The 57671-nt window shown below is 53.1% G+C and carries 46 protein-coding genes (1 of these 46 running past the window's edge); 32 read left to right on the top strand and 14 right to left on the bottom strand.

Annotated features, from left to right (window positions below):
* Positions 1-431: 431 nt before the first annotated feature.
* Complete coding sequence (locus OGV71_RS14705; RefSeq protein WP_003841782.1) at positions 432-2015, top strand: TerC family protein; 1584 nt, start codon at positions 432-434, stop codon at positions 2013-2015.
* Between the two features lie 44 nt (positions 2016-2059).
* Here the strand turns inward: OGV71_RS14705 and asmA are convergent, their stop codons facing one another.
* The 3 genes from asmA to udk all read right to left on the bottom strand — a co-directional run bounded on the left by asmA (position 2060) and on the right by udk (position 5254).
* Positions 2060-3913: an outer membrane assembly protein AsmA gene (gene asmA, locus OGV71_RS14700; RefSeq protein ID WP_204583453.1), complete on the bottom strand. Its 1854-nt coding sequence runs from the start codon at positions 3911-3913 to the stop codon at positions 2060-2062.
* 26 nt (positions 3914-3939) lie between these two features.
* The gene (gene dcd, locus OGV71_RS14695; protein WP_003036774.1) at positions 3940-4521 is read right to left on the bottom strand and encodes a dCTP deaminase; all 582 of its coding nucleotides are present in this window, start codon (positions 4519-4521) and stop codon (positions 3940-3942) included.
* 91 nt (positions 4522-4612) lie between these two features.
* Entirely contained in the window at positions 4613-5254 is a 642-nt protein-coding gene (udk, locus tag OGV71_RS14690) for a uridine kinase (protein WP_003036776.1), read from the bottom strand.
* 315 nt (positions 5255-5569) lie between these two features.
* Here udk and OGV71_RS14685 point away from each other — a divergent pair, with 315 nt between their 5' ends.
* Positions 5570-8899: a diguanylate cyclase gene (locus tag OGV71_RS14685; protein WP_204583452.1), complete on the top strand. Its 3330-nt coding sequence runs from the start codon at positions 5570-5572 to the stop codon at positions 8897-8899.
* On the opposite strand, the gene alkA is transcribed toward OGV71_RS14685, so the two are convergent.
* Positions 8867-9736 (bottom strand): DNA-3-methyladenine glycosylase 2, encoded by an 870-nt coding sequence (gene alkA, locus OGV71_RS14680; RefSeq protein WP_003844335.1) that lies wholly within the window; start codon positions 9734-9736, stop codon positions 8867-8869. The two genes, OGV71_RS14685 and alkA, sit on opposite strands and share 33 nt — an antisense overlap.
* 136 nt (positions 9737-9872) lie before the next feature.
* On the opposite strand from alkA, the gene yegD reads away from it, so the two are divergent.
* Positions 9873-11225, top strand: coding sequence for a molecular chaperone (gene yegD / locus OGV71_RS14675; protein ID WP_204583451.1), 1353 nt, complete (start codon positions 9873-9875; stop codon positions 11223-11225).
* A gap of 99 nt (positions 11226-11324) precedes the next feature.
* Here the strand turns inward: yegD and OGV71_RS14670 are convergent, their stop codons facing one another.
* The gene (locus tag OGV71_RS14670) at positions 11325-11384 is read right to left on the bottom strand and encodes a type I toxin-antitoxin system Ibs family toxin (RefSeq protein ID WP_106672390.1); all 60 of its coding nucleotides are present in this window, start codon (positions 11382-11384) and stop codon (positions 11325-11327) included.
* Positions 11385-11662: 278 nt separating this feature from the next.
* On the opposite strand from OGV71_RS14670, the gene OGV71_RS14665 reads away from it, so the two are divergent.
* The 8 genes from OGV71_RS14665 (at position 11663) to trhP (ending at position 24633) form a co-directional block, all read left to right on the top strand.
* Positions 11663-12910: an MdtA/MuxA family multidrug efflux RND transporter periplasmic adaptor subunit gene (locus tag OGV71_RS14665; protein WP_204583450.1), complete on the top strand. Its 1248-nt coding sequence runs from the start codon at positions 11663-11665 to the stop codon at positions 12908-12910.
* A complete protein-coding gene (locus tag OGV71_RS14660; RefSeq protein WP_204583449.1) occupies positions 12910-16032 on the top strand; it encodes an MdtB/MuxB family multidrug efflux RND transporter permease subunit in 3123 nt (1040 codons plus the stop codon). Before OGV71_RS14665 ends, OGV71_RS14660 begins: the two co-directional genes overlap by 1 nt.
* On the top strand, positions 16033-19113 hold the full coding sequence (mdtC, locus tag OGV71_RS14655; RefSeq protein WP_204583448.1) for a multidrug efflux RND transporter permease subunit MdtC: 3081 nt from the start codon (positions 16033-16035) through the stop codon (positions 19111-19113).
* Positions 19110-20522: an MFS transporter gene (locus tag OGV71_RS14650; protein WP_044711356.1), complete on the top strand. Its 1413-nt coding sequence runs from the start codon at positions 19110-19112 to the stop codon at positions 20520-20522. The genes mdtC and OGV71_RS14650 overlap by 4 nt, the downstream gene beginning before the upstream one ends.
* Positions 20522-21925 carry an envelope stress sensor histidine kinase BaeS gene (gene baeS, locus OGV71_RS14645; RefSeq protein WP_003844344.1) on the top strand — a complete coding sequence of 468 codons (1404 nt, stop codon included), beginning with the start codon at positions 20522-20524 and terminating at the stop codon, positions 21923-21925. Before OGV71_RS14650 ends, baeS begins: the two co-directional genes overlap by 1 nt.
* Complete coding sequence (gene baeR / locus OGV71_RS14640) at positions 21922-22644, top strand: envelope stress response regulator BaeR (RefSeq protein WP_003036797.1); 723 nt, start codon at positions 21922-21924, stop codon at positions 22642-22644. Before baeS ends, baeR begins: the two co-directional genes overlap by 4 nt.
* A gap of 135 nt (positions 22645-22779) precedes the next feature.
* Complete coding sequence (locus OGV71_RS14635) at positions 22780-23112, top strand: YegP family protein (RefSeq protein ID WP_204583447.1); 333 nt, start codon at positions 22780-22782, stop codon at positions 23110-23112.
* Between the two features lie 159 nt (positions 23113-23271).
* A complete protein-coding gene (gene trhP, locus OGV71_RS14630) occupies positions 23272-24633 on the top strand; it encodes a prephenate-dependent tRNA uridine(34) hydroxylase TrhP (protein ID WP_204583446.1) in 1362 nt (453 codons plus the stop codon).
* A gap of 268 nt (positions 24634-24901) precedes the next feature.
* Here trhP and clpA read toward each other — a convergent pair whose 3' ends face one another.
* A complete protein-coding gene (gene clpA / locus OGV71_RS14625; RefSeq protein ID WP_003036804.1) occupies positions 24902-27178 on the bottom strand; it encodes an ATP-dependent Clp protease ATP-binding subunit ClpA in 2277 nt (758 codons plus the stop codon).
* 30 nt (positions 27179-27208) lie between these two features.
* Positions 27209-27529 (bottom strand): ATP-dependent Clp protease adapter ClpS, encoded by a 321-nt coding sequence (gene clpS / locus OGV71_RS14620; protein WP_003036810.1) that lies wholly within the window; start codon positions 27527-27529, stop codon positions 27209-27211.
* A 323-nt stretch (positions 27530-27852) separates the two neighbouring features.
* Here clpS and cspD point away from each other — a divergent pair, with 323 nt between their 5' ends.
* Positions 27853-28077, top strand: coding sequence for a cold shock-like protein CspD (gene cspD, locus OGV71_RS14615; RefSeq protein WP_003036813.1), 225 nt, complete (start codon positions 27853-27855; stop codon positions 28075-28077).
* Between the two features lie 74 nt (positions 28078-28151).
* Here cspD and macB read toward each other — a convergent pair whose 3' ends face one another.
* Positions 28152-30098, bottom strand: a complete 1947-nt coding sequence (macB, locus tag OGV71_RS14610; protein WP_204583445.1) for a macrolide ABC transporter ATP-binding protein/permease MacB — start codon at positions 30096-30098, stop codon at positions 28152-28154.
* Positions 30095-31210: a macrolide transporter subunit MacA gene (macA, locus tag OGV71_RS14605; protein ID WP_003036818.1), complete on the bottom strand. Its 1116-nt coding sequence runs from the start codon at positions 31208-31210 to the stop codon at positions 30095-30097. The genes macB and macA overlap by 4 nt, the downstream gene beginning before the upstream one ends.
* 159 nt (positions 31211-31369) lie before the next feature.
* Between macA and OGV71_RS14600 the strand changes: the two genes are divergently transcribed.
* On the top strand, positions 31370-32317 hold the full coding sequence (locus OGV71_RS14600; RefSeq protein WP_016150622.1) for a VirK/YbjX family protein: 948 nt from the start codon (positions 31370-31372) through the stop codon (positions 32315-32317).
* Here OGV71_RS14600 and OGV71_RS14595 read toward each other — a convergent pair.
* Positions 32314-33972, bottom strand: coding sequence for an ATP-dependent endonuclease (locus tag OGV71_RS14595; RefSeq protein ID WP_003036822.1), 1659 nt, complete (start codon positions 33970-33972; stop codon positions 32314-32316). The genes OGV71_RS14600 and OGV71_RS14595 overlap by 4 nt on opposite strands.
* A 371-nt stretch (positions 33973-34343) precedes the next feature.
* Between OGV71_RS14595 and aqpZ the strand changes: the two genes are divergently transcribed.
* From aqpZ to OGV71_RS14570, 5 genes are all read left to right on the top strand, one after another.
* Positions 34344-35039, top strand: a complete 696-nt coding sequence (aqpZ, locus tag OGV71_RS14590) for an aquaporin Z (RefSeq protein ID WP_003840208.1) — start codon at positions 34344-34346, stop codon at positions 35037-35039.
* Positions 35040-35183: 144 nt separating this feature from the next.
* Entirely contained in the window at positions 35184-36083 is a 900-nt protein-coding gene (locus OGV71_RS14585; protein ID WP_003027250.1) for a LysO family transporter, read from the top strand.
* Positions 36084-36238: 155 nt separating this feature from the next.
* Positions 36239-37891 carry a hydroxylamine reductase gene (gene hcp, locus OGV71_RS14580; RefSeq protein ID WP_003840204.1) on the top strand — a complete coding sequence of 551 codons (1653 nt, stop codon included), beginning with the start codon at positions 36239-36241 and terminating at the stop codon, positions 37889-37891.
* A 10-nt stretch (positions 37892-37901) separates the two neighbouring features.
* Positions 37902-38870 (top strand): NADH oxidoreductase, encoded by a 969-nt coding sequence (hcr, locus tag OGV71_RS14575; protein ID WP_071697511.1) that lies wholly within the window; start codon positions 37902-37904, stop codon positions 38868-38870.
* Positions 38871-39071: 201 nt separating this feature from the next.
* The gene (locus OGV71_RS14570; protein ID WP_204583444.1) at positions 39072-40685 is read left to right on the top strand and encodes an FAD-NAD(P)-binding protein; all 1614 of its coding nucleotides are present in this window, start codon (positions 39072-39074) and stop codon (positions 40683-40685) included.
* A 75-nt stretch (positions 40686-40760) separates the two neighbouring features.
* Here OGV71_RS14570 and OGV71_RS14565 read toward each other — a convergent pair whose 3' ends face one another.
* Entirely contained in the window at positions 40761-41195 is a 435-nt protein-coding gene (locus OGV71_RS14565; RefSeq protein WP_032949620.1) for a DoxX family protein, read from the bottom strand.
* Positions 41196-41347: 152 nt separating this feature from the next.
* Here OGV71_RS14565 and poxB point away from each other — a divergent pair, with 152 nt between their 5' ends.
* The 4 genes from poxB to OGV71_RS14545 all read left to right on the top strand — a co-directional run bounded on the left by poxB (position 41348) and on the right by OGV71_RS14545 (position 46656).
* A complete protein-coding gene (gene poxB, locus OGV71_RS14560; protein ID WP_003027264.1) occupies positions 41348-43066 on the top strand; it encodes a ubiquinone-dependent pyruvate dehydrogenase in 1719 nt (572 codons plus the stop codon).
* Positions 43067-43102: 36 nt separating this feature from the next.
* Complete coding sequence (ltaE, locus tag OGV71_RS14555) at positions 43103-44104, top strand: low-specificity L-threonine aldolase (protein WP_016150626.1); 1002 nt, start codon at positions 43103-43105, stop codon at positions 44102-44104.
* 10 nt (positions 44105-44114) lie between these two features.
* Entirely contained in the window at positions 44115-45545 is a 1431-nt protein-coding gene (locus tag OGV71_RS14550; protein ID WP_115455215.1) for an SDR family oxidoreductase, read from the top strand.
* A 97-nt stretch (positions 45546-45642) separates the two neighbouring features.
* The gene (locus OGV71_RS14545) at positions 45643-46656 is read left to right on the top strand and encodes a 3-beta-hydroxysteroid dehydrogenase (protein ID WP_003840192.1); all 1014 of its coding nucleotides are present in this window, start codon (positions 45643-45645) and stop codon (positions 46654-46656) included.
* Between the two features lie 48 nt (positions 46657-46704).
* On the opposite strand, the gene OGV71_RS14540 is transcribed toward OGV71_RS14545, so the two are convergent.
* Both OGV71_RS14540 and OGV71_RS14535 read right to left on the bottom strand, forming a co-directional pair.
* Positions 46705-47535 (bottom strand): N-acetylmuramoyl-L-alanine amidase, encoded by an 831-nt coding sequence (locus tag OGV71_RS14540; RefSeq protein WP_204583443.1) that lies wholly within the window; start codon positions 47533-47535, stop codon positions 46705-46707.
* Positions 47532-47855: a heavy metal-binding domain-containing protein gene (locus tag OGV71_RS14535; RefSeq protein ID WP_001160725.1), complete on the bottom strand. Its 324-nt coding sequence runs from the start codon at positions 47853-47855 to the stop codon at positions 47532-47534. Before OGV71_RS14535 ends, OGV71_RS14540 begins: the two co-directional genes overlap by 4 nt.
* Before the next feature lie 126 nt (positions 47856-47981).
* On the opposite strand from OGV71_RS14535, the gene OGV71_RS14530 reads away from it, so the two are divergent.
* The 7 genes from OGV71_RS14530 (at position 47982) to yegS (ending at position 53580) form a co-directional block, all read left to right on the top strand.
* On the top strand, positions 47982-48497 hold the full coding sequence (locus OGV71_RS14530) for a lipoprotein (protein WP_003027292.1): 516 nt from the start codon (positions 47982-47984) through the stop codon (positions 48495-48497).
* 225 nt (positions 48498-48722) lie between these two features.
* A complete protein-coding gene (gene artP, locus OGV71_RS14525) occupies positions 48723-49451 on the top strand; it encodes an arginine ABC transporter ATP-binding protein ArtP (RefSeq protein ID WP_003027295.1) in 729 nt (242 codons plus the stop codon).
* Positions 49452-49467: 16 nt separating this feature from the next.
* The gene (artI, locus tag OGV71_RS14520) at positions 49468-50199 is read left to right on the top strand and encodes an arginine ABC transporter substrate-binding protein ArtI (protein WP_003027298.1); all 732 of its coding nucleotides are present in this window, start codon (positions 49468-49470) and stop codon (positions 50197-50199) included.
* A gap of 6 nt (positions 50200-50205) precedes the next feature.
* On the top strand, positions 50206-50922 hold the full coding sequence (artQ, locus tag OGV71_RS14515) for an arginine ABC transporter permease ArtQ (protein WP_003027301.1): 717 nt from the start codon (positions 50206-50208) through the stop codon (positions 50920-50922).
* Positions 50922-51590: an arginine ABC transporter permease ArtM gene (gene artM / locus OGV71_RS14510; RefSeq protein ID WP_003840185.1), complete on the top strand. Its 669-nt coding sequence runs from the start codon at positions 50922-50924 to the stop codon at positions 51588-51590. Before artQ ends, artM begins: the two co-directional genes overlap by 1 nt.
* Before the next feature lie 227 nt (positions 51591-51817).
* The gene (artJ, locus tag OGV71_RS14505) at positions 51818-52549 is read left to right on the top strand and encodes an arginine ABC transporter substrate-binding protein ArtJ (protein WP_071697509.1); all 732 of its coding nucleotides are present in this window, start codon (positions 51818-51820) and stop codon (positions 52547-52549) included.
* A 131-nt stretch (positions 52550-52680) separates the two neighbouring features.
* Positions 52681-53580, top strand: a complete 900-nt coding sequence (yegS, locus tag OGV71_RS14500) for a lipid kinase YegS (RefSeq protein ID WP_003027310.1) — start codon at positions 52681-52683, stop codon at positions 53578-53580.
* Positions 53581-53602: 22 nt separating this feature from the next.
* Here yegS and fbaB read toward each other — a convergent pair whose 3' ends face one another.
* Entirely contained in the window at positions 53603-54655 is a 1053-nt protein-coding gene (fbaB, locus tag OGV71_RS14495; RefSeq protein ID WP_003027312.1) for a class I fructose-bisphosphate aldolase, read from the bottom strand.
* A gap of 252 nt (positions 54656-54907) precedes the next feature.
* Between fbaB and OGV71_RS14490 the strand changes: the two genes are divergently transcribed.
* The 3 genes in view from OGV71_RS14490 to OGV71_RS14480 are tightly spaced (each overlapping or abutting the next) and all read left to right on the top strand, a layout consistent with a single transcriptional unit that may run on beyond the window.
* Complete coding sequence (locus OGV71_RS14490; RefSeq protein ID WP_003027315.1) at positions 54908-56185, top strand: nucleoside permease; 1278 nt, start codon at positions 54908-54910, stop codon at positions 56183-56185.
* Positions 56182-57186, top strand: a complete 1005-nt coding sequence (locus OGV71_RS14485; RefSeq protein WP_071697508.1) for an ADP-ribosylglycohydrolase family protein — start codon at positions 56182-56184, stop codon at positions 57184-57186. The genes OGV71_RS14490 and OGV71_RS14485 overlap by 4 nt, the downstream gene beginning before the upstream one ends.
* On the top strand, positions 57183-57671 hold the 5' portion of the coding sequence (locus OGV71_RS14480) for a PfkB family carbohydrate kinase (protein ID WP_071697507.1). 477 nt of this gene lie beyond the right edge of the window; 489 of the gene's 966 nt are visible here — the first part of the coding sequence; it begins with the start codon at positions 57183-57185; its stop codon lies beyond the right edge, outside the window. Before OGV71_RS14485 ends, OGV71_RS14480 begins: the two co-directional genes overlap by 4 nt.

Here is a 57671-nt window from a genome sequence, read left to right as displayed (position 1 = left end):
TGAATTTTTATCTTCTCCTTTATTTTCATCACATTTACAGCAGCAACGCATCGGGAATGACGTCACTGGTTAATGAGGAAATATTCATCTTTTGATTATTACCGCAAGAATTGTTGCAGCTAAGCGAATATCAGGCAAGATAACAAGCCACCGATACCAAGCTTTTAAGATTAATATTAAGCGTTGGATTTGTATATTTTTAGGATTTTATTGATGTTGACAATATTGATATAGAAACATCCCACCTGCGATATTTCTTAAATATATTAAGATTAATAAAATCATTTCCTGTAGTTACATTAAGGCTATTATCCTGCATCTGTTCTGATATAACCGACAGAGAAATCCCCTCTCGCCATTGCATTTTTCGCCAGTTTTACCCATGATCGAATTGTGACAATTGTCATACAACTATGGGTATAGCATTTACTATGGAATGGATTGCCGATCCGTCAATCTGGGCCGGACTGGTCACGTTAATCGTGATCGAACTTGTTCTTGGCATTGATAATCTTGTTTTTATTGCCATCCTCGCGGAGAAACTACCTCCTGCCCAGCGGGATAAGGCGCGTATTACCGGGCTACTGCTGGCGATGGTTATGCGCCTGCTGCTGCTGGCATCAATATCCTGGCTGGTAACGCTGACCACACCGCTGTTCAGCATTCGCGATCTCAGCTTCAGCGCCCGCGACCTGATCATGCTGTTCGGTGGTTTCTTCCTGCTGTTTAAAGCCACTATGGAGCTCAACGAACGGCTGGAAGGAAAAGACAGCGACAATCCCACCCAGCGTAAAGGCGCTAAGTTCTGGGGTGTGGTCGCGCAGATCGTGGTGCTGGACGCCATATTCTCTCTCGATTCCGTCATTACCGCTGTTGGGATGGTCGATCACCTGGCCGTGATGATGGCTGCGGTGATTATTGCCATCAGCCTGATGGTGCTGGCGAGCAAGTCGCTGACACGCTTTGTCAACAGTCATCCAACTATCGTTATTCTGTGCTTGAGCTTCTTGCTGATGATTGGTTTTAGCCTGGTCGCCGAAGGATTTGGTTTCCATATCCCGAAAGGTTACCTGTACGCGGCCATCGGCTTCTCGGTGATGATCGAAGCATTAAACCAGTTGGCTATCTTTAACCGTCGTCGCTTCCTCTCAGCCAACCATACTCTGCGCCAGCGCACCGCCGAGGCGGTAATGCGGCTGCTGAGCGGGCAAAAAGAAGATGCCGAACTGGATGCCGAAACCGCGGCAATGCTGGCGGACCATCATGAAGGTCAGATTTTCGCGCCTCAGGAGCGGAGGATGATTGAACGTGTGCTGAACCTTAATCAGCGTACCGTCAGCAGTATCATGACCTCGCGTCACGATATTGAACACATCGACCTCAATGCTCCCGAAGCAGAAATCCGCGCCTTACTGGAAAAAAACCAGCATACGCGTCTGGTGGTCACTGGCGAAGACGGGCAGGAAGAACTGCTTGGCGTGGTGCATGTCATCGATTTGCTGCAACAGTCTCTGCGCGGCGAGCCGCTCGACCTGCGCGTCTTGATTCGCCAGCCGCTGGTGTTCCCGGAAACTCTGCCGCTACTTCCGGCGCTTGAGCAGTTCCGAAACGCCCGGACGCACTTCGCGTTTGTAGCCGATGAATTTGGTTCCGTCGAAGGGATTGTGACGCTGAGTGATGTGATGGAAACCATCGCCGGCAATCTGCCAAACGAGGTAGAGGAAATCGACGCCCGCCATGATATTCAGAAAAACGCCGATGGTTCATGGACCGCTAACGGGCATATGCCGCTGGAAGACCTGGTGCAGTACGTCCCTATCCCATTAGATGAAAAACGTGAGTATCACACCATTGCCGGGCTTTTAATGGAATATTTGCAGCGCATCCCAAAAACCGGGGAGGAAGTCCAGGTTGGCGACTATCGGCTAAAAACACTGCAGGTGGAAAACCATCGCGTGCAAAAAGTCCAGCTGATACCGCTACACAGTGAAGAAGAGATGGATTACGAGGTGTAAGTCACGAGCCGGATGGGGCATTAGCCACCATCCGGCAATATGAATCAGAGCTTATCCAGCAACTTTTTAACATCTTTGCCGTTGCGGGAATCTTTATTGCGATCGGCCCAGTCATTCAGGCGACGTTTTGCTTCATCCTGCAGATGTTTACGCAAAAGCTGATCAACTTGCAGACTGTAGTTCAGTGATTGCCATTGACCATAGACTCGGAGAGGAACCGGGGTGGCCTTCAGGAAATTAATCAACTTACTTTCGCCATCCCAACCGCCCAGCACGCGAATGTTAAACAGCGTGTCGCAATTTTGCTTCACCAGATCTAACGTTCCTTTGCCGGTCAGTGCCAACATAGCGGACTCCCCTACCATGTTATCCAGCGTCACCTCACCGTTATCCAGCGTCATATCGGTTACAAAATGATCCAGACGGGTCACGTTCTCCATATTTTGCTGGGCTTTAGCATCTCCACCGCTACGCTCGACGGCCTGCTGTATCATCTGCTGGAAGTTCATCCCTTCCATTCGCGTATCGTTCATTTCGACATGGGCCTGCCCTTGCCAGCTGTGACGAAACGCCTGGGCGTCAATATCCGAGCCGGAAAAATCTCCTGCCAACGACAGCTTGCCGGTGAGTGCGATGGGGTAATCAAAGGCCTTCAGAATAGTGCCAATTTCCACACCTTCCAGGCGCGGATGAAAGACCGCTCGCGGTTCTCCCTTTCTGGCATCCAGCGTGCCGGGCAATGAGATCAGCCCGCCATCACTTTTTCCTTGCAACTGTGCAATGTTCAGTAAGCCGAACCGGTTGTCTATTTTTGCCGAGACATTCTCAAACGCCATTTTCCGCCACAGCACTTTGTCAGCCTGCAAAGCGATGTCTGCCGAAAAACCCTTGAGTCCCTGATACGAAACGGCATCAACCTGGGAAGCAATGACGGGGCGCGCCAGCGTTGACTGACTCTGACCTTGCTGAACTTCACCTTTTGCTGTCACCGCTGCGTCATGTTGTACGAGCAGGTTATCCAGATTGAGCTGACCAAATTTTAGGTCAACGGCCCATTCCGGTTTTTCCAACAAGGCCACATGCGCTTGCCCGGAGAAAGAAGAGTCATTAGCGGTCAAATTTATCTGGCTAAATGAAAGCTGTTTTTTCTCTTCCAGCCATTGCGCCTGAAGATGTCCCTGACCGTTGATCCCCTGCGGCGGCAGATCGGCCCCCTGCAGTTGCCAGCTTAACTGTTCAATATTCGCAGATAAGTTGTGCGGATAATCGAAGGCATCGACCGTACCGTTAAAGGATAACGCGAGATCGCGCTGATCGCGGTTCACACGCCCGGAGAAATCAAACGTACCGCGGTGCTGGCTATCTTGTTCCATCTCCAGACGAATATCGCGAACGGTAACCTGTTCATCATCTTCATGTTGGAACACCAGAACACTGTCGGCAACGCGCAGACGGGCGATATCAAACGACCATCCTTTGTCTTCCGCCAGATCGGGCAACATATTGTCTTTTGGGGCAACGGGTGCATCTTTGCCGCGTACCGCCTCAGTTTGCGGAGTCAATTGAATCACTGCGCCTTTGAGCATCACCTGCTTCACGCTGAGCTGGTGGCTCAACAGCGGCCACAATGCAACGTCGAGACGCATATTATCAGCACGAACCAGGGGTTCGCTGGCGCCTTCAGCCGTTAACATCACTCGCCCTGAGAGGATACTCAGTTGCGGCCATACGTGCCAACGCAGGGGGCCATCCAACTGCAGCTGATACCCGCTACGTACGGCAACCTGCTTGACCATATACGCGCGGAAATCATTCGGATTCACCAACAGTACTAACGCAGAAAAGCCGGCCACCAGCACGACCAGAAGAATCATCAGCGTCGTCAGAAATCGTCTCATGCTATCCCCAATGGACTGATAAACACTCAGTCTTTATCGATCCGGCTGGCAACAGCGCCCTGCTGGTCGCGATACTTCGCATCCTGACGACGGTTGTAAGGTCGCGCTGCCGGACCGGAAAGCGGTTCGAAACTTAACGCGCCAATCGGCATCCCCGGACGCAGAGCCAGCGGTAATTTTCCGGAGTTGTAAAACTCCAGTACGATACAGCCAGACCAGCCCGGATCGATACGGTGTGCGGTGACGTGTACCATCAGTCCCAGACGAGCCAGCGAAGAACGGCCATCTAACCAACCGACGAGATCGGAAGGCAGCGTCACGGATTCGAATGTTACCGCCAGTGCAAGTTCCCCCGGATGCAGGAAAAAGGCTTCGCCGTCCTTAAGGACGATTTCATCACTCATCACGCGATCCAGCGCGGCGCTGACTTCATCTTTCGGTCCGCTTAAATCGATATACGCCGCCGTATGACCACGGAACGTACGGAATTTGTTGCCAAGGCGCACATCTACCGTGGCGCCATTGATTCGCTCGACAGGAGGGCGGGGATTGATCGACAGGCGACCTTCATCCAACCAGGCTTCAATATCTCGGTCACATAAACGCATGGCACTTTCTCCTTTCGTGCTTCAAACCCTTAATGCCAGGTGCGTTAAGGGTGAACCAGGTTATCACTGAACGGTACACAATTCGCTGAACTTATTCAAAGAACTGACTGATTTTAGCCTTCAGAATATCGATGGCGATGCGGTTTTTACCCCCGCGCGGCACAATGATGTCGGCGTATTGTTTTGAAGGCTCAATAAATTGCAGGAACATTGGGCGGACGGTTTTCTGGTATTGCGCCATCACCGAATCCATTGAACGACCACGTTCGTTCACATCCCGCTTGATACGGCGCATCAGGCAAATATCCAACGGCGTATCAACAAAAATAGAGAAGTTCATCTCGTCACGCAAACGCGCATCCGTCAGCAGCAAAATGCCTTCCAGGATGATGACTTTCTTGGGTTCGATATGAATAGTGTCTTGCGTACGCGTGTGCTCAACATAGCTATATACCGGCAGCTCAATGGCAGAGCCGCGTTTCAGCGTTTGCAGATGTTGAAACAGCAGGCTGTGGTCCATCGCGTTCGGATGGTCGTAGTTGGTTTTTACACGTTCTTCCATCGACAGATGGCTTTGATCTTTGTAATAGCTGTCTTCGGGAATAACGCCAATATGTTCGTCACCGACTTGTTCACGCAATTCGCGATAAAGAGTACTGGCAATAAGGCTCTTGCCGGAAGCCGATGCGCCGGCAATGCCGATAATGACGCACTGATGGGACTGATCAGTCATAAATTTAGCGACCTGATTAACCTGGATGTAAGGAAGGGCGGCGCCGAAACGCCAAACGCGGCAATTATAGGGATTTCAGCGGCGCGACGCCACCCCAGGCTGCACCAATGCTGTCCCTGTCGCAAATTAAAATGGTCAGATTTAGAACAGCCGCTATATTTATTCACCTGCCTTAGGAATTAATAGCTTGGGAGTGTTAATTTATGAGCAGCTGGCGTATAAATTGTAAATTGTTTGTACTAGCATAATCCCAGATTAAATGTGATGCGTCCGGCATCTCTGCTGGGCAACAACGGCTATTTGGGTAGAGTGGTAATGAGTAAACAATCCCAACATGTTTTAGTTACCTTACCCCATCCTCTACTGCGCCTGGCCAGTTTAGGTCTGGTGGCTTTCATCTTTACGTTGTTTTCGCTGGAACTGTCACGTTACGGCGCACAGCTTGCGCCGCTGTGGTTTCCAACCTCTATCATGATGGTGGCTTTTTACCGTCACGCTGGAAAGATGTGGCCTGGGATCGCGCTGGCTTGCTCATTCGGTAGCATCGGCGCCTCTTTACTCTTCTTCCCCGTACAGTCGCTTAATTTCTCCTATACGGTCATTAACATTATTGAGGCTGTTGTTGGCGCAATGTTATTGCGTAAACTGCTGCCCTGGTACAATCCCTTACAAAATCTTAACGACTGGGCGCGTCTGGCATTTGGCAGCGCGGTTGTTCCGCCACTGCTGGGCGGCGTATTGATGTGGATGTTGCTGCCGAAGGAAACTACGTTAAATACCTTTCTCATTTGGGTACTGTCAGAATCCATTGGCGCACTGGCGTTGGTGCCGTTAGGTTTGCTGTTTAAACCACATTACCTGCTGCGTCATCGCGACCCGCGATTATTGCTTGAGACCCTGATTACGCTTCTGGTGACCTTAACGTTCAGTTGGCTATCCATGATGTACATTCCGTGGCCATTTACCTGCGTTATTGTCCTGCTGATGTGGAGCGCTGTCCGCCTGCCGCGTATGGAGGCGTTTTTAATATTCCTCAGCACCGTGATGATGGTTTCGCTGATGCTGGCCGCCGACCCTTCACTGCTTTACACCCCGAAACAGAACATGATGACGGACATCCCCTGGTTGCCGTTTTTAATGATCCTGTTGCCAGCCAACATGATGACCATGGTGATGTACGCGTTTCGAGCCGAACGCAAGCACATTTCAGAAAGCGAATCGCGCTTTCGCAACGCCATGGAATATTCCGCGATTGGCATGGCACTGGTTGGCACCGAGGGGCAATGGCTACAGGCCAATAAAGCCTTGTGCCAGTTTCTGGGCTATAGCCAGGAGGAGCTACGTTCGCTGACCTTCCAGCAATTAACCTGGCCGGAAGATCTGAACAACGACCTTGAACAACTCAATATGCTGGCACGCGGAGAGATTAATAGCTATTCCATGGAAAAACGCTATTACACCCGCGCGGGCGACGTCGTCTGGGCGTTGCTGGCCGTTTCGCTGGTGCGCCATAGCGACAACACTCCACTCTACTTTATCGCGCAGGTTGAAGACATTAACGACCTGAAGCATACCGAGTGGATTAATAAACGGCTGATGGAGCGCATTACTCTCGCCAATGAAGCCGGGGGGATTGGGATTTGGGAATGGGAACTGCAGCCTGACGTGATCAGTTGGGATAAACGGATGTTCGATCTGTATGAAGTTCCCGCACATATCAAACCCAGTTGGCAAGTCTGGTATCAATGCCTCGTACCTGAAGATCGCGAGTACGCCGAAAATGTGATTCGTGATTCGCTGGCCGCACGGGCTCCGTTTAAGCTTGAGTTTCGTATCGCAGTAAAAGATGGCATACGCCATATCCGCTCGTTGGCCAACCGGGTGCTGAATAAAGACGGTGAAGTTGAACGCTTACTTGGTATCAATATGGATATGACCGAAGTGAAGCAGCTTAACGAAGCGCTGTATCAGGAAAAAGAGCGCCTGCACATTACGCTGGACTCAATAGGCGAAGCGGTAATTTGTATTGATGTCGATATGAACGTGACCTTTATGAATCCGGTCGCTGAGAAAATGAGCGGCTGGCAACAGGACAGTGCCATCGGCATTCCGCTATTGACGGTACTACATATTACTTTTGGCGAGAACGGTCCGCTGATGGAAAATATCTACAGTGCTGACATGTCGCGTACGGCAATCGAGCAGGAAGTGGTCCTGCATTGTCGTAACGGCAACAGTTATGACATTCAGTACAGCATCACGCCCCTCAGCACCCTTGACGGCGGCAGCATTGGTTCGGTGTTAGTCATTCAGGACGTCACAGAGTCACGGAAGATGCTCCGCCAGCTTAGCTACAGTGCCTCACATGATGACCTGACGCAGTTGGCAAACCGGGTCAGCTTCGAAAACCATCTAAAACAATTGCTGCATTCAGTACACGACACGCGCCAGTGCCATGTACTGGTTTTTATCGATTTGGATCGTTTTAAAGCGGTGAACGACAGCGCGGGTCATGCCGCCGGCGATGCCCTGCTGCGTGAACTCTCTGCGCTTATGCTCAGCATGTTGCGATCCAGCGATATGCTGGCGCGCCTTGGCGGCGACGAGTTTGGTCTGTTGCTGCCGGATTGTAATATCGAAAGCGCCCGCTTTATCTCAGGACGCATCATCAGTGCTATTAACAATTACCAATTTATGTGGGAAGGCCGTTTGCACCGTATTGGCGCCAGTGCGGGAATTACGCTGATTGATGAGAAAAACCATGTCGCGACTGACGTTATGTCTCAGGCCGATATCGCCTGCTACGCGGCGAAAAACAGCGGCCGTGGGCGAGTCTGTGTCTATGAACCTCAGCAAAGCCAGGCCCATGCCGCGCGTAGCCAACTGTCATTGGATGAACAAAGACACACTATTACACACAACCCTATGCTGATGATCGCCAGAGGTGTTGCTTCTCCGCGTATACCGGAGACTTTTAGCTTCTGGATTATCTCGCTTCGCTTAGGCACCGCTGAGGGTGAAGTCATTGAAGATCAAGCCTTCCATGCCGGGTTGGTCGATCCCACGTTGAGTCAGGCGCTCGATCGTCGGGTATTCGGCGAGTTCTTCCAGAGTGCTGCCCCGGCTGTCGCCAACAAGGGCCTCAGTATTGCCCTGCCCCTTTCCGCCGCCGGCCTGCTCAACACAGAGCTGGTAGATGAGCTGCTGGAGCACTTGCAACGCAGCCCGCTACCGCCACGATTGCTGCATCTGACCGTTCCATCAAGCGTCATCAAAACAAGCCCAACGCAGGCGGTATCCGCCCTGCATCGACTGCGGCAGTACGGTTGTCGAATTGTGTTAAGTCAGGTTGGTCGCGACTTAGAGCTTTTTGACAACCTGAAATATCACATTGTCGATTACCTGTTGCTCGACAGCGAGCTAAGTGCCAGCGCTCCCGGCAACCTGATCGACGAAATGTGGGTGTCCATTATCCAGGGTCATGCTCAGCGCCTGGACATAAAAACCATCGCCGGTCCGGTGCAACTGCCGCTCATCATGGATACGCTTTCTGGCATCGGTATTGATATGATTTATGGCGATATTATTGCCGACGCCCAACCGCTGGATCTGCTACTGAATACCAGCAATTTCGCCATCAACTGACGGTTGCCAACCATCCGTATACCAGATATGCAACAGCGCATAGGAGCGCCAGGGTTTCCAGCGCTCTGCATACCGCCGGATCTGGGCTGGTGTCATGCCGGGAAAACGCTGCTTAATCAGATAATCATCCGGCAGAAAAACGTCCTTCGCCTGCCAGCCGCGCAGCGCAAAGTAGTTGGCGGTCCAGCGCCCTATCCCGGGAAATGTTTGTAGCTGCTTAACGCCTTGTTCGATATCGGCAGGGGCTGTTGTCGCGAGCGTTCCTTCAAGGGTTGCATGAGCAAGGTGAATCAACGCTTCAGCGCGTTTGAGCGGCATTCCTAACGTTTTCAGGTGCAGCGGATCGGCGTTGGCAAGCTCTTCTGGAGAGGGAAAACACACATACTCGGGCGCATCCTCCAGTGTATTGCCATAAGCGTGCGCTACTTTCGCTGTCAGTTTCGCGGCCATCGCCACGCTGACTAACTGTCCTAAAATCGCCCGTACCCCTTGCTCAAAAGCATCGACACATCCCGGCAGGCGCAATCCCGGACGCGCCGCGCCGAGGTTACCCAGCGCGCAGACAATTTGCTGCGGGCAACATGAAAGATCGAACAAGCGCGTTATTTTTGCCAGGCACTCGGAGGCTACAGGCTGTAACCCTGAGCTCAACGTCACGTGTAACACATTGGCGTGCAGATCCGGGACAACGCTCACCAGACCACGATGCTCCCCTACGGAAAGACTTCGGACATAACTCAGTTCTTCTACGGTTTCGACACCTTCAACCGCACGGGCGGCAAGAAATCCCAGCATCCAGGGCCAGTCATAAGGCGGTTGCCAGCTCAGCGTGAACATTCGGTTTTCCTTTTAAAGCAAACTTACAGCATAAACGGTATTCAATCAGTACGCCTTGCTTTCATATTCCAGTTGTCGGGCCGTCAACTATTCGTTAAAGTCACGCCCCTTCTTCACTGGCATGGGGATTTTTACGGTGTTTATTGGTTTTGACTACGGTACGGCAAACTGTTCAGTGGCCGTTATGCGTGATGGGCAGCCCCACCTGCTCAAAATGGAAAATAACAGCACGCTGCTACCCTCAATGCTGTGCGCACCAACGCGCGAAGCGGTTAGCGAGTGGTTGTATCGCCATCACGACGTTCCAACCACGGACGATGAAACACAGGCGCTGCTTCGCCGTGCGATGCGCTACAATCGCGATGAGGACATCGACGTTAACGCCAACAGCGTGCAGTTCGGTCTGACATCGCTGGGTCAGTATATTGAAGACCCGGAAGAGGTGTACTTCGTTAAATCGCCAAAATCATTTTTGGGTGCCAGCGGTCTGAAGCCGCAGCAAGTTGCGCTTTTTGAAGATCTGGTCTGTGCAATGATGCTGCACATTCGCAACCAGGCGCAAAGCCAACTGCCGGAAGCTATCACTCAGGCCGTAATTGGTCGCCCCATCAACTTCCAGGGATTAGGCGGCGATGACGCCAACACCCAGGCGCAGGGGATTCTTGAACGTGCGGCCAAACGTGCCGGTTTTCAGGATGTCGTCTTCCAGTACGAGCCGGTAGCGGCGGGGCTGGATTACGAAGCCACACTGCAGGATGAGAAACGCGTGCTGGTGGTAGATATTGGCGGGGGTACGACCGACTGTTCACTACTGCTGATGGGGCCGCAATGGCATCAGCGCGCCGATCGCGAAAACAGCCTGCTGGGACACAGTGGCTGCCGTGTAGGCGGGAACGATCTGGATATCGCGCTGGCGTTTAAACACCTGATGCCGCTGCTAGGTATGGGCGGTGAGACTGAAAAAGGGATCGCCTTACCGATTCTCCCCTGGTGGAACGCGGTTGCGATCAACGATGTTCCCGCGCAAAGTGATTTCTACAGCAGCGCCAACGGTCGTTTACTGAACGATCTTGTCCGCGACGCGAAAGAAGCCGATAAAGTAGCCTTGCTGCTTAAAGTGTGGCGCGAGCGTCTGAGCTATCACCTGGTGCGCAGCGCAGAAGAGAGCAAGATCGCGCTTTCCGACCAGACCATTGTAACGGCGGCGATACCGTTTATCAGCGACACGCTGGCAACCGATATTAGTCAACATGGATTGGAGGCCGCGCTCAATCAGCCCCTGGCGCGCATTCTGGAGCAGGTCAAACTGGCGCTGGACAACGCGCAGGAAAAACCGGACGTGATTTATCTGACCGGCGGCAGCGCGCGTTCACCGCTGATTAAAAAAGCCCTCGCCCAGCAGCTTCCAGGGATCCCTATCGCGGGTGGCGATGACTTCGGTTCTGTCACCGCCGGTCTGGCCCGCTGGGCTGACGTTGTTTTCCGCTAAGCCGCTCGCAAGCTGAAAGGTGTGCGTATTGACATCACCGTTGCTGTGGCTTATTTTCAGGAGTGAGGGTTAGGGAAGGTTTCCCCTCCCCCTGGTGTCTTAGTAAGCCGGTAAGCTAATGACTAAGAGTATCACCAGTATGATGACGTACTTCATCATAACCCTTTCCTTATTTTGGCCCCTTCCTCGGGAGGGGCTTTCCCGTTCCAGCGTCCCGCTGAAATCTCTGGCTAACCTCCTTTTGCCTTGACCGCACTCTAACGCACAATGACGCATTCGCTATTTTCGCCGCAAATTGTTGCGTAACGCCTCGCAAAGCCGCGTCAGCATTCAGACGAATCCCGACAGTGTTTCATAATTCCTCCATTTTTCTCCCTTGTTCACTGGCTAAACTAGTATCATTCCGCGAATCGTTTCAGGATGAGAAACTCATAACAATGAAAGGCAGTAATAAATCCCGCTGGGTGATAGCAATCGTGATCGTCGTGGCCACCGTCGCCGCCATCTGGTTCTGGCAAAGCCGCAGCGCTTCCCAGGAAACCGCACCGGGCGCTACCAAACCAGCGCAGCACACGCCTGGGTCGGCACGCCGTGGAATGCGCTCCGGACCGTTGGCTCCCGTGCAGGCTGCCACTGCCACCGAGGAAGCCGTTCCACGTTACCTGACAGGGCTGGGTACCATTACTGCCGCCAATACCGCCACGGTACGTAGCCGGGTGGACGGTCAGCTCATTGCCTTACACTTTGAGGAAGGACAACAGGTAAAAGCCGGCGACCTGCTGGCAGAGATAGATCCCAGCCAGTTCAAAGTCACTCTGGCTCAGGCGCAGGGACAACTGGCAAAAGATAAAGCCACGCTGGCGAATGCCCGTCGCGATCTTGCCCGCTATCAACAGTTGGTTAAAACCAATCTGGTCTCCCGCCAGGAGCTGGATGCCCAGCAGGCGCTGGTCAATGAGACGTTAGGCACAATCAAAGCGGATGAAGCCAGTGTCGCCAGCGCTCAGTTGCAGCTCGACTGGAGTCGGATAACCGCACCTGTCGATGGTCGTGTCGGCCTGAAGCAGGTCGATGTCGGTAACCAAATTTCCAGCGGCGATACCACCGGGATCGTCGTCATTACGCAAACTCATCCCATCGACCTGATATTTACTTTGCCTGAAAACGACATTGCTACCGTGTTGCAGGCACAAAAATCGGGGAACCAGCTGAAGGTCGAAGCCTGGGACCGAACCAATTCACAAAAACTGAGTGAAGGCGTCCTGCTCAGTCTCGACAATCAGATTGATGCCACTACAGGAACCATCAAAGTTAAAGCCCGTTTTAACAATCAGGATGATGCGTTATTCCCTAACCAGTTCGTCAACGCCCGCATGCTGGTCGACACGCAGCAAAATGCCGTTGTGATCCCAACAGCAGCCCTGCAGATGGGCAACGAAGGGCACTTTGTCTGGGTACTGAACAGCGACAACAAAGTGAGCAAGCATCTGGTTAAACCGGGTATTCAGGACAGCCAAAAAGTGGTGATCGCCGCTGGGTTGTCCGCAGGCGATCGGGTCGTGACTGACGGTATTGACCGTCTGACGGAAGGCGCAAAAGTCGAAGTCGTCGAGGCGCACGACGCCTCTGTTTCCGATGAGAAAACAGCGCCACGCGGATACGGCAAAAAAGGAGCCAACTCCTGATGCAGGTGTTACCTCCGGACAACACAGGCGGACCATCGCGCCTGTTCATTCTGCGCCCCGTCGCCACTACGCTGCTGATGGTCGCGATTTTGCTTGCCGGTATTATCGGTTATCGCTTTCTGCCAATCGCCGCCTTACCTGAAGTGGATTACCCCACGATTCAGGTCGTGACGCTCTACCCTGGCGCCAGCCCAGACGTTATGACCTCGGCGGTAACCGCGCCGCTTGAACGTCAGTTTGGCCAGATGTCTGGCTTAAAACAGATGTCATCACAAAGCTCCGGTGGCGCATCGGTCGTTACGTTACAGTTTCAACTGACGCTCCCGCTGGATGTTGCCGAGCAAGAAGTTCAGGCCGCGATTAACGCCGCCACCAATTTATTACCCAGCGATCTACCTAACCCTCCGGTCTACAGCAAGGTAAACCCGGCAGATCCGCCGATCATGACGCTGGCGGTCACTTCCAGCGCCATGCCGATGACGCAGGTGGAAGATATGGTCGAAACCCGCGTCGCGCAGAAAATCTCTCAGGTATCCGGCGTGGGTCTGGTAACACTTTCCGGTGGGCAACGTCCGGCGGTCCGCGTGAAACTTAACGCTCAGGCCATTGCCGCACTCGGTCTGACCAGCGAAACCATCCGTACGGCCATTACCGGTGCCAACGTCAATTCAGCAAAAGGGAGTCTTGATGGCCCAACGCGCGCCGTTACCCTTTCAGCTAACGACCAGATGCAGTCCGCAGATGAATATCGTCAGCTCATTATTGCCTATAAAAACGGTGCGCCGGTTCGTCTGGGCGATGTTGCTACCGTCGAACAAGGAGCAGAAAACAGCTGGCTGGGTGCATGGGCAAATAAGCAACAAGCTATAGTGATGAATGTGCAGCGCCAGCCTGGGGCGAACATTATCTCCACGGCAGACAGTATCCGCCAGATGCTGCCACAGCTCACCGAAAGCCTGCCCAAATCGGTTAAGGTCAGCGTACTTTCCGATCGCACCACCAATATTCGTGCCTCTGTTGCAGACACCCAGTTCGAGTTGATGCTGGCGATAGCGCTGGTGGTGATGATTATCTACCTGTTTCTGCGCAATGTTCCGGCGACGATTATTCCTGCAGTCGCCGTACCGTTGTCGTTAATCGGCACCTTCGCGGTGATGGTATTTCTTGATTTCTCCATCAACAACCTGACCTTAATGGCGCTAACCATCGCGACAGGCTTTGTTGTGGATGACGCTATCGTGATTATCGAGAATATTTCACGCTATATCGAAAAAGGCGAAAAACCGCTGACTGCTGCCCTGAAGGGCGCGGGCGAGATTGGTTTTACCATCATCTCCCTGACGTTTTCATTGATTGCGGTATTGATCCCACTGCTATTCATGGGCGATATTGTCGGGCGTTTGTTCCGTGAATTCGCCGTTACGCTGGCGGTGGCGATTCTGATTTCCGCCGTTGTCTCGCTCACTCTTACGCCGATGATGTGCGCGCGCATGCTGAATCAGGCCTCATTGCGTAAGCAAAATCGCTTCTCCCGCGCCTCAGAGCGAATGTTTGATCGCGTCATAGCCGGGTACGGTCATTGGCTGGCAAAAGTACTTAACCATCCGTGGCTCACACTTAGCATAGCGCTCGGCACGCTGGCATTGAGCGTCATGCTTTGGGTTTTTATCCCCAAAGGTTTCTTCCCAATCCAGGACAACGGCATTATCCAGGGTACGCTACAGGCACCGCAGTCCAGCTCATTCGCCAGCATGGCCGAGCGCCAGCGCCAGGTTTCAGATGTCATCCTTAAAGATCCGGCGGTAGAGAGCCTGACCGCTTTTGTCGGTGTGGATGGTACTAATCCGGCATTGAACAGCGCGCGTTTGCAAATCAACCTTAAACCGCTGGATGAACGTGACGATCGGGTGCAGAAAGTGATTGCGCGCTTACAGGACACGGTTGACAGGGTTCCCGGAGTTGACCTTTATCTTCAACCCACTCAGGATCTGACGATTGATACTCAGGTGAGCCGGACGCAATATCAGTTCACGCTGCAAGCGACATCCCTTGATGCCCTCAGCACCTGGGTTCCACAGCTGATAGCAAAACTACAGCAGCTACCGCAACTGTCCGACGTCAGCAGCGACTGGCAGGACAAAGGGCTGGTAGCGTATGTGAACGTCAATCGCGACAGCGCCAGCCGTTTGGGCATCAGCATGTCAGATGTCGACAACGCCCTGTACAACGCCTTCGGCCAGCGTTTGATTTCGACTATTTACACCCAGGCAAATCAATATCGCGTGGTGTTAGAACATAACACCAACAATACGCCGGGGCTTGCGGCACTGGATACAATACGTCTGACCAGTAGCGACGGTGGCATAGTACCGCTCAGCGCAATCGCCAGTATTGAACAGCGTTTTGCCCCGCTGTCGATTAACCACCTCGATCAGTTCCCGGTCACTACCATCTCGTTCAACGTGCCAGACGAACATTCGCTGGGTGATGCGGTACAGGCGATTCTGGACGCCGAAAAAACGCTTAACCTGCCCGCAAATATTACGACCCAGTTCCAGGGCAGCACGCTCGCCTTCCAGGCCGCGCTGGGAAATACGATCTGGTTGATTGTGGCTGCGGTTGTGGCGATGTATATCGTGCTCGGCGTGCTGTATGAGAGCTTTATTCACCCAATTACTATTCTCTCCACGCTGCCGACGGCGGGCGTCGGGGCACTGCTGGCGTTAATGATTGCCGGCAGCGAACTGGACGTCATCGCGATTATTGGCATTATTTTGCTCATCGGTATCGTCAAGAAAAACGCCATCATGATGATCGACTTTGCCCTTGCCGCGGAGCGCGAACAAGGCATGGCACCGCGCGATGCTATTTTCCAGGCCTGTCTGCTGCGTTTCCGCCCAATTCTGATGACTACGCTGGCGGCACTGCTCGGCGCGTTGCCGCTGATGTTGAGTACCGGCGTGGGCGCAGAGTTACGCCGTCCGTTAGGCATTGGCATGGTCGGTGGACTGCTTGTGAGTCAGGTATTAACCCTGTTTACCACCCCGGTAATTTATCTGCTGTTTGACCGTCTGTCGCTGTATGTGAAAAGCCGCTTCCCGCGTCAGGAAGAGGAAGCGTAAATGAAATTTTTCGCGCTTTTCATTCATCGGCCGGTGGCGACCATTCTCATTTCGGTGGCTATCACCCTATGCGGTATTCTGGGCTTTCGTCTGCTGCCGGTCGCTCCGCTGCCGCAGGTGGATTTTCCGGTGATAATGGTCAGCGCATCATTACCCGGTGCCTCCCCTGAAACGATGGCGTCTTCGGTCGCAACTCCGCTGGAGCGCTCGCTGGGCCGCATCGCGGGCGTAAACGAAATGACTTCGAGTAGTTCGCTTGGCAGTACGCGTATTATTCTCGAATTCAAATTCGACCGTGACATCAATGGCGCGGCGCGGGACGTTCAGGCCGCGATTAACGCCGCGCAAAGCCTGCTGCCCAGCGGGATGCCGAGCCGACCAACGTATCGCAAAGCTAACCCTTCCGATGCGCCAATCATGATCCTGACGCTGACGTCGGACACTTACTCGCAGGGTGAACTGTACGATTTCGCATCAACACAACTGGCGCAGACCATCGCGCAAATCGACGGTGTGGGCGACGTGGACGTTGGAGGCAGTTCTCTGCCTGCCGTGCGGGTAGGACTCAACCCGCAGGCGCTGTTTAACCAGGGCGTGTCACTGGACGACGTGCGTAGCGCGATCGACAATGCCAACGTGCGTAAGCCGCAGGGCGCTATCGAGAATGATACCCATCGCTGGCAGGTACAAACTAACGATGAGCTGAAAACCGCCGCCGAATATCAACCGATTATCATCCACTATAACAACGGCGCAGCGGTGCGACTGGGTGATGTTGCGTCTATAACCGACTCTGTACAGGACGTTCGTAACGCGGGGATGACCAACGCCAAACCGGCCATTCTGCTGATGATCCGCAAGCTGCCGGAAGCCAATATTATTCAGACGGTAGATAGCATTCGCGCCAAATTACCGGAGTTACAAACGCTGGTCCCGGCCGCCATCGATCTGCAAATCGCCCAGGACCGTTCACCGACCATTCGCGCTTCATTAGAGGAAGTTGAACAGACGCTGATTATCTCCGTGGCGCTGGTTATCCTGGTGGTCTTTGTTTTCCTGCGATCCGGGCGTGCGACTCTGATCCCCGCGGTAGCGGTTCCGGTCTCGCTGATCGGTACCTTTGCCGCCATGTATCTGTGCGGATTCAGCCTGAACAACCTGTCGTTAATGGCGTTAACCATTGCCACGGGATTTGTCGTAGATGACGCCATCGTGGTGCTGGAAAATATTGCCCGCCACCTGGAAGCGGGAATGAAGCCACTCCAGGCGGCGTTACAGGGTACGCGCGAAGTGGGATTCACCGTGCTTTCCATGAGCCTGTCGCTGGTGGCGGTATTCCTGCCGCTGCTGTTAATGGGCGGATTGCCTGGACGCCTGCTGCGCGAATTTGCCGTCACGCTGTCGGTTGCCATCGGTATCTCGCTGCTGGTGTCGCTGACATTAACGCCAATGATGTGCGGCTGGATGCTTAAATCCAGCGCCCCGCGTGAACAGTCGCGTAAACGGGGATTTGGTCGCGTGCTGGTAGCGCTGCAGCAAAGCTACGGCACTTCACTTAAATGGGTACTGCGCCACACGCGACTGGTAGGCGTGGTATTACTCGGCACCATTGCGCTGAATATCTGGCTTTATATTTCCATCCCAAAAACCTTCTTCCCGGAGCAGGATACGGGCGTATTGATGGGAGGGATCCAGGCTGACCAGAGCATCTCTTTCCAGGCGATGCGCGGTAAACTGCAGGATTTTATGAAGATCATCCGCGACGATCCGGCGGTGAACAATGTCACCGGCTTTACCGGTGGGTCACGGGTTAACAGCGGGATGATGTTTATTACCCTCAAGCCCCGCGATGAGCGCCGTGAAACCGCTCAGCAGGTGATCGACCGCCTGCGCGTTGCGCTTTCAAAAGAACCAGGTGCGAATCTGTTTCTGATGGCGGTGCAGGACATCCGCGTTGGCGGACGCCAGGCCAACGCCAGCTATCAATACACATTGCTGTCCGACGATCTGGCGGCGCTGCGTGAGTGGGAACCGAAGATCCGTAAGGCGCTTGCCGCCCTGCCCCAACTGGCGGACGTCAACTCCGATCAGCAGGACAATGGCGCGGAGATGAATCTGATTTACGATCGCGACACCATGTCTCGTCTTGGGATCGACGTGGCGGCCGCCAACAGCCTGCTGAATAACGCCTTTGGTCAGCGACAAATTTCAACCATCTATCAGCCGATGAACCAGTACAAAGTGGTGATGGAGGTCGATCGACGTTACACCCAGGACATCAGCGCGCTGGACAAAATGTTCGTCATCAACAATGAAGGTAAGGCGATCCCGTTATCGTACTTTGCCAAATGGCAGCCAGCGAATGCGCCACTGTCGGTAAACCATCAGGGATTATCTGCCGCCTCAACCGTGTCGTTTAACCTGCCGACAGGTTCTTCACTGTCAGAAGCGACAGAGGCCATCAACAGAACCATGACCCAGCTCGGCGTCCCCTCCACGGTTCGTGGCAGCTTTGCCGGTACCGCCCAGGTATTTCAGGATACTATGAACTCGCAGGTGATCCTGATTATCGCCGCCATCGCCACCGTCTATATCGTGCTGGGTATGCTGTATGAAAGCTATGTACATCCGCTGACCATTCTCTCCACGCTACCTTCGGCAGGGGTCGGGGCTTTGCTGGCGCTGGAGCTGTTCAATGCCCCGTTCAGCCTAATCGCCCTGATAGGGATCATGCTATTAATTGGAATTGTGAAGAAAAACGCCATCATGATGGTCGATTTTGCGCTGGAAGCGCAGAGAAACGGTCAGCTGCAGCCGGAAGAAGCTATTTTCCAGGCCTGCCTGTTGCGCTTTCGCCCAATCATGATGACCACGCTGGCGGCGTTATTTGGCGCACTGCCGTTAGTGTTATCCGCAGGGGATGGCTCTGAGCTGCGCCAGCCGTTGGGGATAACCATTGTCGGTGGGCTGGTCGTGAGCCAGCTCCTGACGCTGTACACCACGCCTGTGGTCTATCTCTTTTTCGACCGTCTGCGTCTGCGTTTTTCGCGTAAAAACAGCAAACCGGTAGCAGAGTTATGACAGAACTTCCCGACAGCACCCGCTGGCAACTTTGGATTGTGGCATTTGGTTTTTTTATGCAGTCGCTGGATACCACCATCGTTAATACCGCGCTTCCCTCGATGGCGGCAAGCCTCGGGGAAAGCCCGTTACACATGCATATGGTCATAGTGTCATATGTTTTAACCGTTGCCGTGATGCTGCCCGCCAGCGGATGGCTGGCGGACAAAGTTGGCGTGCGTAATATCTTCTTCACCGCCATTATCCTGTTTACGCTTGGTTCGCTGTTTTGCGCCTGGTCCAGCACGCTCAACGAGCTGGTGATGGCGCGCGTCTTACAAGGCGTTGGCGGTGCGATGATGGTGCCAGTTGGCAGGCTGACGGTGATGAAAATCGTCCCGCGTGAGCAATATATGGCGGCGATGACGTTTGTCACTTTACCCGGTCAAATCGGCCCGCTGCTGGGCCCAGCGTTAGGCGGAATTCTGGTTGAATACGCCTCCTGGCACTGGATCTTTTTGATTAACATTCCGGTAGGCATTGTCGGCGCGATAGCGACGTTAATGTTGATGCCCAACTACACCATGCAAACCCGACGCTTCGACCTCTCCGGATTCGCGATGCTGGCGGTCGGTATGGCGGTTCTGACGCTGGCGCTCGATGGCAGCAAAGGAACAGGCCTCTCCAGTATCACGCTGGCGGCGTTGGTTATCTGCGGGGTGCTGGCTATTGCGCTGTATCTGAAACACGCCCATCGAAATCCCCGCGCGCTGTTTAGCCTGAATCTGTTTCGCACATCGACCTTCTCGCTAGGTCTGTTCGGCAGTTTTGCCGGACGCATCGGCAGCGGTATGCTGCCGTTTATGACGCCGGTGTTTTTACAGATTGGCCTCGGTTTTTCACCGTTTCATGCCGGACTGATGATGATCCCGATGGTGCTGGGCAGTATGGGCATGAAGCGCATTGTGGTGCAGGTCGTTAACCGCTTTGGTTATCGTCGCGTACTGATTACCACCACGCTTGGCCTGTCGCTGGTCAGTCTGTTGCTAATGACCACGGCACTGCTGGGCTGGTATTACGCCCTGCCCTTCGTGCTGTTTTTACAGGGAATGGTCAACTCAACGCGCTTTTCATCCATGAATACCCTGACGTTAAAAGATCTGCCTGACGATCTCGCCAGCAGCGGCAACAGCTTGCTGTCGATGATCATGCAGCTGTCGATGAGTATCGGGGTGACCATCGCGGGTCTGCTGTTAGGCATGTTTGGCCAGCAACATATCGCCATCGACAGCGGTAGTACGCATAGCGTCTTTATGTATACCTGGCTGTGCATTGCATTCATTATTGCGCTGCCCGCCATTATTTTTGCCCGCGTGCCGAACGACACGCAAACCAATGCGGTGATTTCACGACGCAAAAGGAGCACCTGATGAAGTTCTGGCGGCCCGGTATCACCGGCAAACTGTTTCTGGCGATTTTCGCCACCTGCATTGTGTTGCTGATCAGCATGCACTGGGCCGTACGCATAAGCTTCGAACGCGGTTTTATCGACTATATTAAGCACGGTAACGAACAGCGGCTGCAAATGCTCAGCGACGCGTTAAGCGAGCAGTACGCGCAGCACGGCAACTGGCGATTCTTACGCAATAACGATCGTTTTGTTTTCCAGATCCTGCGCTCTTTTGAACACGACAACGACGATGATAAACCGGGTCCAGGCATGCCGCCACACGGCTGGCGTACACAGTTTTGGGTTGTCGATCAAAATGCCCACGTACTGGTCGGCCCGCGGGCTCCTGTCCCCCGCGACGGTATGCGCCATCCCATCCGCGTCAACGGTAGCGAAGTGGGTGCTGTGATTGCCTCTCCGGTGGAGCGTTTAACGCGTAATACCGATATCAATTTCGACATGCAGCAAAGACGTTCCAGCTGGCTTATCGTCGCGCTCTCCACGATTCTGGCTGCGCTGGCAACGTTTACGCTGGCGCGCAGCCTGCTGGCCCCGGTTAAACGGTTGGTGGAAGGCACGCACAAACTGGCGGCGGGCGATTTCACCACTCGCGTTACGCCAACCAGTACGGATGAGCTAGGCAAGCTGGCGCAGGACTTCAACCAGCTCGCCAGTACGTTGGAAAAAAACCAGCAGATGCGTCGTGACTTTATGGCCGACATTTCTCACGAACTGCGCACGCCGTTGGCGGTGTTGCGCGGTGAACTGGAGGCCATTCAGGATGGCGTCCGCCAGTTCACGCCCGACTCCGTTGCTTCTTTGCAGGCTGAAGTGGGTACGCTCACCAAACTGGTTGACGACCTTCATCAGCTCTCCATGTCAGATGAAGGCGCGCTGGCCTATCAGAAATCATCGCTGGATCTTATCCCGCTGCTTGAGGTGGCAAGCGGCGCATTTCGTGAACGCTTTGCCAGCCGTGGACTGACGATTCAACTCTCGCTCCCGGACAGCATGACGGTATTTGGCGACAGGGATCGTCTGATGCAGTTGTTCAACAATCTGCTGGAAAACAGCCTGCGCTACACCGACAGCGGCGGCGGGCTGCACATCAGCGCCGAACAACGCGAACGCATGGTGTTATTAACCTTCGCGGATTCCGCTCCCGGCGTAAGTGACGAGCAGTTACAGAAGCTGTTTGAACGATTTTATCGCACCGAAGGCTCGCGTAACCGCGCCAGCGGAGGTTCCGGACTGGGGCTGGCGATTTGCGTCAATATCGTACAAGCGCATAATGGTCTGATCCGCGCCGCCCATTCGCCTTTTGGTGGGGTTAGCATTACAGTAGAGTTACCGCTGGAACGCGATTTACAGAGAGATGTATGACTGAGTTACCCATTGATGAAAACACACCGCGTATTCTGATCGTGGAAGACGAACCCAAGCTGGGGCAACTGCTCATCGACTACCTGCGGGCAGCGAGCTACGCTCCTACGCTCATCAGCCACGGCGACCTGGTTCTGCCTTACGTGCGCCAAACACCGCCCGATCTGATCTTGTTGGATCTGATGCTGCCCGGTACCGATGGTCTGACCCTGTGTCGGGAAATCCGCCGCTTCTCAGAAGTCCCCATCATGATGGTAACCGCTAAAATCGAAGAGATTGATCGCCTGCTGGGGCTGGAGATCGGTGCAGATGATTATATTTGTAAACCGTACAGCCCGCGCGAAGTCGTCGCGCGTGTTAAAACGATCCTGCGCCGATGCAAACCGCAGCGCGAACTACAACAAATGGATGCAGAAAGCCCGCTTATCGTCGATGAAGGCCGTTTTCAGGCCTCCTGGCGTGGGAAGATGCTCGATTTAACACCCGCTGAATTCCGCTTACTTAAAACGTTGTCACATGAGCCGGGAAAAGTATTCTCCCGAGAACAATTGCTTAACCATCTCTATGACGATTATCGCGTCGTTACCGACCGCACCATCGACAGCCATATTAAGAACCTGCGACGCAAGCTGGAGTCGCTGGATGCTGAGCAGTCGTTTATCCGCGCGGTCTATGGCGTGGGGTATCGCTGGGAAGCCGACGCCTGCCGAATTGCTTAAACACTCCTGCCCTTCAGGGCCCGCTGCTTCATGCGGCCCTGGTGACTAGCAACTCTCCAAATATCGCTCATACTCTTTCTGACAACACTGTCGTCAATAACTGTTTGATCTAAAACTTTTAATCAAGGAGTTCATATGGCTGGTTGGTTTGAATTAAGTAAGAGTAGCGATGATCAGTACCGCTTTGTTCTTAAAGCTGGGAACGGGGAAATAATCCTTACCAGCGAGCTTTACACTACCAAAAGCGCTGCGGAAAAAGGGATCGCATCTGTCCAGGCTAACAGCCCTATGGATGAGCGTTATGAGAAAAAAACAGCGGCTAATGGAAAATTACATTTCAACCTGAAAGCTGCAAACCACCAGATTATTGGTAGCAGTCAACTGTATGCGAATGAACAGTCACGCGAGACCGGTATTACTTCGGTTAAGACCAATGGTGTCAGTCAGACGATAAAAGATAAGACCTGATAATTACTCGCTCAGCCGGGTAACGCAACGCTGTCGCCCGGCGTTTTTCTTTACCTGCCTTCCCTGCAGCGCTACAATGCCCGCCCTTAATATGGGGGCACTCCCCTAACCGCCTCATTGAGTGGGGCGAGTCTGACCTGTCATCAGAACGAGAAAATTATGTTTAAACCGGAACTCCTTTCCCCGGCGGGAACGCTGAAAAACATGCGTTACGCTTTCGCCTATGGCGCAGACGCTGTGTATGCGGGCCAACCGCGTTACTCACTGCGCGTACGCAACAACGAATTCAACCACGAAAACCTGCAGCTCGGTATTAATGAAGCCCATGAACTGGGTAAAAAATTCTATGTGGTGGTTAACATTGCCCCACATAATGCCAAGCTGAAGACCTTCATTCGTGATCTGAAACCGGTGGTGGAAATGGGGCCGGATGCACTGATCATGTCAGACCCTGGTCTGATTATGCTGGTGCGCGAAAACTTCCCTGACATGGACATTCACCTTTCGGTACAGGCTAACGCCGTAAACTGGGCGACGGTGAAATTCTGGAAGCAGATGGGGCTGACCCGCGTGATCCTCTCCCGTGAGCTGTCGCTGGAAGAAATTGAAGAGATCCGCGCCCAGGTGCCGGATATGGAGCTTGAGATCTTCGTTCATGGCGCGCTGTGCATGGCCTACTCCGGCCGTTGCCTGCTCTCTGGCTACATCAACAAGCGTGACCCAAACCAGGGTACCTGTACCAATGCCTGCCGCTGGGAATACAACGTGCAGGAAGGGAAAGAAGATGTAGTGGGCAATATCGTGCATAAGTACGAGCCTATCCCGGTACAAAACGTCGAACCCACGCTGGGTATTGGCGCACCAACAGACAAAGTCTTTATGATTGAGGAAGCCCAGCGCCCGGGTGAGTACATGACCGCATTCGAAGACGAACACGGCACTTACATCATGAACTCGAAGGATTTGCGTGCCATTGCCCACGTTGAGCGCCTGACGCAGATGGGCGTGCATTCCCTGAAGATCGAAGGCCGCACCAAGTCGTACTATTACTGTGCACGTACCGCGCAAGTCTATCGTAAAGCCATTGATGATGCCGCAGCCGGTAAACCGTTCGACCCGCAACTGCTGGAAACGCTGGAAGGCCTGGCGCATCGTGGTTACACCGAAGGGTTCCTGCGCCGCCATACACATGACGACTATCAGAACTACGAATACGGCTTCTCTGTTTCCGAGCGTCAGCAGTTTGTCGGTGAATTCACCGGCGAACGTAAAGGTGAACTGGCGGCCGTGCTAGTAAAAAACAAATTCACCGTCGGCGACAGCCTGGAGCTGATGACCCCACAAGGCAATATCAACTTTACTCTCGAGCAGATGGAAAACGCGAAAGGCGAAGCCATGCCAGTTGCGCCGGGCGATGGTTACACCGTGTGGATGCCTGTACCAGAGGATATCGATCTGAATTATGCATTATTGATGCGTAATTTTGCCAGCGAGTCCACACGAAACCCGCATGCTAAGTAGTTAATTACGGTTATTTTTCAGCGTTCGGAAGATTCTTAGAAATCGATCACATACCGTTTCGTTCATTAAGGGTATTATCCACTCCGCTGAAAAACATAACCCATAAATGCTAGCTGTACCAGGAACCACCTCCTTAGCCTGCGTAATCTCCCTTACGCAGGCTTATTTTTTGCCTGTCGTTTAAACTCTCCGAATCTCCCCAATTCAAATCTTTACTTTCAGGCGAAAAAAACCGGGCATTACGCCCGGCTCATTAGGTGATTAAAGATTAATGTGCCGCTTCTGGCTTGTGCTTTTGCGCACTCTGGAAGCCATAGGTCAGCTCATTTTTCTCTTTATCCAGCGCAACTGTCACCTGACCGCCATCCACCAGCGAACCGAACAGCAGTTCGTTAGCCAATGGTTTTTTCAGGTTATCCTGGACAACACGCGTCATTGGACGTGCGCCCATTGCGCGGTCATAGCCTTTCTCTGCCAGCCAGTCACGTGCTTCCTGACTCACTTCAAGAGAGACACCTTTCTGATCCAGCTGAACCTGAAGCTCGACGATAAACTTATCAACAACCTGATGAATCACCTCGGTAGAGAGATGATCGAACCAGATAATGTTGTCGAGACGGTTACGGAATTCCGGCGTAAACACTTTTTTGATTTCGCCCATCGCATCAGTACTGTTGTCTTGATGAATCAACCCAATCGATTTACGCTCAGTTTCACGTACACCAGCGTTGGTGGTCATGACCAGCACCACGTTGCGGAAATCCGCTTTACGCCCGTTATTGTCGGTCAGCGTGCCGTTATCCATCACCTGCAGCAACAGGTTAAAGACATCCGGGTGCGCTTTTTCGATTTCATCCAGCAGCAGTACCGCATGCGGATGCTTAATAACAGCATCCGTCAGCAAACCGCCCTGGTCAAAACCGACATATCCTGGAGGCGCACCAATCAGACGGCTGACTGTGTGGCGTTCCATGTACTCGGACATATCAAAACGCAGCAGTTCAATGCCGAGGGCTTTAGAGAGTTGCACCGTGACTTCGGTCTTACCGACACCAGTTGGTCCGGCAAACAGGAACGAACCGACCGGCTTATGCTCATGTCCCAGACCGGCACGGCTCATTTTGATCGCTTCAGTCAGCGCCTCAATGGCTTTATCCTGTCCGAATACCAGCATTTTCAGACGGTTGCCCAAGTTTTTCAGCGTGTCGCGATCGCTCTGCGATACGCTCTTCTCCGGGATCCGCGCAATGCGGGCCACTACGGACTCAATATCCGCCACGTTGACGGTTTTCTTGCGCTTGCTGACCGGCATCAGACGCGCACGTGCGCCCGCCTCATCAATCACGTCAATCGCTTTATCCGGCAGATGACGATCGTTAATGTATTTCACCGCCAGTTCGACCGCTGCACGCACCGCTTTGGCGGTATAGCGGACGTCATGGTGCGCTTCGTATTTCGGCTTCAGACCATTGATTATCTGCACGGTCTCTTCTACCGATGGCTCAGTGACATCGATTTTCTGGAAACGGCGCGCTAACGCACGGTCCTTTTCAAAGATATTGCTGAATTCCTGATAGGTTGTGGAGCCTATAACACGGATCTTACCGCTGGAGAGCAACGGCTTGATCAGGTTAGCCGCATCCACCTGGCCGCCCGATGCCGCACCCGCGCCAATAATGGTATGGATCTCATCGATAAACAGAATGCTGTTAGTATCCTGTTCCAGCTGTTTCAGCAGCGCCTTAAAGCGTTTTTCAAAATCACCGCGATATTTGGTGCCTGCCAGCAGCGAGCCGATATCCAGGGAGTAAAGGGTACAATCAGCCATGATTTCAGGCACATCACCCTGGACAATACGCCAGGCGAGGCCTTCGGCAATGGCGGTTTTACCGACACCAGACTCTCCCACCAACAGCGGGTTGTTTTTTCTGCGACGGCACAGTACCTGAATGGCGCGCTCCAGCTCTTTGTCCCGGCCAATGAGCGGATCAATTCCGCCCACTCGGGCAAGCTGGTTAAGGTTAGTCGTGAAGTTCTCCATACGGTCCTCCCCGCCAGCTTGCTCTTCGTTATTTGGCTGATTCCCAGAGTCAGAAGACTGGCTGGGTTCATCTTTACGCGTGCCATGAGAGATAAAATTCACCACATCAAGACGACTTACTTCATGCTTACGCAGCAGATAAGCCGCCTGAGATTCCTGCTCGCTGAAGATAGCAACCAGCACATTTGCGCCGGTAACTTCATTGCGTCCGGAGGACTGAACATGAAAGACCGCACGTTGCAGTACACGTTGAAAACTCAACGTCGGCTGCGTGTCGCGCTCTTCCTCACTGGCAGGCAATACAGGTGTGGTCTGTTCAATGAAGGCTTCGAGTTCCTGACGGAGCGCCACCAGATCCACAGAACACGCTTCCAGCGCTTCGCGGGCCGACGGGTTACTGAGCAACGCCAGTAACAAGTGCTCGACGGTCATAAACTCATGTCGGTGCTCGCGCGCTCTGGCGAAAGCCATGTTTAAACTGAGTTCCAGTTCTTGATTGAGCATAGGCACCTCCCCCAATGTTTATGCCTGCATTCAGGCTTTTTCCAGCGTACACAGCAACGGATGCTCGTTCTCCCTTGCATATTTGTTCACCATCGCTACTTTGGTTTCAGCCACTTCGGCAGTAAACACGCCGCAAATCGCTTTGCCTTGATAGTGAACTGCAAGCATCAGTTGCGTTGCACGTTCTACATCATAAGAAAAGAATTTTTGTAACACGTCAATAACAAACTCCATCGGAGTGTAATCATCATTGACTAATATCACTTTATACATAGATGGCGGTTTTAGCGCGTCGCGCAATTTGTCTTCCGCCAGCAGATCGAAATCCAGCCAGTCGTTCGTCTTACCCATTGTCAGTCGTCATCTTCAGTTACGGTTTCCGGCAGAAAATCTTGCCGCTGACAAGCAGCCTATGCGCACAATCAATCTACCTCAAGTATTAGATAACTATCATCTATTAGTGCCATCCGCGACATCTGTCACATAACCGACAATAGCGTTAGCTGCTTCAAATTTTGATGCATTTTTACCCTATTCTGTCTGCCTGGCGCTTGACGCCCCGCCTGATTTCTCTAAATTGTAGTTTCGAGAGTTGGCGAGGTTTTGAACAGCCCCCACTCCGCCACCGGTTCATTCCATCTTACTTATATAAGATTTACGAAGGATGTCGAAGTATGGAAACGGGTACTGTTAAGTGGTTCAACAACGCCAAAGGGTTTGGTTTCATTTGCCCCGAAGGCGGCGGCGAAGATATTTTCGCCCATTATTCCACCATTCAGATGGATGGTTACAGAACGCTAAAAGCCGGACAGTCTGTCCAGTTTGATGTCCACCAGGGGCCAAAAGGCAATCATGCCAGTGTCATCGTGCCTGTCATTGAAGCAGAAGCTGTCGCATAGTTCTTCTGTCTCATTGTGTACATCCCGCAGTCAAAATGCCAGCCTTTGCGGCTGGCATTTTTATCTCTGTGGCATTATTCCCGCGCCAGAGCATCTACTGGATCCAGACGTGCCGCATTCCGCGCCGGTAGCCAGCCAAACAACACCCCGGTTGCAGTCGAACACAGGAACGCCGTCAACAGCGCGACGGGTGAGAATCCAATTTCCCAGCCCGGCAGGAATAGCTGAAGTGTAAAGGCGATCAGCATCGACAGGCTAATGCCCAACGCGCCACCAACCAGACACACTAACACCGCTTCAATTAAGAACTGTTGCAGCACATCACTGGCACGCGCGCCAACCGCCATACGAATGCCAATCTCACGCGTTCGTTCGGTTACCGAAACCAGCATAATATTCATCACGCCAATCCCACCAACCACCAGCGAAATCACCGCCACCAGCGTCAGGAAGAGTTGTAATGTACGTGTGGTCTTTTCAGCGGTTTTCAAGACACCGTCCATATTCCAGGTGAAGAAATCCTTCTTACCGTGGCGCAACGTCAACAGTCGGGTCAGTTGCTGTTCGGCCTGGGCACTGTCAAAACCATCCTTTACTCGCACGGTGATCGAGTTCAGCCACGACTGCCCCATAATTCGTCCGGACATGGTGCTGTAGGGCAGCCAGACCCGCAGGATCTTGCTACTGCCGAACATCGACTGTTTCTCTTCTGCAACGCCAATTACCGTGGCCGGCATATTTCCCACCAGCACGACTTCGCCGACAACTTTCGCTTTATTGGGGAACAACTGGCGCCGGGTATTACTGTCGAGCACCACCACCTGAGCGCGCCCCGCCAGTTGCTCGGCGTTAAAGGTGGTCCCTTCGTTAAATGTCATGCCATAGACGTTGAAATAGTCGCCGCTAACGCCGTTAGCACTGGCAGCAACGTCGATATTGCCATAGCGTAACCGCAGGTTCTTCGACACTGCAGGTGTTACCGAACTGACCCAGGGCTGCTTCTGTAGCGCCGTCAAATCGTCATACTTCAATGCCTGTTGATATTGCGGATCGTCGTCGCCGAAATCTTTGCCAGGATAGATATCAATGGTGTTAGTACCAATAGCGCGAATATCTGCCAGTACCAGTTGTTTAGCCGCATCGCCTACCACCACGATCGACACCACAGAAGCAATACCGATGATGATCCCAAGCATGGTCAGTAGCGTTCGCATCTTATTCGCAGCCATTGCCAGCCAGGCCATGGTAAGCGCTTCACGAAAACCGCTGACAAACTGACTCCAGCCGGATGCCGTTTTCACCGTTGGCTCCGCGATATCGCGTCCGCCAGAAGGTTTCTGTGGCGGCGGATTGCGCACAATCTCGCCGTCACGAATTTCAATGACCCGCTCGGCCTGTGCAGCAACCTGCGGGTCGTGCGTGACGATAATTACCGTGTGTCCGCGATCGCGCAGCTGATGCAAAATTGCCATTACTTCTTCGCCGGAATGGCTATCCAGCGCGCCAGTGGGTTCGTCGGCAAGAATAACCTGTCCCCCGTTCATCAGCGCACGCGCAATACTTACCCGCTGCTGCTGACCACCGGAAAGTTGAGAAGGTTGATAGTCAACCCTGTCGCCCAGACCCAGCCGCTGGAGTAATTCCTGCGCACGCGCCAGGCGCTGCTTACGCTCGGTGCCAGCGTAGACAGCAGGCACCTCGACATTTTGCGCCGCGGTTAAATGTGACAGCAAATGATAGCGCTGGAAGATAAAGCCGAAATGCTCACGGCGCAGCTGTGCCAGCGCATCGCTATCCAGCGTGGAAACATCCCGCCCGGCAACCCGGTACGTACCGCTGGTAGGTTTGTCCAGACAGCCGAGAATGTTCATCAGCGTAGATTTACCCGAACCCGACGCCCCGACAATCGCCACCATTTCCCCGGCCTGAATGCTCAAGGATACGTCCTTCAACACCTCAACCAGGCCTTCACCTGAGGGATAGCTGCGGCGGATATGGCTTAGTTCAAGCAATGCTGTCATTTTGCAGCTCCAGCGTTGCCCTCGCCGGTAATGACTTCATCCCCCTCTTCCAGCCCTTTCACGATCTCCACATCGGTGTCATTCCGCGCGCCGATAACCACTTCACGTTCGCGGGTTTCGCCGTTACGCAGTAGCCTGACGTTATAGCGGTTGTTACCAATAGGATCGCCCAGTGCCGACAGCGGGATCGTCAGAACATTTTTGACATCAGTGAGCTGGATATGGACCTGCGCGGTCATATCCAGACGCAGGATCCCTTTCGGATTGGGAACTTCGAAGCGGGCATAGTAGAAAATCGCATCATTCACTTTCTCTGGCGTCGGAAGAACATCTTTGAGCGTGCCTTCGTAGCGCGTCTGCGGATCACCCAGTACGGTAAACCAGGCTTTTTGCCCAGGTTGCAGGTGAATTACATCAGCCTCAGAAACCTGCGCTTTTACCAGCATGGTGCTCATATCCGCCAGCGTCAGAATATTAGGTGCCTGCTGGGCGGCAATAACGGTTTGCCCTTGCAGGGTAGTAATTTGCGTTACTTCGCCTGCCATTGGCGCGACAATGCGGGTGTAATCAAGGTTGGTTTTTGCCGTATCGAGAGAAGCCTGATTACGTTTAATTTGCGCGTCAATTGTGCCAATTTGCGCCTGTTTGACCGCCATTTCGGTGGCCGCCGTGTCGAGATCCTGCTGTGAAACGGCCTGGGTTTTTGCCAGCTGTTGCTGACGGGAAAGCGTCACCCGCGCCAGTTTCCACTCAGCTTCTGCCTGTAAACGCTGGGCGCGCAATTCCATTAGCGTCGCTTCAACCTCTTTGATTTGGTTTTGCGCCTGTTCAGGATCGATTACGCCGAGCAACTGATCTTTTTTTACTTTATCGCCAATCGCGACCGACAGCGTTTTTAACTGCCCGCTGACCTGCGCCCCGACGTCAACTTTACGCAGCGCATCCAGTTTACCGGTAGCCAGCACGCTTTGCTGCAGATCGCCCGGACGAACAATTAATGTTTGATACTGAGGTAAAGGCGCATTAAGCGTTCGCCAAAGTGCAATTACCGCCACAATAAGGATGATGGCGAACAGAAAATAGCGTTTTTTGATTTTTCCCTTGAGCTTCATAAATGCCCCAATTCCCCCAATACGTCCACCAGAGTGGAGTGCTAAACATCAACGTTAAATAAATCGCCGTTGAAAAGCGCAAGAATAACAGAGTTATTGATGAATGGTTAAGATCCGCTGTGCTGAAATTAGTACCAGGGTATCAATCGGATTTATATTATGAGTCAACTAACTGAAAGCACTTTTCTTTCCACCAAACCCGTCACCAGCTTTGGTCTTTTTTACAGCCTGAGCAGCGGCCATTTACGTCCCGCACATTGCTGGGATAAGCGGAGCTTTCGTCGTAAGTTTATCTGGCGCTCACTCTTGATACCTCGCCTCACCCAGGAATGGATGACAGAACTGTCCCAATGGCCGGATCTTGAAAACCTGCTATCCCACCAACCCCGATTGCCGGTGCGTTTGCATCGTCCTTACCTTGCCGCAAACTTCACCCGTAAAATGCGTTTAGACGCGGTGCGTTTTCATTATAATGTTATCCGCCATGCATTTTTACCCGCAGAATTTAACGCCTTATTAAGCAATGACGGCTTACAACTGGCGCAAATTGAAGGCAAAGATGGCGATATATTTACCGTAACCATGATGATGTTCCCGGTGCTGGATAAAGAGGGAGAGAGCACTATTCAGGTGCAAAATGGCGACGGCGACGTACTGACTAAAATGACGTTTACGTTCTGCGAATATAATGGCAAAAGTACATTATTTATTGGCGGTGTGCAGGGCAATGCGCAACTTCCTCACGAAGCAATCCAAAAAGCGACCAAGTCTTGTCACGGGATATTCCCAAAACGTATTGTAATGGAAGCCATTTGCCGGTTAGCAGAGCGATTGAATATCGATAATGTTATGGCAGTCAGCAATGAACAGCATATCTTTCGCAGCCAACGCTACCACGATAAAAATAAGGTAATTCATTCCGACTACAACGCATTTTGGGAATCGGTTGGCGGCGAGTGCGACAGACACGGGTACTATCATATTCCGCGCACGCTGGCGCGAAAAAGCGAGGCGGATATTGCCAGCAAAAAACGCGCAGAATACCGCCGCCGCTATCAGCTACTGGACAGCATCCATTCGCAGCTGTCGTCGATGTTTCACCACTAATCCGCTCTGCCGCGTGCCAGCCACAGCACGCGGGAAAACATTTTTCGCAGCAGCGTTGGCACTGCATCAACGCCGCGCCGCCCGGCTTCCATCGCTACCTCAATGGCTAAATCCGGTTTTGACGAACGATGTATCGCCTTGGAGATAATTTTGCGCATGTTCATGGGCACGTTCTCCGGGATTTGCGCCACCCGGTGAAAGACGTCAGCAAACCCCTGGCGATACATAAAGTGTTCCATATCCAGCGCGGGGAGCATGGTCAAATGCTCACGCTCTTCCTCTCTGTCGTCATTCAATAAGCTACGTACCGTGGCCGCATACTTTTTCCCGGCTTCATCACCATCGACCAGCACATGCCACTCGATACCCATCCGGCGGGCGAATTTAACCAGCGGCTTAAGGCCGGACTGGGCGAATTCAATAACTTTAATCCCTTCTGCATCAAAGTGATGTCCGCACTGACGGGCCAGTTCGTTAATAACCCAGGTTTCCGTTTCGCCTTCTACCAGCAACCAGCAGCGGGCAAACAACGATGACGCACGATTAAAACGAATATGAAATGCGATTCGCCGACCATCTTCTGCACTGATCCCACCCGGCCCCAGCCGCCAGGCGGCGACGCGGGATGATTCACGAACCAGACGAACAACATGTTCCACGGGCGTAAGGGACAACAGCTCACCGGAATTGGTTGTCGCCACTCGCTGCAGAGGCAGTAAATTCAACAAGTGCCAGGCCACCGACAGCATGATGGGATGTAAACGCGTTTCCGGATCTTCCACCAGCAATAAAGGTCGGGCGTCTTTATCCAGCCTCAGCGTGCCTTTGGCCTGCAACAGGGTCGAAAACAGGCCCAACAGAATAACCCGGTGCGTACGTCCGCCGGGTTTATCAATCATGCGGTTAATAATGTCCAGATAGCGCCAGCTCCGTTGTTCGTTATTGGAGCGACGGCGCATCAGACGGTAACGGGACTGGCCAGCCCCCTGCTCGGAAAAATAGTGCTCCAACAACTGCACCATGGCCGATAACCCCTGGCGGATCTGCCCGTCGGTCAGGTTTTGCGGTCGGGTAGCCAGCTCACGCGCCAGAAAATCCAGTTGGCGGGCGGTGACTTCGACGTCCGCCGAATCCGGCACGGTACCGTTGCGGATCCGTCGCATAAACCGCGCGTCGCGCAGACGCAGTACCGGCATCAGGCGCACAAGATGCCTCGCCTGATCGTTAATGTCATCGAGAGGTAATGGATGGCCGTCGCCGTCAAGAAAACTGCGCAAGGTCAGAACGCTACCGTCATCCGCACACTCGCCTTCCAGACGATAAAAAATGCGGTGATAGCCATCCTGGCACGGCGTCCAGCTGGCTTCCAGAGGGCGATAGCGACGTACCCGGTGACGACCCGGCTGGGATTCACGAAACGTCAGGATAATGTGCAGGTGGTGTTCCCGGCCCTGTATATCGCCCGGCGGGAACCAGAAATCCTCGCGGACAAAATGATACAAGTCTGGCTCCGGCGACAGCAGCAGGGTTAAGGCATCCAGCAGACTGGATTTACCCCACGCGTTCTCCCCAATCAGCACGTTGCTCTGCTCCAGCATCAACGACAGACGGTTAATACCACGAAATCCAACAATCTCAACGCGTTCGAGAATCATATAGCCTCCGGAAATGCTAACTTTTTCCTTCAAGTTATCAGGAGTATAACGGCAAGCGGGTGCTCAGGACACCCGATATCAATCTGGCGTGAATCGCAAAAGCAAAAAAAATAAGAATATTCTTCTTATGTTTTCTCCTGAATATAATTTCAGAACTTAATCATCGTCCTTTCGCTAGTTGGACTATGCTTCATTCATCCAAGATTCAAAAAGGAATCGCAACATATTGCCTTAAATCAAATTTTTTCATCAATTTAACTGGCGAAGGGATGATATTTTTTTCTAAAATACCCGCTCTTTCATCATCGTCCCTTTTAGCGATGAATTACCGGGCAAGGAATACGAACCCGGAACTTTTAATTGAGGTGGTTATGTTCAGGAAATTAGCAGCTGAATTCTTCGGTACGTTTTGGCTCGTTTTTGGTGGGTGCGGTAGTGCAGTGCTGGCAGCCGCATTCCCGGAATTGGGAATTGGATTTGCCGGTGTCGCGCTGGCATTCGGCCTGACCGTATTAACCATGGCATTCGCCGTGGGTCATATTTCAGGTGGGCATTTTAACCCGGCGGTAACCTTCGGTTTATGGGCTGGCGGTCGTTTCCCGGCAAAAGATGTTATTGGTTACGTTATTGCTCAGGTTGTAGGCGGTATTGTTGCAGCAGCGGCGCTGTATCTTATTGCCAGCGGTAAAGCAGGTTTTGATGCAACGGCCAGTGGTTTTGCTTCAAACGGCTTTGGTGAACATTCACCAGGCGGTTATTCCATGCTTTCTGCCGTCGTCATTGAAATTATTCTGACCGCAGGCTTCTTATTAGTGATCCACGGCGCGACCGATAAACATGCTCCGGCAGGTTTTGCACCTATCGCAATTGGTCTGGCGTTAACTCTGATCCACTTGATCAGTATTCCAGTCACCAACACCTCCGTAAACCCGGCACGTAGTACCGCAGTAGCCATTTTCCAGGGCGGCTGGGCATTGCAACAATTGTGGTTCTTCTGGGTAATGCCGATTATCGGTGGGGTACTCGGCGGCCTTATTTACCGCACTCTGCTGGAAAAACGCGATTAATCGCTAACAAAAAAGGCCTGGCGCAAGTCAGGTCTTTTTTATCCTCTCTATATTTCCTTTTATTTGCAACTTTACTCCCCTCTTTGCTTTGAGTAGTGTGTGCTAGCGCATTTCGTCTTACTTCTCAGCAAGGATCTGGTTTTCATGTTTTCAGGGCTGTTAATCATTCTGGTTCCCCTTATTGTGGGCTACCTTATTCCGCTCCGGCACAGGACTGCATTACAACTTATCAATCGCCTGTTGAGCTGGATCGTCTACCTTATTCTCTTTTTTATGGGTATTAGCCTGGCGTTTCTGGATAATCTCGCCAGCAACCTGTTAGCTATTCTTCATTATTCTGCAGTCAGCGTGACGGTCATTATACTGTGTAATATTGCGGCGCTGTTCTGGCTGGAGCGTTCGCTGCCCTGGAGACACAACCACAAGCAAGAAAAGCTCCCCTCGCGAATTGCAATGGCGCTTGAGTCGCTCCAGCTTTGCGGCGTCGTCGTCATCGGTTTCCTGCTCGGCCTCACTGGGCTTTCCATTCTGCAGCATGCCACCGAAGCCAGCGAATATACGTTAATCTTTTTACTGTTCCTGGTGGGGATCCAACTGCGCAACAGCGGTATGACCTTAAAGCAAATTGTGCTGAACCGTCGGGGGATGATCGTGGCCGTCGTCGTCGTCGCCAGTTCGATGCTGGCGGGGGTTATCAATGCATTGATCCTCGGTCTGCCGCTGAAAACCGCGCTGGCGATGGCATCAGGTTTTGGCTGGTATTCCCTGTCCGGTATTCTGTTGACCGAATCGTTCGGACCCGTAATTGGTAGTGCCGCCTTCTTTAACGACCTGGCCCGTGAACTGATCGCCATTATGTTGATTCCAGGAATGGTGGGCCGCAGCCGCTCTACCGCGCTGGGATTATGCGGGGCGACATCAATGGATTTCACCCTGCCCGTTTTACAACGCAGCGGCGGCCTGGAAATGGTCCCGGCAGCCATCGTCCACGGCTTTATTTTGAGTCTGTTAGTGCCCCTGCTGATGGCGTTTTTCTCCGCCTGACGCCCGGGCAAATACCTCTCTGGCGGTAGTCAGCTACCGCCAAAATTGCGCTAAATCAATCTCCCTGCAAGTAGTAGCAGAAATCCCTTTTATCCCTACGCGCACAGGCATAATCTTAAACATGTATATTAAATATAACTTTAAAAGGTGTGACCATGTTTTGTGTGCAATGTGAACAAACCATCCGTACTCCGGCAGGAAACGGCTGCTCTTACGCGCAGGGTATGTGCGGTAAAACGGCTGAAACCTCCGATTTGCAGGATCTGCTGATTGCTTCCCTACAAGGTCTGTCTGCATGGGCTGTTAAAGCACGTGAATACGGCATCATCGACCATGAGGTTGATAACTTTGCGCCGCGTGCGTTCTTCTCCACGCTGACTAACGTAAACTTCGATTCCCCGCGTATTGTTGGCTATGCCCGTGAAGCTATCGCCATGCGCGACGCCCTGAAAGCACAATGCCTGAACATCGACGCGAACGCAGCTGTCACCAACCCGATGGCCGATCTGCAACTGGTCAGCGACGATCTGGGCGACCTGCAACGTCAGGCCGCTGAATTCACCCCGAATAAAGACAAAGCGACCATCGGCGATAATATCCTCGGCCTGCGTCTGCTGTGTCTGTACGGCCTGAAAGGTGCGGCAGCTTACATGGAGCACGCCCACGTTCTTGGTCAGTACGACAACGATATCTATGCTCAGTACCACAAAATCATGGCGTGGCTGGGTACCTGGCCTTCCGATATGAACGCTCTTCTGGAGTGTTCAATGGAAATCGGCCAGATGAACTTCAAAGTGATGAGCATTCTGGACGCCGGTGAAACCACTAAATACGGTCACCCGACCCCGACTCAGGTCAACGTAAAAGCAACCGAAGGTAAGTGCATCCTGATCTCCGGTCACGACCTGAAAGATTTGTACAACCTGCTTGAGCAGACTGAAGGCACCGGTGTTAACGTTTATACCCACGGTGAAATGCTGCCAGCACACGGCTATCCGGAACTGCGTAAGTTCAAACACCTAATCGGTAACTACGGCAGCGGCTGGCAGAATCAGCAGGTTGAATTCGCCCGCTTCCCTGGCCCAATCGTGATGACTTCTAACTGCATCATCGACCCAACCGTTGGCGCCTACGACGACCGTATCTGGACCCGTAGCATCGTCGGCTGGCCGGGCGTGAGCCACCTTGAAGGTGACGATTTCGGTCCGGTTATCGCACAGGCGCAGCAGATGGCTGGCTTCCCGTACAGTGAAATTCCGCACCTGATCACCGTAGGTTTCGGTCGTCAGACCCTGCTGGGCGCTGCTGATACCCTGATCGACCTGGTGAGCCGCGAAAAACTGCGTCACATCTTCCTGGTTGGCGGTTGTGACGGCGCACGTGGTGAACGTAACTACTTCACCGACTTCGCCACCAGCGTACCAGACGACTGCCTGATTCTGACCCTTGCTTGCGGTAAATACCGTTTCAACAAACTGGAATTCGGCGATATCGAAGGTCTGCCGCGTCTGGTCGATGCCGGTCAGTGTAACGATGCCTACTCTGCCATTATCCTGGCGGTCACCCTGGCAGAGAAACTGGGCTGTGGCGTGAACGATCTGCCGCTGTCTCTGGTGCTCTCCTGGTTCGAACAGAAAGCGATTGTTATTCTGCTGACCCTGCTGTCTCTGGGCGTGAAAAACATCGTCACTGGCCCGACTGCGCCTGGTTTCTTCACACCGGATTTGCTGGCAGTTCTCAACGAGAAATTTGGTCTGCGTTCCGTGACCACCGTTGAAGAAGACATGAAGCAACTGCTGAGCGCGTAAGGAGTAAAGAATGACAATGCCAACTCATCAGTGCCCATGGCGGATGCAGGTTCACCACATCCATCAGGAAACGCCGGATGTATGGACAATTTCGTTGCTGTGCCACGATTATTATCCTTACCGCGCCGGGCAGTATGCACTGGTCAGCGTACGTAATTCAGCGGATACGCTGCGTGCTTACACCATTTCCTCAACACCGGGCGTTAGCGAGTACATTACGTTGACCATCCGCCGGATTGACGATGGCGCAGGTTCACAGTGGCTAACCCGCGACGTGAAGCGCGGCGACTATATCTGGCTGTCCGATGCCATGGGTGAGTTCACCTGTGAAGATAAAGCGGAAGACAAGTTCCTGATGCTGGCCGCAGGCTGTGGCGTTACGCCAATCATGTCAATGCGTCGCTGGTTGGCAAAGTACCGCCCGCAAGCGAATGTACAGGTAATCTTTAACGTTCGCTCGCCGCAAGATGTCATTTTTGCCGACGAGTGGCGTGAATATCCGGTGACATTAGTTGCTGAAAATAATGCCACCGAAGGTTTTGTTTCTGGCCGACTGACTACCGAACTGCTGAAAAGCGTACCGGATCTGACCTCGCGTACAGTGATGACCTGTGGCCCGGCACCGTATATGGATCTGGTCGAGAAAGAAGTCAAAGCACTGGGTGTGACGCGCTTCTTTAAAGAGCAGTTCTTCACACCTGTTGCCGAAGCCGCCACCAGTGGTCTGAAGTTTACCAAGCTACAGCCGGCGAAAGAGTTCTATGCGCCGGTGGGCAGTACGCTGCTGGAAGCGCTGGAAAGCAACAAGGTTCCGGTTGTCGCCGCATGCCGTGCAGGCGTTTGCGGCTGCTGCAAAACCAAAGTGGTTGACGGTAACTACACGGTCAGCAGCACCATGACGCTGACCGACGCAGAAATCGCTGAAGGTTATGTGCTGGCCTGTTCCTGCCATCCGCAGGGTGATTTAGTGCTGGCGTAATTGGCCGGTATCTGATGTGCAAAAGGCTGCCTGGCTGTACCGGGTGGCCTTTTTTTATGCTCTCAGGCGCTGCAAAATTCTGATATTTTCACTCTACCCGGCAAAATACCTCCTTCCCCCCGTGAATTATCGACCACACTTACCCTTCGCAGATTAAGCATAATCCCCGACTACCACGTCGAACTTTCTACAAGGATCCCCATGAAAAAAGTGGCCATTGTCGGCGTCGGTCCCACCGGGATTTATACGTTTCATGCCCTGGTTGAGCGCGGTGAACCGCTGGAAATAGAGCTTTATGAGCAAGCTGAAGAGGCGGGCGTTGGCATGCCTTATAACAGCGACAACAACGCAGACTTCATGCTGGCAAATATAGCCAGCATAGAGATCCCACCGATTTATATCAGTTATCTGACGTGGCTACAGAATCAAAGTGATGACTATCTGGCGCAGTTTCGGATTGAACGTAATTCTTTGCATGAACGGCAATTTTTGCCCCGCGTGATCCTCGGTGACTATTATCGCGATCGTTTATTCGCTATCGTCGAGAAAGCGCGAGGCTCAGGCTTCACGATTAGCATAAACGAATTAAGCAAAGTCACCGACCTGCAAGCGACCCCGAATGGGGTCTCTCTGTGGATCAATCATGCTTTACAGCCTGTCGAGGTGGACTTCGCCGCTATCGCCACCGGTCATCTGTGGCCTGAAACGGATGTACAGACACGGAAGTTTTTCCCCAGCCCGTGGACCGGTCTGATGGACGTCCAGATTAGCGCTTGCCGGGTAGGAATTCTCGGCACCTCGCTCAGCGCGATTGACGCAGCGATGGCCGTGGCCTGCCAACACGGAGCCTTCACCACCGGGGCTGATAACGCACTCCAGTTTATCTGTAAATCCGACAGCCAAAGCCTGAAGCTGACCCTAATGTCGCGCAACGGTGTGCTGCCTGAAGCGGATTTTTACTGCCCTCTGCCCTATGAATCGTTGAATATCGCAACGCCTGAAGCAATTGAAGACGTCATTGTCCATGGGCAAAAAGGATTACTGGACCGCATTTTCCGGATTATTGTGCAACAACTGCAAGATGCAGCTCCGCAATGGAGCCAAGAGATAGCACTTGAGACGCTCAACGCCGATACATTCCCCGAGGCCTACTTTGCCGACAGGCTTGAGCACGAACCTTTTGAATGGGCGAAGCGCAACCTGATTGAAGTTGAACGCAACAAACAGGAACAGCGTACCGTCGCGTGGCGCTATACCCTGCTGCGGCTACACGAGGTAATCGAAGAGATCGTCCCACATCTTGATCCGCCTGATGAAAAGCGCTTTAAGCAAGGACTGGCGCGCGTGTTTATCGATAATTATGCGGCAATCCCGTCTGAATCAGTCCGCCGACTGCTGGCGCTGCACGACGCCGGGCTGATTGAGATCCTCACACTTGGTGCGGATTATGAGCGTACGAATGAGCAGGAAATGACGGTAATTTACCACCACGGTCGACGCAGCGAATTCGATGTGTTTATTGACGCCCGAGGGCAACGGGCATTGCAGAGCAAAGATATCCCTTTCCCAACGCTACGCCATCAACTGCTGGCCTGTGGCGATGAGATCCCGGACATCGGCGAAGATTACACGCTGCAAGCGCCGGAAAACGCCCGCAATCGCATCGCTTTTGGCGGGCTGCCGTGGTTGATGCACGATCGTCCGTTTATTCAGGGACTGGTTGTCAGTGCTGAAATAGGCGCCGCGATGGCAAGGGCATTGACGCAGCGAGCGCTGAGACGTCGGCACAAACTATGGAACAGTGATGACATATAGATTAGCGACAGATTGAACGGCGAGGCGGGCAAACCGTTAGCGCCCCCCGCCTCGGTATTGACTCTCAAATGGTAACTATCGCCAGGCAGAATTTCCTGCAACGGAGTAACGCCCCGCCCCCAAAAACGCCACGGCCAGCGCACCGATGAAGAAATACACCAGACTTTCAATCGCCCATGCACCGGTTTTATCCAGTGTCCAGGTTTCGCCCATCCCGACCATCAGCCATGCCACAACCATCGTAAACGCCAGCCCCAACGCTGCCGGACGCGTCAGGATGCCTAGAATAATCAGACACGGCGCTACAACCTCTCCCAGCAGAACGCCGTACGCAATAAAGCCCGGGAAACCTTTCGCTATCAACATACCGCTGATGCCATCAATACCAGCAAACAGTTTATGCAGCCCATGAAACAGCATCAGCCCACCGACGGCAAGGCGTAACAAAAACTTGCCAAAATCTTCGTGAGCCAGTACCCGGTTAACTGTATTTAATAGTTTTATAACCATTTGAATTTATTCCTTGTTTCACCATGTCCAATAACAAACTACGCTTAATACAGATTAAATGAAACCTGCCGGAAATAAGGGGTAATGAGAAGCATAACGATTATCTTCATCTAAACTTGTAACCGGTATCACATTAGAGGAGAAGGAAAACCATGAAACAAACGGTTGCCGCTTTTATTGCTAAAACACTCGAACAAGCTGGCGTTAAACGTATTTGGGGTGTGACGGGAGACTCGCTCAATGGCCTTAGTGACAGTCTGAATCGTATGGGCACGATTGACTGGATGCCAACCCGCCATGAAGAGGTTGCCGCTTTTGCCGCAGGCGCAGAAGCCCAACTGACCGGTGAGCTGGCCGTCTGTGCCGGCTCATGCGGACCGGGAAACCTGCACCTGATTAACGGCCTGTTTGATTGCCACCGCAACCATGTCCCGGTGCTGGCGATTGCCGCGCATATTCCCTCCAGTGAGATAGGCAGCGGTTATTTTCAGGAGACCCACCCGCAGGAGTTGTTCCGTGAATGTAGCCACTATTGCGAGCTGGTCTCCAGCCCTGAGCAGATCCCCCAGGTGCTGGCTATAGCTATGCGTAAAGCGGTGCTCAACCGTGGCGTCTCCGTGGTGGTATTACCCGGTGACGTGGCGCTGAAGCCCGCCCCTGAAAGCGCCACCACGCACTGGTATCATGCGCCGCTCCCGGTAGTCACCCCGGAAGAGGAAGAGCTGAGAAAACTGGCGCAACTGCTGCGCTACTCCAGCAACATCGCCCTGATGTGCGGCAGCGGCTGCGCCGGTGCGCATAAAGAGCTGGTTGAGTTTGCGGCTAAAATCAAAGCCCCGATCGTGCACGCTCTGCGCGGGAAAGAGCATGTTGAGTACGATAACCCCTATGACGTGGGTATGACCGGGCTGATTGGCTTTTCATCCGGCTTCCATACCATGATGAATGCCGACACGCTGATCCTGCTCGGTACCCAGTTCCCCTATCGCCCGTTCTACCCCACCGACGCCAAAATTATTCAGATTGATATCAATCCGGCGAGTATTGGCGCGCACAGTAAAGTTGATATGGCGCTGGTAGGCGATATTAAATCCACGTTGCGCGCCCTACTACCTCTGGTGGAAGAGAAAACCGAGCGGCAGTTCCTGGACAAAGCACTGGAGCACTACCGCGAGGCGCGCAAAGGGCTGGATGATTTAGCCAAACCCAGCGATAAAGCCATTCACCCGCAATATCTGGCGCAACAGATCAGCCACTTTGCCGCTGACGATGCCATCTTTACCTGCGACGTTGGCACGCCAACGGTGTGGGCAGCACGCTATCTGAAAATGAACGGCAAACGTCGCCTGCTCGGATCGTTTAACCACGGGTCGATGGCTAATGCCATGCCGCAGGCACTCGGCGCACAAGCGACCGAACCAGGACGTCAGGTTGTGGCAATGTGCGGTGACGGCGGCTTTAGCATGCTGATGGGCGATTTTCTGTCGGTGGTACAAATGAAGTTACCGGTGAAGATTATTGTCTTCAACAACAGCGTGCTGGGATTTGTGGCGATGGAGATGAAAGCTGGTGGTTATCTGACTGACGGCACCGAACTGCACGACACGAATTTCGCGCGGATTGCCGAGGCCTGTGGCATCACGGGCATTCGCGTGGAGAAATCTTCAGAGGTTGATGAGGCGCTGCAAAGGGCGATGTCAATTGACGGCCCGGTGCTGGTCGATGTGGTGGTGGCGAAAGAAGAGCTGGCGATCCCGCCGCAGATCAAACTCGAACAAGCCAAAGGTTTTAGCCTGTATATGCTGCGCGCAATCATCAGCGGACGCGGTGATGAAGTGATCGAACTGGCGAAAACTAACTGGCTCAGGTAAAACAGAGGGCATTACCTCACTTAAAAAGGAATGCCCGTGATTGATTTACGCAGTGATACCGTCACCCGACCCAGTCGCGCCATGCTCGAAGAGATGATGGCCGCCCCGGTCGGGGACGACGTCTACGGTGATGATCCTACCGTTAATGCCCTCCAGCAATACGCGGCCGAGCTTTCTGGCAAAGAAGCCGCCATTTTCTTACCTACCGGCACTCAGGCGAACCTGGTTGCACTGCTCAGCCATTGTCAGCGCGGCGAAGAGTATATCGCCGGTCAGGGCGCGCATAACTATCTCTACGAAGCGGGTGGCGCAGCGGTGCTCGGCAGCATTCAACCGCAACCCATCGATGCCGCGCCGGATGGCTCCCTGCCGCTGGACAAAGTGGCAGCAAAAATCAAAGCAGACGATATCCATTTTGCCCGCACCCGTCTGCTCAGTCTGGAAAACACGCATAACGGCAAAGTTCTGCCGCGCGAGTATCTGAAAGAGGCCTGGGAATTCACCCGGGAGCGCAATCTTGCCCTGCACGTCGACGGCGCGCGTATTTTTAACGCCATCGTCGCCTATGGCTGTGAGCTTAAAGATGTCACGCAATACTGCGACTCGTTCACCATTTGTCTTTCCAAAGGTCTGGGAACGCCGGTAGGCTCGCTGCTGGTCGGCAGCCACGAGTACATCAAGCGTGCCATTCGCTGGCGCAAAATGACCGGCGGCGGCATGCGCCAGGCGGGTATTTTGGCGGCGGCCGGACTGTATGCGCTGAAAAATAACGTGGCGCGTTTGCAGGAAGACCATGACAACGCCGCCTGGATGGCGGAGCAACTGCGCGAAGCAGGGGCGGACGTCATGCGCCACGACACCAACATGCTGTTTGTTCGCGTTGGCGAAGAGCACGCGGCCGCGCTGGGTGAATATATGAAAGCGCAGGGTGTGCTGATTAACGCCTCCCCGATTGTGCGCCTGGTGATGCATCTGGACGTATCACGTGAACAACTTGCTGAAGTCGTCGCCCACTGGCGCGCTTTTTTAACCCAATAAGGAGATGGGCGTGCCGCAACGGATTTTGGTTCTTGGCGCCAGTGGCTACATTGGTCAGCATTTGGTACAGGCGCTCAGTCAGCAAGGGCATCAGGTGTTGGCTGCGGCACGTCGCATTGAACGACTGGAAAAGCAGCAACTGGCCAACGTCAGTTGCCATAAAGTCGATTTGAATTGGCCAGATAATCTCACCCCGCTGCTGGCGGGTGTTGATACGGTTTATTACCTGGTCCATGGCATGGGTGAAGGCGGTGATTTTATCGCCCACGAACGTCAGGTGGCGATGAACGTCCGCGATGCACTGCATAATACACCGGTCAAACAGCTTATTTTCTTGAGCTCATTACAGGCTCCCCGGCATGAACAATCCGATCATCTGCGTGCGCGACAGATAACCGCAGATACTCTGCGTGAATCAGGCGTGCCAATGACGGAATTGCGTGCGGGCATTATCGTGGGGGCAGGTTCCGCTGCCTTTGAAGTGATGCGCGACATGGTCTACAACCTGCCCGTACTCACCCCTCCGCGCTGGGTGCGCTCACGAACCACACCCATCGCGCTGGAGAATTTGATGTACTACCTGGTGGCGTTGTTGGATCATCCCACGCAACATCACCGCGTACTCGAAGCAGCCGGCCCGCAGGTGTTGAGCTATCAGGAACAGTTCGAGCATTTTATGGCGGTCAGCGGTAAACATCGCCTGCTCATCCCCATCCCCTTCCCTACCCGCTGGATTTCGGTCTGGTTTTTAAACGTCATTACGTCAGTGCCGCCAACCACGGCCAAAGCGCTGATCCAGGGCTTAAAACACGACCTGCTGGCAGATGACACCGAACTACGTGCGCTGATCCCGCAAAAGCTGATTGCCTTTGATGACGCGGTGCGCAGTACGTTGAAGGAAGAAGAGAAGCTGGTCAACTCCAGCGACTGGGGTTACGACGCACAGGCGTTTGCCCGCTGGCGTCCAGAATATGGCTATTTCGCCAAACAAGCTGGCTTTAGCGTTGAAACCTCCGCCAGTAAAAAAGCACTGTGGCAGGTAGTGAATCGACTCGGCGGCAAAGAAGGCTATTTCTTTGGCAATATTCTATGGAAGACGCGCGCGGCGTTGGACCTGCTGGTCGGCCATAAGCTGGCAAAAGGTCGTCCCGAACACCCACTATTGCAAGTTGGCGACACCGTTGATAGCTGGAAAGTCATCATCGTTGAGCCGGAGAAACAGCTGACGCTGCTGTTTGGGATGAAAGCGCCGGGATTGGGTCGCCTGAGCTTCACACTGGAAGATAAAGGCGATCATCGACGCATTGATGTACGCGCCTGGTGGCATCCACACGGTATGCCTGGCCTCTTCTACTGGCTGTTGATGATCCCCGCCCACCTGTTCATTTTCAGGGGGATGGCGAAGCGTATAGCCAAACTTGCAGAACAAATCACAGACTAATGATAAAAAGAGCCTGTATTCTTTCATGTTTCCCATTGCATACAGGCGTATTTCACGGAAGAATGCGCACGACGTTTTTTAAACACAGTGGATTGATATGAAGGTACTGGTTACCGGAGCCACCAGCGGCTTGGGCCGAAACGCGGTTGAGTTTTTATGCAGCAAAGGCGTCAGCGTCAGAGCCACCGGTCGCAACGAAGCGATGGGCAAGCTGCTGGAGAAAATGGGCGCAGAGTTTGTGCATGCGGATTTGACCGAGCTGGTTTCTTCGCAAGCAAAAGTGATGCTTGCCGGCATCGACACGCTGTGGCACTGCTCCAGTTTTACCTCACCGTGGGGAACTCAGGAAGCCTTCGATCTGGCCAACGTTCGCGCAACTCGCCGTCTGGGCGAGTGGGCCGTGGCCTGGGGCGTTCGCAACTTCATTCATATCTCCTCGCCGTCGCTCTATTTTGATTATCACCACCATCGCGATATCAAAGAGGACTTTCGCCCGCACCGCTTCGCCAATGAATTTGCCCGCAGCAAAGCAGCTGGCGAAGACGTGATCGCGTTGCTGGCGCAGGCCAACCCGCAGACGCGTTTTACGGTATTGCGTCCGCAAAGCCTGTTCGGACCACACGATAAGGTCTTTATCCCGCGCCTGGCCCATATGATGTACCACTATGGCAGCATCCTGTTGCCGCACGGCGGAAGTGCGCTGGTAGATATGACCTACTACGAAAATGCAGTGCACGCGATGTGGCTGGCAAGTCAGCAAGCCTGCGATAAGCTGCCGTCAGGTCGCGCGTACAACATTACCAACGGCGAGCATCGCACTCTGCGCAGCATTGTGCAGAAGCTCATCGACGAGCTGAATATTGATTGTCGGATCCGCTCCGTTCCCTACCCGATGCTGGACATGATTGCCCGCAGCATGGAGCGTTTAGGCAATAAATCGGCAAAAGAGCCAAAGCTGACGCATTACGGCGTCTCGAAGCTAAATTTTGATTTTACGCTGGATACTACCCGCGCTCAGGAAGAGTTGGGTTATCAGCCCATTGTGACGCTGGATGCAGGGATTGAACGTACCGCGGCCTGGCTGCGCGACCACGGTAAGCTGCCGCGTTAACCATTGCCGGATGGCGGCGCAAGCGCCATCAGGCATTGGTATTCTGCGTTAACCCTGCCCGTATTTTTCCAGTAACGCTTCGGCAATCGCCTGAGTTTCTGCATCCGCCACGCCGTTCCACAGCGTCGGGCGGAAGTGCATCTGGAAGGCCATAATCACCCGCTGCTGTTCGCGCGGCGTCATATCAGATTTTATCTCATAGCCGTAACGCGACAGCAGATCGAGTAAAGATTCGGTTGCTACCGGCGTATGAGGCGCTCGTCCGGCAAGATAAAATGCTACGCGCTGAGTGTCCGGCCACGCGCCAATTCCCTGTTCGGCCAGCACTTTCCATGGGAAAAGCGGTCCAGGATCGTCCTTACGTTGCGGCGCGATATCCGCATGGGCTACCACGTTCTGCGGTTTTATGTCGTAGCGGGCGATAATATCTTTCGCCAATGGGATCAGCGCCTGAATCTGCGCGGGTTCAAACGGCGCAAAATATTTTATCCCTGCCGATTTTTGCCAGCCACGGTTTTCCAGCTCAATGCCAATTGAGGTATCGTTAATACGCGTAGCGCCACGCCAGAAGCTAATCCCCGCATGCCAGGCCAGATCTTTTTCCGGCACCAGTTGCCAGATACGCGGTTTGCCGCGGTAGAGTGGCGGCACAGCCGGGATCAAATAGTGCGAGCTGACGTTTTTATCGGTCAGCGTAGCCAGAGAAGAGTCAAAATCATCGGCCGTGTAATGGATAACCAGCACTTTAATGCGTGGATAAGCAGCCTGTGCCTGACGGCGGGTATCTAACTGATACCCGTCTTTGTCGACAATCCCTTTTTCGCCAGCACATCCCACCAGCAACAGCGTAAATGCCAGCAGACACAACAGACGCTTCATCGGCGAGTTTTCACCGCGGTACCGCTGACGCTCACCATCAGCATACTGCCGTCTTTGCCCACGGTTTCGTAATCAATATCAATACCGACCACCGCATCAGCACCCAGCGCTTTGGCCTGTTCGCCCAGTTCCTGGAAAGCAATTTCACGCGCTTTACGCAGCTCTTTTTCATACGCGCCGGAGCGACCGCCGACAATATCGCGAATGCCGGCGAAAAAATCGCGGAAAATATTCGCGCCTAAAATGGCTTCGCCAGTCACAACACCGCAGTATTCCACGATGCTCTGCCCTTCCAGCGTAGGGGTAGTCGAAAACTGCATGGTTAATCTCCTTTTTGCGCTAAGAGCACGATCTCAAAAGCATTATCGAACCAATCCACTATCATTGAAAGGATATATTCTATCAACGTAGAACACTAATAGTAGAAAGCTAATAAGGAAATCATTATGCGCTACTCGAAACTCTCTCTGCTGGTTCCATTTGCACTACTTCTCAGCGCCTGTACGACCGTGACGCCGGTCTATAAAGATAACGGCACGCGTAGCGGTTCATGCGTAGAAGGCGGGCCAGACAGCGTGGCTCAACAATTCTATGATTACCGTATTCAGCATCGAAACAATGATCTTACCCCACTTCGTCCATACCTTAGCGACAACCTGGCTAAACTGCTGACCGACGCCAGCCGCGATAATGCACACCGCGACCTGTTTAACAGCGATCCGTTCTCCAGTCGGGCTACGTTACCGGACAGTGCCAGCGTCGCCAGCGCATCGACTATTCCGAATAGTGATGCACGCAACATTCCGCTACGCGTAGAGCTGAAACAGGGTGACCAGAGTTGGCGTGATGAAGTGCTGATGATCCGCGAAGGCCAGTGCTGGGTCGTTGATGATGTACGCTATCTGGGCGGCAGCGTACACGCGCCAGCCGGGACGTTGCGCCAGTCTGTCGAAAACCGTTAATCGCGCCATTTACTCGCCCAAATCATAACCCCCATTAATTGTCTGGCATTCTGCATAGAATGCCGACAATTATTCTTGCCCACTGGTGGCCTCGCTATTTTGTGCTATGTTTAGAGAAGAATGCGGTTTGCATTTAACTTTTAACGCATAAATATTGCATAACTATTCTGTCAAAGGTAGTATCTGCGGCTTCAATAGCTATCAGACTGCCAGTATCGAGTGTCAATGAGTATTCAATTAAACGGCATTAACTGCTTCTACGGCGCACATCAGGCGCTGTTCGATATCACGCTGGATTGCCCTCAGGGTGAAACACTGGTGTTACTTGGCCCAAGTGGAGCCGGGAAAAGCTCGCTACTGCGCGTACTCAACCTGCTTGAGATGCCGCGCTCGGGCACGCTCTCTATTGCTGGTAACCGTTTCGACTTCACGAAAACCCCGTCAGATAAAGCCATTCGGGATCTGCGTCAAAACGTGGGCATGGTCTTCCAGCAATATAATCTTTGGCCGCATCTCACGGTGGTGCAGAACCTGATTGAAGCGCCCTGCCGCGTACTGGGGCTGACGAAAGAGCAAGCGATGGCGCGTGCCGAGAAACTGCTGGAACGACTGCGTCTGAAGCCGTACAGCGATCGCTATCCACTGCATCTGTCCGGCGGCCAGCAGCAGCGTGTGGCCATTGCCCGCGCGTTGATGATGGAACCACAGGTGCTGCTGTTTGATGAGCCTACCGCAGCGCTTGACCCGGAAATCACCGCCCAAATCGTCAGCATCATTCGTGAGCTGGCGGAAACCAATATTACTCAGGTGATCGTCACCCACGAAGTGGAAGTTGCTCGTAAAACGGCCAGTCGCGTGGTGTACATGGAAAACGGTCATATCGTCGAGTTTGGGGATGCGAGCTGCTTTGCCAACCCGCAAACCGAAGCGTTTAAAAACTATCTTTCTCACTAAGATTCGGGACAATACAATGAAAAAAGTTCTGATTGCCGCGCTAATCGCAGGTTTTAGCCTTTCCGCTACCGCAGCCCAAACCATTCGTTTCGCCACCGAAGCGTCTTATCCTCCGTTTGAATCGATCGATGCTAACAACAAGATCGTAGGGTTTGACGTTGATCTGGCGAATGCGCTGTGTAAAGAGATTGACGCTACCTGTACCTTCACCAATCAGGCCTTCGACAGCCTGATCCCGAGCCTGAAATTCCGTCGTTTTGACGCGGTGATGGCCGGTATGGACATCACGCCTGAGCGTGAAAAACAGGTTCTGTTCACCACCCCTTACTACGACAACTCTGCGCTGTTTGTTGGCCAACAGGGTAAATACACCAGCATTGATCAGCTGAAAGGCAAAAAAGTCGGCGTTCAAAACGGGACGACGCACCAGAAATTCATCATGGATAAACATCCGGAAGTGACTACCGTGCCGTATGACAGCTATCAGAATGCCAAACTCGATCTGCAAAACGGTCGTATTGACGGCGTCTTTGGTGATACCGCAGTAGTAACAGAGTGGCTGAAAGACAATCCAAAACTGGCCGCGGTTGGCGACAAAGTCACTGATAAAGATTACTTCGGTACCGGTCTGGGCATCGCTGTGCGCCAGGGCAATACCGAGCTGCAGCAGAAATTTAACGCTGCGCTGGAAAAAGTGAAGAAAGATGGGACTTACGAGACCATCTACAACAAATGGTTCCAGAAGTAATATTTGATGAATGAATTTTTTCCTTTAGCAAGCGCCGCCGGGATGACCGTCGGCCTTGCCGTTTGTGCGCTGATCATTGGCCTTGCGCTCGCCATGTTTTTTGCCGTCTGGGAGTCAGTAAAATGGCGCCCGGTGGCATGGGCGGGCTCGGCCCTGGTCACCATCCTGCGCGGTCTGCCAGAAATTCTGGTGGTTCTGTTTATCTATTTCGGCTCCTCACAACTGCTGCTGACGCTGGCCGATGGCTTTACGATCAATCTCGGGTTTGTACAAATCCCGGTTCAGATGCAGATCGAAAACTTCGACGTCAGCCCGTTCCTGTGCGGTGTCATTGCACTGTCATTGCTGTATGCCGCTTACGCGTCGCAAACGCTGCGTGGCGCGCTGAAGGCCGTGCCACTCGGGCAATGGGAGTCAGGTCAGGCGTTAGGTTTGTCTAAAGCCGCGATCTTCTTTCGTCTGGTGATGCCGCAGATGTGGCGTCATGCCTTACCGGGACTGGGTAACCAGTGGCTGGTATTGCTGAAAGATACCGCGCTGGTCAGCCTTATCAGCGTGAACGATCTGATGCTGCAAACCAAGAGCATCGCTACCCGTACCCAGGAGCCGTTTACCTGGTACATTGTGGCGGCCGCTATTTACCTGGTGATTACGCTGGTGAGTCAGTACATTCTCAAACGCATTGACCTGCGCGCGACACGTTTTGAGCGGAGACCAGGCTGATGCTTGAGTATTTACCTGAATTGTTGAAAGGGCTGCATACAAGCCTGACGCTGACGGTCGCCTCCATCGTGGTTGCTCTGGTACTGGCGCTGATCTTCACCGTCATCCTGACGCTGAAAACGCCGGTACTGGTGTGGCTGGTTCGCGCTTATATCACGCTGTTTACCGGTACACCGCTGCTGGTGCAAATCTTCCTGATCTACTACGGACCAGGACAGTTTCCGGCATTGCAAGAATATCCGGTACTGTGGCATCTGCTCTCTGAACCCTGGTTATGCGCCTTAATTGCGCTGTCGTTAAACAGTGCTGCCTACACTACGCAACTGTTCTACGGCGCTATCCGTGCAATCCCGGAAGGCCAGTGGCAGTCCTGCGGTGCATTGGGGATGAGCAAAAAGGATACGCTGGCGATTCTGTTGCCGTACGCCTTTAAACGCGCCCTCTCCTCATATTCCAACGAAGTGGTGCTGGTATTTAAAAGTACCTCACTGGCTTACACCATCACCCTGATGGAAGTCATGGGTTATAGCCAACTGCTGTACGGCCGTACTTATGACGTTATGGTATTCGGTGCTGCGGGTGTTATTTACCTGATCGTCAACGGCTTGCTGACGCTGATGATGCGCTTAATCGAACGTAAAGCGCTGGCGTTTGAACACCGGAATTAAATCGGTATTTGTGCCTTTGTAGGTCGGATAAGGTCTAACACCGCCATCCGAAAAATGTGCATAAGCAAAAAATACAAAGACGGACAACAACCTAAATTGTCCGTCTTTTTTTATGCCATTAAAAATATTTAATCATTTTCATTGCATATAAATTCATTAAATGGCATTGTTAATCCACGCCGCAGACACGGTAAATAATCATAAGATTGACAGACGGGAGTTCCACCATGAAAAAGTTAGTACTGGCCGCATTACTTGCTACTTTCGCCGCTGGCGCCTCAGCTGCTGATAAAATTAGTTTCGGTGTATCAGCCACGTATCCGCCATTTGAATCACTGGACGCCAGCAATAATATTGTCGGTTTTGACATCGACCTGGCAACGGCGCTGTGCAAACAAATGCAGGCAGAATGTACTTTCACCAATCACGCTTTCGATAGCCTGATCCCCGCGCTGAAATTCAAGAAATATGATGCGGTTATTTCCGGAATGGATATCACACCTGAGCGTAGCAAGCAGGTTGCGTTTACTCAGCCTTACTATGCCAACTCCGCGCTGGTGATTGCGAAAAAAGACACCTATAAAACCTTTGCCGACCTGAAAGGTAAGCGCATCGGTATGGAAAACGGCACCACCCATCAGAAATACCTGCAGGATAAACATCCTGAGGTGAAAACCGTGGCCTACGATAGCTATCAGAATGCGATTATCGACCTGAAAAATGGCCGTATTGATGGCGTATTTGGCGATACTGCTGTGGTTAACGAGTGGCTGAAAACCAACCCGCAGTTAGGCGTAGCCACTGACAAAGTAACCGACCCGCAATACTTCGGTACTGGCCTTGGCATCGCGGTTCGCCCGGATAACAAAGCCCTGCTGGAAAAACTGAACAGCGCGCTGGCGGCAATCAAAGCTGACGGCACGTACCAGAAAATCAGCGATCAGTGGTTCCCGCAGTAACGTCTGCCCAATCTGAAAAGCCGCGCTCTGCGGCTTTTTTTATCTCTTCGCCTGCGCTTTCAGTCAGTTCTTACGCCATAAACACTTTCCTGGCATACACTTGTTAAAACGAAAAAAAGTGAGGCAAACGGATGATAGCGTTCCCTGCCAGTTTACTGATCCTCAATGGAAAAAGTGCTGATAATCTCCCCCTGCGTGATGCCATTGCGAAGCTTCGCGATGAAGGCGTGGAAATCCATGTTCGCGTGACCTGGGAAAAAGGCGATGCCCAACGCTACGTTGATGAAGCTCGTCAGCTAGGCGTTGAAACGGTGATTGCCGGCGGCGGCGACGGCACCATCAACGAAGTTTCGACGGCGCTGATCCAGTCGCAGGGCGACAATATTCCGGCGCTGGGTATTTTACCGTTGGGAACGGCAAATGATTTTGCCACCAGCGTGGGGATACCCGACGACCTCGATAAGGCGTTAAAGCTGGCTATCGCCGCAAATGCGACAGCGATCGATATGGTGCAGGTCAATGATAAAACCTGTTTTATCAACATGGCGACCGGCGGCTTCGGCACACGTATCACTACCGAAACGCCGGAAAAACTCAAAGCTGCGTTGGGTGGCGTATCATACTTTATCCACGGATTAATGCGCATGGATACGCTCAAACCCGACGTCTGCGATATTCGTGGGGAAGATTTTCACTGGCAAGGTAAGGCGCTGGTGATTGGTATCGGTAATGGTCGTCAGGCTGGAGGCGGGCAACAGCTTTGCCCAACGGCGCTGATCAACGATGGTCTGTTGCAACTGCGCATTTTTACCGGCGAAGAACTGTTGCCAGGGCTGCTTTCGGCGTTAACGCAATCCGAAGACAACCCTAACATCATCGAGGGCGCATCATCGTGGTTTGATATCCGCGCCCCACACGAAATTACCTTTAATCTTGACGGCGAACCGCTCAGCGGACAGGAGTTTCATATTGAAATCCTGCCTGAGGCGTTACGTTGCAGACTGCCGCCGGGTTGTCCACTGTTGCGCTAACACAACGACACCCCGGCTGTAATCAGGCGATGGTAACTTTGCTGTCCAGATAAACATCCTGCACGGCGTTAATCAGCTTAACGCCGTCGGCCATGGTTTTCTTGAATGCTTTGCGTCCAAGAATCAGCCCCATGCCGCCTGCTCGTTTGTTAATCACCGCCGTACGTACCGCATCACTGAGATCGGTTTCGCCGCCAGCCGCGCCGCCGGAGTTAATTAACCCGGCGCGCCCCATATAACAGTTCGCCAGTTGATAACGTACCAGGTCAATTGGATTCTCGCTGGTCAACTTAGTGTAGACGCGATCGTCGGTGTAGCCAAAATTAACCGCTTTATACCCACCGTTATTTTCCGCCATTTTCTGCTTAACGATATCCGCTCCGATAGTGGCAGCCAGATGGTTAGCCTGTCCGGTAAGATCGGCAGAAACATGGTAATCCACGCCATCTTTTTTAAACGCGGAGTTACGCAGATACGCCCACAACACGGTAACCATACCCAGCTCATGGGCGCGCTCAAATGCGGCCGAAATCTCCTCAATCTGGCGACGGGACTCTTCTGAACCGAAATAGATGGTTGCCCCTACCGCAACCGCGCCCATATTGAACGCCTGCTCTACGCTGGCATACAGCGTCTGGTCGAACGTATTCGGATAGCTGAGCGTTTCGTTGTGGTTAATTTTAACGAGGAACGGAATGCGGTGCGCGTAGCGGCGGGAGACAGAAGCCAGCACGCCATAGGTCGATGCCACGCAGTTGCACCCTGCTTCGATAGCCAGCTCCACAATATTCTTCGGATCAAAGTACAGCGGGTTAGCCGCAAATGATGCCCCAGCGGAGTGCTCTACCCCCTGGTCCACCGGTAGAATCGACAGATACCCTGTCCCGGCCAGTCGCCCCGTGTTATACAGCGTCTGCATGTTACGCAGCACGGCAGGCGGCCGATTGTTATCCACCATCACACGGTCGACGTAATCATGTCCAGGCAGGTAAAGTTGATCAGAAGGAATGGTCATACAACGATGCTGTAAAAGGTTGTCGGCGTCTTTGCCAAGCAACTGCGCAATATCAGTCATAGCTATGCTCCCGTAATTTCCGATTTGAAACCGGAATGTGGATTGTCCTGACCCGACTTTTTGCGGGCAGCATTAAGCCTGGTACCGACTGCGCTTTTTTTCCATCTTTAGCGCACTTTTCAGCAACTTCTGCTGGCTCGATTCAGGAAGAAATAATGTTAAGGCGGTCAAATTTAGACCTCAAAGGTATTTTAAAGGTATTACCTGATGGTACTATCAATGCGTACCTTACCTGTCATGAAGGATTTAAAGATGAAAACTACAGTTAAGCTGTCGTTCATGATGTTTGTAGAGTGGTTTATCTGGGGCGCCTGGTTTGTACCGCTGTGGCTGTGGCTGAGTAAAAGCGGCTTTAGCGCCGGGGAGATCGGCTGGTCCTACGCTTGTACCGCGATCGCCGCGATCCTGTCGCCCATTCTGGTCGGTTCAATCACTGACCGCTTTTTCTCCGCGCAAAAAGTGCTGGCGGTGTTGATGTTCGTCGGCGCTATTCTGATGTACTTCGCCGCCCAGCAAACCACCTTCAGCGGATTCTTCCCGCTGTTACTGGCCTATTCGTTGACCTATATGCCGACGATTGCGCTGACTAACAGTATTGCTTTTGCCAACGTACCGGACGTTGAGCGTGATTTCCCGCGCATCCGAGTGATGGGAACCATCGGCTGGATTGCCTCTGGTTTGGCCTGTGGTTTCTTACCGCAAATGCTTGGCTATAGCGACATTTCACCCACCAATATTCCCCTGCTGATCACTGCCGGAAGCTCTGCACTGTTGGGCGTCTTTGCGTTCTTCTTACCGGATACGCCACCAAAAAGTACCGGTAAAATGGATTTCAAAGTCATGCTGGGTCTGGATGCGCTGATCCTGCTGCGCGATAAAAATTTCCTCGTCTTTTTCTTTTGTTCTTTCCTGTTTGCGATGCCACTGGCGTTCTATTACATCTTCGCCAACGGCTACCTGACAGAAGTCGGAATGAAAAACGCCACCGGTTGGATGACGCTGGGCCAGTTCTCTGAAATCTTCTTTATGCTGGCACTACCGTTTTTCACCAAACGCTTTGGCATTAAAAAGGTATTATTGCTTGGTCTTATTACTGCGGCGATCCGCTACGGATTTTTCGTTTACGGTGGTGCGGAAGAATATTTCACTTACGCCCTGCTGTTTCTCGGCATTCTGCTGCACGGTGTCAGTTACGACTTCTATTACGTCACGGCCTACATCTATGTCGATAAAAAAGCGCCGGTTCACATGCGCACCGCAGCGCAAGGGCTTATCACCCTCTGCTGTCAGGGATTCGGCAGCCTGCTCGGTTACCGTCTGGGCGGCGTGATGATGGAAAAAATGTTTGCTTACCAGGAACCGGTTAATGGTCTCACCTTTAACTGGGCTGGCATGTGGGGATTTGGCGCGGTCATGATTGCCGTCATTGCCGTGATGTTTATGATTTTCTTTCGCGAATCTGACAAAGAAATCACCGCCATTAAGGTGGACGATCGCGATGTAGCGTTGAAACAAGGGGAAGTAAAATGAAAGCAGAACGTATTCTCGGTGCTCTTTATGGGCAGGCGTTAGGGGATGCGATGGGCATGCCGTCGGAACTGTGGCCAAGAACCCGGGTTAAAGCCCATTTCGGTTGGATCGACAGTTTTTTGCCTGGTCCGGCGGAAAATAATGCTGCCTGCTACTTTAACCAGGCAGAGTTTACTGATGACACGTCTATGGCGTTGTGTCTGGCAGATGCCCTGCTTGAGTGCGACGGCGAGATTGTACCCGACGTTATCGGTCGCAATATTCTGGCCTGGGCAGAGCGTTTTGATGCCTTTAATAAAAACGTGCTCGGCCCGACCTCAAAAATTGCGCTCAAAGCCATTCGCGACGGCAAACCTGTCGCCGAACTGGAGAATAATGGCGTGACCAACGGTGCGGCAATGCGCGTTTCGCCACTGGGATGCCTGCTACCCGCCCGCAATCTTGATGCCTTTATCGATGATGTGGCATTGGCCTCCAGCCCGACGCATAAATCGGATCTGGCTATCGCGGGAGCCGTTGTCGTCGCGTGGGCGGTATCTCGCGCCATCGACGGAGGAACATGGTCGGAGATTGTCGATGCGCTGCCTGCCATTGCCCTTCACGCGCAGCAAAAGCGGATCACTACCTTTAGCGCCTCTCTCTCTGCACGCCTTGAGATGGCGCTGAAAATCGTCCGTGATGCCGACGGCATTGAGTCTGCCAGCGAACAGCTGTATCAGGTGGTGGGAGCCGGAACCAGTACGATTGAGTCCGTGCCTTGCGCCATCGCGATGGTCGAACTGGCGCAGACTGATCCCAATCGCTGCGCCATTCTGTGCGCGAACCTCGGCGGCGATACCGATACCATCGGAGCGATGGCTACCGCCATTTGTGGCGCGCTCCATGGCGTAAGTGCGATTAATCCGGTATTAAAACATGAACTGGATGCGGTTAATCAGCTGGACTTTACCCGCTACGCCAGTGGGTTAATGCGACTGCGTGAGCAGCGGGAGGCGCTATGAGCAATACGCATCTGCAACAACTTCTCTCGCAGTTACGTACACAGCGGCCAGTAACGGTGGTGGGTGCAGCGGTGATTGATGTCATTGCCGATGCGTATGCCCTTCCCTGGCGAGGCTGTGACATCGAACTCAAACAGCAAGGCGTGAACGTTGGCGGCTGCGCACTCAATATTGCCGTAGCGCTCAAGCGCTTAGGTATCGACGCCAGTAATGCGTTACCGCTGGGTCAGGGGGTGTGGGCCGACATTATCCGCAATCGGATGGCAAAAGAGGGGCTGCACAGTCTGATCGACAACGCCGAAGGCGATAACGGCTGGTGTCTGGCGCTGGTGGAGCCGGATGGCGAACGTACCTTTATGTCCTTTAGCGGCGTTGAGAATCAGTGGAATGCCGCCTGGCTGGCACAGCTGGATATCCCGCGTCATAGCCTGGTGTATCTCTCGGGTTATCAGCTAGCGTCCCCGTGCGGTGAATTGCTGGTGCAG

It is taken from the genome of Citrobacter sp. Cf088, from assembly GCF_030334295.1.
Taxonomy (GTDB): Bacteria; Pseudomonadota; Gammaproteobacteria; order Enterobacterales; family Enterobacteriaceae; genus Citrobacter; species Citrobacter freundii.
Note: the sequence above shows the minus strand (reverse complement) of the source record. Positions and strands in the feature narration are given on the sequence as shown.

Excerpts from the sequence above, each read along its gene's own strand:
- OGV71_RS14705 (WP_003841782.1), top strand. The coding sequence starts at position 432 with ATGGAATGGATTGCCGATCCGTCAATCTGGGCCGGACTGGTCACGTTA.
- asmA (WP_204583453.1), bottom strand. The coding sequence starts at position 3,913 with ATGAGACGATTTCTGACGACGCTGATGATTCTTCTGGTCGTGCTGGTG.
- dcd (WP_003036774.1), bottom strand. The coding sequence starts at position 4,521 with ATGCGTTTATGTGACCGAGATATTGAAGCCTGGTTGGATGAAGGTCGC.
- udk (WP_003036776.1), bottom strand. The coding sequence starts at position 5,254 with ATGACTGATCAGTCCCATCAGTGCGTCATTATCGGCATTGCCGGCGCA.
- OGV71_RS14685 (WP_204583452.1), top strand. The coding sequence starts at position 5,570 with ATGAGTAAACAATCCCAACATGTTTTAGTTACCTTACCCCATCCTCTA.
- alkA (WP_003844335.1), bottom strand. The coding sequence starts at position 9,736 with ATGTTCACGCTGAGCTGGCAACCGCCTTATGACTGGCCCTGGATGCTG.
- OGV71_RS14665 (WP_204583450.1), top strand. The coding sequence starts at position 11,663 with ATGAAAGGCAGTAATAAATCCCGCTGGGTGATAGCAATCGTGATCGTC.
- OGV71_RS14660 (WP_204583449.1), top strand. The coding sequence starts at position 12,910 with ATGCAGGTGTTACCTCCGGACAACACAGGCGGACCATCGCGCCTGTTC.
- mdtC (WP_204583448.1), top strand. The coding sequence starts at position 16,033 with ATGAAATTTTTCGCGCTTTTCATTCATCGGCCGGTGGCGACCATTCTC.
- OGV71_RS14650 (WP_044711356.1), top strand. The coding sequence starts at position 19,110 with ATGACAGAACTTCCCGACAGCACCCGCTGGCAACTTTGGATTGTGGCA.
- baeS (WP_003844344.1), top strand. The coding sequence starts at position 20,522 with ATGAAGTTCTGGCGGCCCGGTATCACCGGCAAACTGTTTCTGGCGATT.
- baeR (WP_003036797.1), top strand. The coding sequence starts at position 21,922 with ATGACTGAGTTACCCATTGATGAAAACACACCGCGTATTCTGATCGTG.
- OGV71_RS14635 (WP_204583447.1), top strand. The coding sequence starts at position 22,780 with ATGGCTGGTTGGTTTGAATTAAGTAAGAGTAGCGATGATCAGTACCGC.
- trhP (WP_204583446.1), top strand. The coding sequence starts at position 23,272 with ATGTTTAAACCGGAACTCCTTTCCCCGGCGGGAACGCTGAAAAACATG.
- clpA (WP_003036804.1), bottom strand. The coding sequence starts at position 27,178 with ATGCTCAATCAAGAACTGGAACTCAGTTTAAACATGGCTTTCGCCAGA.
- clpS (WP_003036810.1), bottom strand. The coding sequence starts at position 27,529 with ATGGGTAAGACGAACGACTGGCTGGATTTCGATCTGCTGGCGGAAGAC.
- cspD (WP_003036813.1), top strand. The coding sequence starts at position 27,853 with ATGGAAACGGGTACTGTTAAGTGGTTCAACAACGCCAAAGGGTTTGGT.
- macB (WP_204583445.1), bottom strand. The coding sequence starts at position 30,098 with ATGACAGCATTGCTTGAACTAAGCCATATCCGCCGCAGCTATCCCTCA.
- macA (WP_003036818.1), bottom strand. The coding sequence starts at position 31,210 with ATGAAGCTCAAGGGAAAAATCAAAAAACGCTATTTTCTGTTCGCCATC.
- OGV71_RS14600 (WP_016150622.1), top strand. The coding sequence starts at position 31,370 with ATGAGTCAACTAACTGAAAGCACTTTTCTTTCCACCAAACCCGTCACC.
- OGV71_RS14595 (WP_003036822.1), bottom strand. The coding sequence starts at position 33,972 with ATGATTCTCGAACGCGTTGAGATTGTTGGATTTCGTGGTATTAACCGT.
- aqpZ (WP_003840208.1), top strand. The coding sequence starts at position 34,344 with ATGTTCAGGAAATTAGCAGCTGAATTCTTCGGTACGTTTTGGCTCGTT.
- OGV71_RS14585 (WP_003027250.1), top strand. The coding sequence starts at position 35,184 with ATGTTTTCAGGGCTGTTAATCATTCTGGTTCCCCTTATTGTGGGCTAC.
- hcp (WP_003840204.1), top strand. The coding sequence starts at position 36,239 with ATGTTTTGTGTGCAATGTGAACAAACCATCCGTACTCCGGCAGGAAAC.
- hcr (WP_071697511.1), top strand. The coding sequence starts at position 37,902 with ATGACAATGCCAACTCATCAGTGCCCATGGCGGATGCAGGTTCACCAC.
- OGV71_RS14570 (WP_204583444.1), top strand. The coding sequence starts at position 39,072 with ATGAAAAAAGTGGCCATTGTCGGCGTCGGTCCCACCGGGATTTATACG.
- OGV71_RS14565 (WP_032949620.1), bottom strand. The coding sequence starts at position 41,195 with ATGGTTATAAAACTATTAAATACAGTTAACCGGGTACTGGCTCACGAA.
- poxB (WP_003027264.1), top strand. The coding sequence starts at position 41,348 with ATGAAACAAACGGTTGCCGCTTTTATTGCTAAAACACTCGAACAAGCT.
- OGV71_RS14545 (WP_003840192.1), top strand. The coding sequence starts at position 45,643 with ATGAAGGTACTGGTTACCGGAGCCACCAGCGGCTTGGGCCGAAACGCG.
- OGV71_RS14540 (WP_204583443.1), bottom strand. The coding sequence starts at position 47,535 with ATGAAGCGTCTGTTGTGTCTGCTGGCATTTACGCTGTTGCTGGTGGGA.
- OGV71_RS14535 (WP_001160725.1), bottom strand. The coding sequence starts at position 47,855 with ATGCAGTTTTCGACTACCCCTACGCTGGAAGGGCAGAGCATCGTGGAA.
- OGV71_RS14530 (WP_003027292.1), top strand. The coding sequence starts at position 47,982 with ATGCGCTACTCGAAACTCTCTCTGCTGGTTCCATTTGCACTACTTCTC.
- artP (WP_003027295.1), top strand. The coding sequence starts at position 48,723 with ATGAGTATTCAATTAAACGGCATTAACTGCTTCTACGGCGCACATCAG.
- artI (WP_003027298.1), top strand. The coding sequence starts at position 49,468 with ATGAAAAAAGTTCTGATTGCCGCGCTAATCGCAGGTTTTAGCCTTTCC.
- artQ (WP_003027301.1), top strand. The coding sequence starts at position 50,206 with ATGAATGAATTTTTTCCTTTAGCAAGCGCCGCCGGGATGACCGTCGGC.
- artM (WP_003840185.1), top strand. The coding sequence starts at position 50,922 with ATGCTTGAGTATTTACCTGAATTGTTGAAAGGGCTGCATACAAGCCTG.
- artJ (WP_071697509.1), top strand. The coding sequence starts at position 51,818 with ATGAAAAAGTTAGTACTGGCCGCATTACTTGCTACTTTCGCCGCTGGC.
- yegS (WP_003027310.1), top strand. The coding sequence starts at position 52,681 with ATGATAGCGTTCCCTGCCAGTTTACTGATCCTCAATGGAAAAAGTGCT.
- fbaB (WP_003027312.1), bottom strand. The coding sequence starts at position 54,655 with ATGACTGATATTGCGCAGTTGCTTGGCAAAGACGCCGACAACCTTTTA.
- OGV71_RS14490 (WP_003027315.1), top strand. The coding sequence starts at position 54,908 with ATGAAAACTACAGTTAAGCTGTCGTTCATGATGTTTGTAGAGTGGTTT.
- OGV71_RS14485 (WP_071697508.1), top strand. The coding sequence starts at position 56,182 with ATGAAAGCAGAACGTATTCTCGGTGCTCTTTATGGGCAGGCGTTAGGG.